Source organism: Bradyrhizobium sp. BRP22 (assembly GCF_020194175.1).
Lineage (GTDB): Bacteria > Pseudomonadota > Alphaproteobacteria > Rhizobiales > Xanthobacteraceae > Bradyrhizobium.
In genome coordinates, this window is sequence record NZ_JADYVX010000013.1 from 1 (window position 1) to 57,671 (window position 57,671).

At 59.9% G+C, this 57,671-nt stretch carries 30 protein-coding genes and 2 pseudogenes (1 of these 32 running past the window's edge); 19 read left to right on the forward strand and 13 right to left on the reverse strand.

What is annotated here, in order from left to right:
• The 3 genes and pseudogenes from I6F35_RS18090 to I6F35_RS18100 form a co-directional block, all read left to right on the forward strand.
• Window positions 1-2,031, forward strand: a pseudogene (locus tag I6F35_RS18090) (hypothetical protein); the annotation flags it as partial.
• Window positions 1,979-7,639 carry a shikimate kinase gene (locus tag I6F35_RS18095; protein WP_346283179.1) on the forward strand — a complete coding sequence of 1,887 codons (5,661 nt, stop codon included), beginning with the start codon at window positions 1,979-1,981 and terminating at the stop codon, window positions 7,637-7,639. The pseudogene I6F35_RS18090 and the gene I6F35_RS18095, both read left to right, overlap by 53 nt.
• A gap of 390 nt (window positions 7,640-8,029) precedes the next feature.
• Window positions 8,030-8,394 (forward strand): annotated as a pseudogene (locus tag I6F35_RS18100) (integrase); the annotation flags it as partial.
• A gap of 924 nt (window positions 8,395-9,318) precedes the next feature.
• On the opposite strand, the gene I6F35_RS18105 reads toward I6F35_RS18100, so the two are convergent.
• Window positions 9,319-9,492 carry a hypothetical protein gene (locus tag I6F35_RS18105; protein WP_208830411.1) on the reverse strand — a complete coding sequence of 58 codons (174 nt, stop codon included), beginning with the start codon at window positions 9,490-9,492 and terminating at the stop codon, window positions 9,319-9,321.
• A 475-nt stretch (window positions 9,493-9,967) separates the two neighbouring features.
• On the opposite strand from I6F35_RS18105, the gene I6F35_RS18110 reads away from it, so the two are divergent.
• On the forward strand, window positions 9,968-11,143 hold the full coding sequence (locus I6F35_RS18110) for a GFA family protein (protein WP_225119052.1): 1,176 nt from the start codon (window positions 9,968-9,970) through the stop codon (window positions 11,141-11,143).
• Window positions 11,144-11,190: 47 nt separating this feature from the next.
• Window positions 11,191-11,856: a 2OG-Fe(II) oxygenase gene (locus I6F35_RS18115; RefSeq protein WP_225119053.1), complete on the forward strand. Its 666-nt coding sequence runs from the start codon at window positions 11,191-11,193 to the stop codon at window positions 11,854-11,856.
• A 345-nt stretch (window positions 11,857-12,201) separates the two neighbouring features.
• On the opposite strand, the gene I6F35_RS18120 is transcribed toward I6F35_RS18115, so the two are convergent.
• Complete coding sequence (locus I6F35_RS18120) at window positions 12,202-13,518, reverse strand: peptide ligase PGM1-related protein (RefSeq protein ID WP_225119054.1); 1,317 nt, start codon at window positions 13,516-13,518, stop codon at window positions 12,202-12,204.
• A 177-nt stretch (window positions 13,519-13,695) separates the two neighbouring features.
• On the reverse strand, window positions 13,696-15,231 hold the full coding sequence (locus I6F35_RS18125) for an AMP-binding protein (RefSeq protein ID WP_225119055.1): 1,536 nt from the start codon (window positions 15,229-15,231) through the stop codon (window positions 13,696-13,698).
• Between the two features lie 953 nt (window positions 15,232-16,184).
• On the opposite strand from I6F35_RS18125, the gene I6F35_RS18130 reads away from it, so the two are divergent.
• From I6F35_RS18130 to I6F35_RS18150, 5 genes are all read left to right on the forward strand, one after another.
• The gene (locus I6F35_RS18130) at window positions 16,185-17,147 is read left to right on the forward strand and encodes a hypothetical protein (protein ID WP_225119056.1); all 963 of its coding nucleotides are present in this window, start codon (window positions 16,185-16,187) and stop codon (window positions 17,145-17,147) included.
• A 664-nt stretch (window positions 17,148-17,811) separates the two neighbouring features.
• Window positions 17,812-19,323, forward strand: coding sequence for a Wadjet anti-phage system protein JetA family protein (locus I6F35_RS18135; protein WP_225119057.1), 1,512 nt, complete (start codon window positions 17,812-17,814; stop codon window positions 19,321-19,323).
• A complete protein-coding gene (locus I6F35_RS18140) occupies window positions 19,313-19,951 on the forward strand; it encodes a DUF4194 domain-containing protein (RefSeq protein ID WP_225119058.1) in 639 nt (212 codons plus the stop codon). The genes I6F35_RS18135 and I6F35_RS18140 overlap by 11 nt, the downstream gene beginning before the upstream one ends.
• Window positions 19,948-23,382 (forward strand): SbcC/MukB-like Walker B domain-containing protein, encoded by a 3,435-nt coding sequence (locus tag I6F35_RS18145; RefSeq protein WP_225119059.1) that lies wholly within the window; start codon window positions 19,948-19,950, stop codon window positions 23,380-23,382. Before I6F35_RS18140 ends, I6F35_RS18145 begins: the two co-directional genes overlap by 4 nt.
• 2 nt (window positions 23,383-23,384) lie before the next feature.
• Window positions 23,385-24,554 carry a Wadjet anti-phage system protein JetD domain-containing protein gene (locus tag I6F35_RS18150; RefSeq protein WP_225119060.1) on the forward strand — a complete coding sequence of 390 codons (1,170 nt, stop codon included), beginning with the start codon at window positions 23,385-23,387 and terminating at the stop codon, window positions 24,552-24,554.
• Between the two features lie 751 nt (window positions 24,555-25,305).
• On the opposite strand, the gene I6F35_RS18155 is transcribed toward I6F35_RS18150, so the two are convergent.
• The 5 genes from I6F35_RS18155 to I6F35_RS18175 all read right to left on the reverse strand — a co-directional run bounded on the left by I6F35_RS18155 (window position 25,306) and on the right by I6F35_RS18175 (window position 29,333).
• A complete protein-coding gene (locus tag I6F35_RS18155) occupies window positions 25,306-25,806 on the reverse strand; it encodes a flavin reductase family protein (RefSeq protein ID WP_208829635.1) in 501 nt (166 codons plus the stop codon).
• A 327-nt stretch (window positions 25,807-26,133) separates the two neighbouring features.
• Window positions 26,134-26,301 carry a hypothetical protein gene (locus I6F35_RS18160; RefSeq protein ID WP_208829616.1) on the reverse strand — a complete coding sequence of 56 codons (168 nt, stop codon included), beginning with the start codon at window positions 26,299-26,301 and terminating at the stop codon, window positions 26,134-26,136.
• Between the two features lie 71 nt (window positions 26,302-26,372).
• Window positions 26,373-27,077, reverse strand: a complete 705-nt coding sequence (locus tag I6F35_RS18165) for an indole-3-glycerol-phosphate synthase TrpC (RefSeq protein WP_225119061.1) — start codon at window positions 27,075-27,077, stop codon at window positions 26,373-26,375.
• A 15-nt stretch (window positions 27,078-27,092) separates the two neighbouring features.
• Window positions 27,093-28,106 (reverse strand): anthranilate phosphoribosyltransferase, encoded by a 1,014-nt coding sequence (gene trpD, locus I6F35_RS18170; RefSeq protein WP_225119062.1) that lies wholly within the window; start codon window positions 28,104-28,106, stop codon window positions 27,093-27,095.
• Window positions 28,107-28,748: 642 nt separating this feature from the next.
• Window positions 28,749-29,333 (reverse strand): hypothetical protein, encoded by a 585-nt coding sequence (locus tag I6F35_RS18175; RefSeq protein WP_225119063.1) that lies wholly within the window; start codon window positions 29,331-29,333, stop codon window positions 28,749-28,751.
• 2,276 nt (window positions 29,334-31,609) lie between these two features.
• On the opposite strand from I6F35_RS18175, the gene I6F35_RS18180 reads away from it, so the two are divergent.
• The 4 genes from I6F35_RS18180 to I6F35_RS18195 all read left to right on the forward strand — a co-directional run bounded on the left by I6F35_RS18180 (window position 31,610) and on the right by I6F35_RS18195 (window position 40,903).
• Window positions 31,610-32,572: a hypothetical protein gene (locus I6F35_RS18180; protein ID WP_225119064.1), complete on the forward strand. Its 963-nt coding sequence runs from the start codon at window positions 31,610-31,612 to the stop codon at window positions 32,570-32,572.
• A gap of 95 nt (window positions 32,573-32,667) precedes the next feature.
• Window positions 32,668-39,408: a shikimate kinase gene (locus I6F35_RS18185; RefSeq protein WP_225119065.1), complete on the forward strand. Its 6,741-nt coding sequence runs from the start codon at window positions 32,668-32,670 to the stop codon at window positions 39,406-39,408.
• Between the two features lie 192 nt (window positions 39,409-39,600).
• Window positions 39,601-39,810: a hypothetical protein gene (locus tag I6F35_RS18190; RefSeq protein ID WP_225119066.1), complete on the forward strand. Its 210-nt coding sequence runs from the start codon at window positions 39,601-39,603 to the stop codon at window positions 39,808-39,810.
• Window positions 39,811-40,654: 844 nt separating this feature from the next.
• Complete coding sequence (locus I6F35_RS18195) at window positions 40,655-40,903, forward strand: hypothetical protein (RefSeq protein WP_225119067.1); 249 nt, start codon at window positions 40,655-40,657, stop codon at window positions 40,901-40,903.
• 236 nt (window positions 40,904-41,139) lie between these two features.
• On the opposite strand, the gene I6F35_RS18200 is transcribed toward I6F35_RS18195, so the two are convergent.
• Complete coding sequence (locus I6F35_RS18200) at window positions 41,140-42,966, reverse strand: NEL-type E3 ubiquitin ligase domain-containing protein (RefSeq protein ID WP_225119068.1); 1,827 nt, start codon at window positions 42,964-42,966, stop codon at window positions 41,140-41,142.
• 426 nt (window positions 42,967-43,392) lie between these two features.
• Here I6F35_RS18200 and I6F35_RS18205 point away from each other — a divergent pair, with 426 nt between their 5' ends.
• Entirely contained in the window at window positions 43,393-45,138 is a 1,746-nt protein-coding gene (locus I6F35_RS18205) for an NEL-type E3 ubiquitin ligase domain-containing protein (protein WP_208829611.1), read from the forward strand.
• 306 nt (window positions 45,139-45,444) lie between these two features.
• On the opposite strand, the gene I6F35_RS18210 is transcribed toward I6F35_RS18205, so the two are convergent.
• From I6F35_RS18210 to I6F35_RS18220, 3 genes are all read right to left on the reverse strand, one after another.
• A complete protein-coding gene (locus I6F35_RS18210) occupies window positions 45,445-47,052 on the reverse strand; it encodes a carboxyl transferase domain-containing protein (RefSeq protein WP_208829610.1) in 1,608 nt (535 codons plus the stop codon).
• Window position 47,053: 1 nt separating this feature from the next.
• Entirely contained in the window at window positions 47,054-47,455 is a 402-nt protein-coding gene (locus tag I6F35_RS40520; protein ID WP_225119069.1) for an acetyl-CoA carboxylase biotin carboxyl carrier protein subunit, read from the reverse strand.
• A gap of 103 nt (window positions 47,456-47,558) precedes the next feature.
• Entirely contained in the window at window positions 47,559-49,034 is a 1,476-nt protein-coding gene (locus I6F35_RS18220) for a biotin carboxylase N-terminal domain-containing protein (RefSeq protein WP_225119070.1), read from the reverse strand.
• A gap of 1,884 nt (window positions 49,035-50,918) precedes the next feature.
• Here I6F35_RS18220 and I6F35_RS18225 point away from each other — a divergent pair.
• Complete coding sequence (locus tag I6F35_RS18225) at window positions 50,919-51,137, forward strand: hypothetical protein (RefSeq protein WP_208829607.1); 219 nt, start codon at window positions 50,919-50,921, stop codon at window positions 51,135-51,137.
• An 822-nt stretch (window positions 51,138-51,959) separates the two neighbouring features.
• Here the strand turns inward: I6F35_RS18225 and I6F35_RS18230 are convergent.
• Window positions 51,960-52,370, reverse strand: a complete 411-nt coding sequence (locus I6F35_RS18230) for a hypothetical protein (RefSeq protein ID WP_225119071.1) — start codon at window positions 52,368-52,370, stop codon at window positions 51,960-51,962.
• A 2,625-nt stretch (window positions 52,371-54,995) separates the two neighbouring features.
• Between I6F35_RS18230 and I6F35_RS18240 the strand changes: the two genes are divergently transcribed.
• From I6F35_RS18240 to I6F35_RS18250, 3 genes are all read left to right on the forward strand, one after another.
• On the forward strand, window positions 54,996-55,859 hold the full coding sequence (locus I6F35_RS18240) for a host specificity protein (protein WP_208829605.1): 864 nt from the start codon (window positions 54,996-54,998) through the stop codon (window positions 55,857-55,859).
• A gap of 1,331 nt (window positions 55,860-57,190) precedes the next feature.
• A complete protein-coding gene (locus tag I6F35_RS18245) occupies window positions 57,191-57,508 on the forward strand; it encodes a hypothetical protein (RefSeq protein WP_208829604.1) in 318 nt (105 codons plus the stop codon).
• Window positions 57,505-57,671 carry the start of a hypothetical protein gene (locus I6F35_RS18250; RefSeq protein WP_225119072.1) on the forward strand. Its footprint extends 253 nt past the window's final position, so 167 of the gene's 420 nt are visible here — the first part of the coding sequence; it begins with the start codon at window positions 57,505-57,507; its stop codon lies beyond the right edge, outside the window. Before I6F35_RS18245 ends, I6F35_RS18250 begins: the two co-directional genes overlap by 4 nt.

The window sequence follows — 57,671 nt, forward strand, 5'->3', positions numbered from 1 at the left end:
GGCGAGGAGGTCCATGCAGCCTTCATGCAAAAGGCTGCCGCCCAGTTCAGAACGCAATTCGTCACACGCTTCGAGGACGATATCCGCCGCAGGAAGTCGTGGGGCTGCGCCACGACGTGCAATGCGGTAACTCGCGAGGCCGGAGGTCAGGAAGGTCTTGAAGCTTGCAAGGCGATGGCAGCTCAGGTGGCGGGGCTTCACGGTGCGTTATTGCGTGAAGTCGAACCCAAAGCTCTCTCGCTCTTTGCGACATCATTTGGTCGGCATCCGCAGTCCAGGACATGCCGCAATGGAACGATCAGAATTGCCGAATTTTGTCGGGATGAAGGCGGCGCGCTTGGGGCGCTCAATAGTCAAAGTCTGTCGTTGCTGGTGAACGGTTTCAGCAAGTGGCCGCAGCGCTCAGAAACTCGTCAGGGCACGGAAGCCGTCGCTCGTGAGGTCCGTCGTCGCGCCGACCGCCGTTTGCGGCTCTCCGATTTTGATCAGCAAAACTTGGCGAACCTTGTGAACGGTTTTAGCAAGTGGCCGCAAGCCGCCGATTGTCGCGACGCTATGGTCACGGTGGCTGGTGAGATCGTTCGCCGCGCTTGCAGTGACTTCGGGCTCTCTGTCTTTGATCACCAGGCCTTGGCGAACCTGGTGAACGGTTTCGAGAAGTGCCCGGAAGAGGAGGTCTTTTGCCAAGCCACAGTCAGGATCGCGGGCGAGGTCCTCCGCCGCGACCGCCGTGCCCGGCTCTCTGAATTCACTCACCAGGAACTGGCGAACCTGGTGCAGGGATTTGGCAAATGGCGGGAAGAGGCGGCGGCTCGGGAAGCCGCAGGTGCAATGGCGGCCGAGGTCCTCCGTCGTGACCGCCGGGCTAGGTTCTCTGAATTTAGTCAGCAGACCCTGGCGCACCTCGTGAACGGCTTCACCAAATGGCCAGAACAGGAGTGGTCTCGCCAAGCCACCGGAGCGATTGCCGGTGAGGTCAGTCGCCGCGCTGCCCACGGCCGTTTCGGGCTCTCTGAGTTTAATCACCAGGACCTGGCGAACTTGGTGAACGGTTTTAGCAAATGGCCGGAGGAGGCGGTCTATCGCCAAGCCACAGTCGAAATCGCCACAGAGCTCTCTCGCCGCGCCCGCGAGCATGGGCTGCCGCATTTTGCTCCGCAGGAGCTGGCGAATCTGGTGAACGGCTTCAGCAAGTGCCCGGACGATGCGGATTACCGCCAAGCCACAGTCGCGATCGCCAGTGAAGTCATTCGCCGCGGCGGCCAATTGTCTGATTTTAGTCACCGGGACCTGATGGGCCTGGTGAATGGCTTCAGCAAGTGGCCACAACAAGCGGACTGTCGGGATGCAACACTCGCGATCGCCGGTGAGGTCTTTCGCCGCGCCAACCAGTTGTCTCAACTTGATCGGCGGGCGCTGGCGACGTTGGTGAACGGGTTCAGCAAGTGGCCGGAAGAGGCAGCGTGTCGCCAAGCCACAGTGGCGATCGCCAGTGAGGTCATTCTCCGGGCCCGTAGTGACGTCGGGCTGTTTGATTTTAATCACCAGGACTTGGCGACGTTGGTGAACGGCGTCAGCAAGTGGCCGGAGGAACCAGCCTCTCAGCAAGTCACAGGCTTAATAGCCACCGAGATCCTTCGCCGTGTCGAGCTTTCTGATTTCGCTCCCCAGGAACTGGCGAACCTGGTGAACGGCTTCAGCAAGTGGCCGGAAACGGAATGGTCTTGCCGAGCCAGCGGCGCCATCGCCAGCGAGGTTCTTCGCCGCGGTGTCCGACTCTTTGAGTTTACTCACCAGCACCTAGCTAATCTGGTGAATGGCTTCCGCAAATGGCCGGACAGGGCGGACTGTCGCCACGCCGCGGTCGCAATCGCCGGCGAGGTCCTTCGCCGCGAGGACCAGCTCTCTCAGCTTACTCAGCAGGCGCTGACGACGCAAGTGGCCGGAACAGCCCGCGTGTCGGCAAGCCGCAGCGGCGATCGCCGGAGAGGTCTATCGCCGCGCCGCGCGCGGCGCGTTCGGACTCTCTGATTTCAATCACCTGGACTTCGTCGACTTGGTGAACGGTTTCAGCAAGTGGCCGCAAGAGGCGAGGTGTCAGCAAGCCACAGGCGCCATCGCGCATGAGGTTCTTCGGCGCGGCGCCCGGCTCTGTGACTTTACTCACCAGCACTTGGCTAATCTCGTGAACGGTTTCAGCAAGTGGCCGCACGGGGCGGATTGTTCCGAGGCGACAGTCGCAATCGCGGAGGAGATCGGTCGGCGCGAGCTCTCCGATTTTGCTCCGCGTGACCTGGCTAAGTTGGTCAACGGCTTCAGCAAGTGGCCGCAAGCAGCAGCATGTCAGCAAGCCACGGACGCGATCGCGCATCAGGTCCTCCGCCGCGGCGCCCCGCTTTCTGATTTTAATCACCAGGACCTGGCTAATTTGGTTAACGGTTTCAGCAAGTGGCCCGACGGGGCGGGCTGCCGGGACGCGACGGTCGCAATCGCACGGGAGGCTCGTTGCCGCCAGCTCTCTGAGTGTGCTCCGCAGGGCTTAGCAAACATGGTGAACGGTTTCAGCAAATGGCCGGATGAGGAGGCGTGTCACCAAGCCGCAGTGGTGATTGCCAACGAGGTCCGTCGCCGCGCCCCTCGGCTCTCTGATTTTACCCATCAGCACTTGGCTAATCTGGTGAACGGTTTCAGCAAGTGGCCGGAATGGCCGGAGGCTCGCGACGCCACATTTGCGATCGCAGGTGAGGTCCTTCGCCGCGCTGAACTTTCAGATTTTACCCCGCAGCAACTGGCGAACCTGGTGAACGGCTTCAGCAAGTGGCCCGAATCGTCGGTCTCTCGCGACGCCACATTTGCGATCGCGGGTGAGGTCCTTCGCCGCGCCGAACTCTCTGGTTTTGCTGCGCAGGGACTGGCGAATTTGGTGAACGGCCTCAGCAAATGGCTCGACGGGGAAGACTGCCGGAAAGCCGCGATCGCAATTGCCGGGGAAGTCCGTCAGCGCCAGCTCTCTGATTTCGCTCCGCAGCATCTGGCGATCTTGATGAACGGGTTCAGCAAGTGGCAGGACGAGGTGGCGTGCCGGCAGTGCACGATGGACATCGCGCGCGCATTGGGTGCTCGAGAGCGACGGTTCGGTGTGTTCACCACGCCTGAGCTGAGTACGCTCGCCAATGCTCTGTCGAGAATGATCATGAGGGCAGAAGATAGTGGGGAGATTACGGAGGCCGCTCTGCCGAAGGACCGGCTGCACAAGCTGGCTCACTATCTGCACTATGACAATGATCGCCTGAGACAGGCTGACGTTCTGCACATATCGACCATTTTCAAGGCGCTGGGTAAGGCTAGGCTGTCTGATGATCTCGGTTTGCTCGCACCCTCAGGCTTGAATCGGCTCTCGGAATTGCGTCAAGCACCTGATTTTGCCACCCAGAACGATCTGGAAACCATGGGTAATCTGTGTGCTGCCGTGCTGCCACTCGCGCGCAGCCCACAGAAGCCGCTGCGCTGGCACCGCAGGCAGGCGCTCAACCTGCTCAATGACCTGCAGCCCGTCGTCGAGCACAAGATCGAGGCGCATCTGAACGCAAGTGATGCCGAGCGGACCCGTGGGCCGCTTGCGAGCCGCCGCCCCGCTTTGTCGATCTATCAGGCGCTCAAAGCCCGTGCGGTCCTGGAGAGATTGTTCAGGCCACCGTATGTCGAAGGCAACTGGCCCGATTTACGGAGCAGGCAGCAAGAGCTGCAGCATGGGACCAGAGGAATCCTGACTGGCGCGCGCGAACTGATTCAAGGCGATCTTTCCACCATGAGCTGGAACCTGATCGCGCAGATCGAGGCGGACAATCCAGTGGATGCGCTGGACTTCTTCATGGAGCAGGATTCGACGGCGATCCAGGCGCAACATCCTGCATCGGTCTTCGACGTGCATCAGGTCTTGCGAGCCATGGACCATGCCCCAAGGCCTCCGCAGGGTGAGGCGGGACTGATGCGGTTGCCGGTGGTGGACATGCAGGGGCGGCCGTTGGCCACGGAGCCGGAGATACGATATTCGATTTTTCATCGCCTGACCTCGGGGGCGGTGCCCGTGGTCGCAGTGCAACTGCCAGCAACGCCGAGCGCCTTCATGTTGGCACGTACGGTGAGCGTCAACGGTGTGCCATACCGCATGGATCTGTTCGGCGGCAGCAAGTTAAAGCCACCGCGATTGACCGTGTCCCAGATTGCGGCGCGTGCTCCAGGCGAGCAAGTTAATCGTGGGGGAAAGCTGCTGGCGATTCCCTATGCCGAAACCGCGCCGGGCACGGCATTCGAGCAGCTGTGGCGCGCCTGGGCGCCTTTCAAAGAGGCCTATTATTATATTCAACGCAGGGGTTTTGCAGCGCCTCCGGCGATCAAAGGCCTGTCTCCTCACGACTACGCGCTGGAAGGCACCTTCAAATTGGTGCTGCTGCCGGACCGCCCTGCCAACCAGGAGCATCCCTTCAAGTTGAGGGGGCCGAGCGGTCCCATCGCATTGCGGCCGCATGACGGCTGCGGCTTCATCAGGGCCTCGCTGGCCAACCTTATGCCAGCAGTTCGTCGCGCCGGCGAGCGGGAAGGTCCTGACCGGGTGCTTGCCTATGGTGAGGGAAGGAAGTCAGCCCTGCCGGTCTCGGCGCTGCAACATTATCCGCGCAACGAACAAGTGGCAGATGAGGCGCGCGAGAAGGCCAGGAGCTGGCTTGAGAGCCGGGAAGAGCAAACGCTGACACCCGAGGAGCTGTTTCGCACCGTGACCGCCGCAAACATCACCGGTCCGGGTGCAGTGGCCATCCCGTCCGCTGATGGCTGCCTCCATGTGCCGACGCTCAAGAGCGACACGTTGACCGGAACAAGCGGTGTGCTGATTGGTCGATCTCCCTACGACAAGCCCAACCTTCGCCCATTTACCGCCGAGCAAGTCAAATCGGCAATTGGTGGGGACCCGACTGCGGCGTTCCTCGATCAGTGCGTGACCATGCAATACAGCTTTAATGTCGCCCAGAAGTCGGGCGAGGAGTTAGCGGCCGACGATCCGACCTTCTTTGCCAAAGGGCTTCTCATCGTGGTGCCGGATGAGATGTGGCCAGCCGACTTCGCCGACCGGGCGCTGGTAATGTCTGCCGAGGACGTCAAGTGCCATTCGAGCTGGATCAACGGCAAGGACCGCGCAAAGATGGACACTCCCGTCGACTGCGTCGGCATCCTCCAGGCGACAGAATTGTTTGCTCCGGGCTCGGTGGTTGCCGTGCCGCCCAGTGAACAGAAGAAGCTTGACGGCGACTTCGATGGGGATAGCCTCGTCCTTGTCGGCGATCGGCCGCAGCTTTACGAGCATGTTAGGCAATTCGATCAAGAGGAGCAAGTTCGCGGATTGGGCTCGCTCAAGCCGCCGAAGTCCCATACCCCGGCGATTGAGGATGGTCGCTACAAGTTCGGTCGTGCCAGCCAGATCCTCGCCGCTACGCGGAATGTTCTAGAAATTTACACCGGCTTGCAGCGAGGGTTTCTGGCTCAATCCCATGAAGGCCGACAGTGGTTTGCTGAGCGTGCCGTGTTCGGCACGTACGAAGGCATTCACCGCGAGCTCCAGCGAGACATCCGTCAGCTGCTAAAACAGGAGCAGATAACTGGCCAAGATATCCGAGATAGGCTCGAGAAGGCGAGGCCTGAAATCGACGTCGCCAAGCATCCGGTCGCCCAAGAACTAGCCGAGTTGCTCGTCCACGATCTTGACGCGTGGGCGACGAACCTGGACGAACAGATGCTGGCCGATACCGTTGAAAGCGCGAGCGAGACCGGCCCGACGGTGAGCCCAGCACTCTCCGAGCTTTTCCCCGACCTGACGGAGACCTATACTGCAACTCTTCACCCACGACACCGCCTCCAGGTCTTGCTCGACCACTATCCTTCACGCATCGATCTCGGATCGGATCCGTCACGCATCGATTCAAGACCGGACGGTTACGATCCAGACGACCTCGTACAAAGCGCAAATAATCTCCTGAGCCTCGGCATCAAGGTCGGAACTGACGCCTACAAATCCGACACTGGCGCCTATACCTTTATGTTCAAAAGCGGGCACCTGCAGCGCCTGCTGCAACACACACCCGGGTTGAAATCGGTGCCTTATACCAAGAGCGCCGCGGCTATCCTCCACCAGGGGCTGTTCGATGTCGATGCGACATTGGAGGATCTCAAGGACAATCCGACCCTGGCGGCTTCGGTCATGCAAGCCTCGATCAAACTTGTCACCGAGCGAGGCATTCTGCCTGAACCCAAGGGCCGAGGTCTTGCTGCCGATGATTCCGCCACGACAATCACATTGACCCGCGAGCAGGCTGCACAGCGCGCCCAAATGGAGGCAACTCGCGCTCAAGCCGAAGAAAAGGATATCACCCCAATGGCAAACTCGGTCGCTGAAGCCCTCAAGAGAGCCGACTTCGAGGTGAAGATGCCCCATTCCCGTTGGGCCTTGAGATCGATAGACTCGATGACCGACCAGCTCGTCGGAATGCAGGCACCGATTGAGGTCGGCTCCCAGCTGATCAGCAACGCTGTACGGCACGTCTTCGAACTCGCTGATGGGGAATTTGCACGTGCCTTCAAGAAAGCCATTCTCCTCTTCGAGGAGAGCGGCTATGCCGAGGTTAGCACCACCAACTGGTTCAGGACGCGATCGCCGAGCTTCGTCGGCATCAAGACTGTGCTCGCCACGCCGGGGGGCTACCGCTTCGAGATGGAGTTCCACACGGCTGACAGCTACAAGGCCAAGATCGACAATCATGATACGTACAAGGAACTGCAGAAGCTGCGGGAGCTGCAGCGAGAGAGCCGAGAGCCTCTGGATCAGTCCCTAGCCGAGCAACTCTTGGAGCGTGTGCGACAGGCCTGCAACAAGGTTGTCATACCGGAGGGGGCTATAGAGATCCCTCACTGGGAAGCCGACGCGGATAGTACATTTGGTGCTAGCCTGGCTCGTCAGTTGCAAGTGGCCCCGCCGAGACGCACGGCGCGTTCCCCGATGGCAACGGAGATTCTTGGTGCCCTGGGCACGCGGCCGATCGTGCTGGTCGGCATGATGGGCGCTGGGAAATCCAGTCTTGGCCGTGCACTCGCCAGGCGACTGGGGTTGAAGTTCGTCGATTGCGATAAGGAGATCGAGACGAAGACCGGCAAGTCCATAACCAAGATTTTGGCTGAGGATGGCGAGGCGCATTTCAGGAATCTTGAGGCAAATCAGATCAGGCACTCGCTCGAACAAGGTCCGGCCGTGCTCGCAACCGGTGGTGGAGCGTTCATGGTCGAGGAAATCCGGCATTATATCGGCCAGAAAGGAGTTTCGATCTGGCTTAATACCAAGGAGGACGTGATTAGGCGGAACCTGAGGCACAACACCAAGCGTCCGAAGATGCAAACCGCCGGCCAGGACCAGACCATCTCAGACCTGATGCACGTGCGCAATCCTATCTATCAGCTTGCTGATCTCACTATTGCCCCGCAGCACCAGCGGGATCTCAAGAGCGCGGATGCTTGTCTGACCGCGCTGCACGCCTACCTTTGCGGTGAGGCCAGGGAGGCCCAAGCAAGTTCCGACCTCGCGGGGGTGGCTCCATGACCACGTCGCTCAAACATGCGAAGCGCATCACGTCCGCTTCGCGCTCGACAATCGCGAGAGCTATCGAGGTGGAAGGGGTGCCTGGAGGCCTAAAGGCCCGAGGCCTCCACGGGGCGCTGGCTGCAGCCAATCAACATCTGCGCGTTCTGTCGCCGAGATCATCGGGCCGGCAGCTGACCGGGTGTTGTCGACGGCGTCCAGTCGCTCGCGAAGAGCGCACAACGGAAATCGACGGGCCAGACCCGACAACATCACTGCGTAGGGATAGTAGGTTGTGGGGACTGTTGGAATTGAACGCTGGCGCGGCATGACATGAGATAGTAATGGCCGCCTTCTGTCTGAGAGGATTGAGCGTCTTCAGAGCCCGACCTTCAGACAAGAAGTTTTCGGATGGCCCAAGTGAACCCTCCCCGCCGATGCATGATCGAGGACATGACGGTTCACAACTTGTCGCGGGCGACGCAGCGGCCGATCGCCCGATCATCTGGGCTTAGAGGATGTCCACGCGTTCCACGTTCATGTGGTGGCGACGGTGGTAGTATCGGGGCCCCGCACTTAAGCAGATTGTGTGTGCGTTGCGGTTCTTCTACGGCGTAACGCTTGGCCACAGTACGATCCCGGAGCGCATCGTCTACGCGGGCGCCATGCAGCTGCCGGTTGTGCTGATTGCGGAGAAGGTGGTAAGCTTTCTGGAGGCGACCCGGAGCCTGAAGAGCTGCACGGCGTTGACGGTAGTCTATGCCAGCGGATTACGCGACCGCTGGTCGCCGCGCCTCGACCATACATTTATCGAATGTGAGCGGTCGCAATTGATCGGGCGAAGAGCGCGTATGGCGAGCGATTTGTGTTACCTCTTGACCGAGGCTATGGAGCGATTGGACGACAAACTCGCGCAGCGCTCGGCCTGGCTAACGATGCAATCTGCCCCAAAACGGCGCCTCGACAAATTATCTACCTCGATGCGATTCCTTTAAAGTGCCCTTGATTAATTGATAGCGCCTCCCAGTCGATTTGTTTGCGAGCTGCCTCCACCTCGTGCTCGTTCTGATGATCTGCTCGAGCTTGGCGCCGAACAGATCGCCTCGAGGCGAGCCAAAATCGAAATCGACAGCCTGGCAGCACCTGCATTCGGTAATGTCCGTTCGCAGCATCGGTGTCCGCTTTCTGACCATCGCACAATTTTTGTCAGACTTAAAACACCTGCCGTGATCGAGCGGCTCGCAGTTCTATAAGTTAATCACAGGCTTACCGGACAAAGGACAGCGCTGGCACGGCGGTTGCTATTGAGATGGAGCAACACTGAGTGAGGGCTGAGTGCACGCACACGCGCAGGACAAGCGAGATTCTCCTTCCCTTGAACCCGCCTCCCCAAACAGCGCGCTATTATGCGCGGCCAGGCTAAATTTGCCGCGTCAATGTTCGCTGCCCGGTGCTTTGGCATGAGATTCCATCGCGACTGACCGCAATGTGTGCACCTGAACCGGATTCAGATTTAGAAGGCTATCATGTCGGCCGCTCGGTACTTAGACTCACCGCGCTATACGGATGAGGTGCGGGCTTTTAACAGCTTGGTGACGCTTTCTCCTGCAGGAGCGCCTTGTGGGAGCTCCTGGGCTACGGAAGTGACCGCTCGAGCTGAAAAAGCAAACAGGTCAATGCTCCAGAGTTGTGAGGCGCTGTCATTCTTCTTTCTGCCCCAGCAGCTTTCCCGTCTTGCGACATATGAAGTGCAACTGCGAACAAGCGGGGCAGACAATGCCTTCAAATTCGCGTTCCGTCGCCTCGGCATCATCATCAAGCCACTTCTGGACCATCATGTTGGTAATCGGGCAGGTGAAAGTGAAGGCGCGCATATCTTCCCTTTGGCGTCGAGTGCTGGCCAAGAGCAAAAAGCGAGAGCCGGTGTCCGTGAGCTCGAAACCACAATAGCGCACGCGTGGCCCAAGCGCTCGCCCCAACGCACGATAGGAAATCCTCGTGAAGCTGCCTTGATTTCGCGCAAGCGAGCGGGTCAGGTGAGAACGACAGCTACCAATCGAGCAGCCGATGAGCTACTTGCGAAACGACAGAGTCATTCTGGCGCAAGCAAACCCACACATCCGCGAGCAAGTAAGTCGAGCAAAGCGATTACCGCACCAAAGGTCTCCCCGAAAGCGGGAGGATACTTGGTGAATCGACAAGATAGGGAGCGTTCCAGAAAAAGTGGTGCCTCTCCTGCGGGACGGCATTTTGCTTTGCTCGCGTCCGGCTATCCGGGAAGGTCAGTAATCGTATGTGCGTCTTAGGTCTAGGTTCAAGAAACGCTCTCTCTGCCTACCCGGGGTTCGAATGACCTTATCCCTAGCTTCTCCTTCTGAACTGCAGCGGCCGTCAGAGATGCCAGTTGGCGAATTGTTGGCTCGTCGAGCCCGGACTCTGCTCGGCCCGCATCCGTTCGCTGCTGAAATGTCCAAAGATCAGGTTGCCAGGCTACTACCTGAATACTTCGCCATGTCGCAGGCTTTCCCATACCTGCAGGCGGGATCGCAAAAGGATCTCATATTCGACGCGATACATCGCAATCGAGACCTCCCCAGGGACGTTGAGCTGACCAGCGTGGTCGCAAATTTTATCTGCTGGGATGAAACGGGAGGTCATAGTCGGGTTCTCCAAGGCGGCAACGCTGCGCTACCCGGTATTCTGGAGATAGAAAACATCCACTCGAAACTCTTTAGAAAAGATGCCTCGCGGCTGCTTGGCCGAGCAATACAACCCTACTACAGCACCAGAACGAGCCGGTACCTGCGTGCGCTGTATCGTGGCTTGTCGTCGAGAGCCCCGATAATGCGTTGCGCCTACATGGTTGCCTTCGAGCTACATGCTGCGGAAATGATCCAGGCACTTTGGAACACTTTAGTCAAAACCTTTGACGCTCGCTCTGACGATCTTGAGTATTTCCGCATCCATGTCGGCGGCGAGGATCCTGCAGAGAAATACCACGGAGAAATGACGAGCCGGCTCATTAGCGAACTGGTCCCTGCCGACTGCAATAGCCTCTTCCTAACTGAATTTGACCGCGCTTATCGGCTCAGCTTAGATTGGTGCGGCGATCTAATCCGAATTGAATCGTTTGATGGTAACAGGATGGAAGTTGAGCACAGTGGCCGTTGTCACTGTGGTTCAGTCAAGTTCTACGTCCGAGCGCCAGCACAGATTGCTGCAGTGAAGTGCAATTGCTCAATCTGCCAAATGTCCGGATTTCTGCACATGCTCGTTGCCGACGACAAGCTCAGGATTGAATGCGGCGAAGAACTTCTGACTACATACCAGTTCAATACGAACATCGCTCGGCACACGTTTTGTCGGATTTGCGGCGTGAAGCCATTTTATCGGCCGCGATCGAATCCGTCAGGATTCAGCGTAAATATCCGATGCCTAGATAAAACGACGATCGAAAGCATAACAATAGATGATTTCGACGGCGAGAATTGGGAGCAGGCGATCCGCTCGCTGCAGGCGGATTGAGACGCTTCTTAGGTTCAATCTTCGAGTGAGTTCGAAAGGCGCATACAATGAACGATAGACCTGGTCTGCTTTCAGAAGAAGCGATCGCGAAGTACCGCTCAGAGCTGTGGAATAAGGGTACGGTCCTGGTCGCCCCCGAGACACTGTTCACCAAAGATGAGCTGGCTAGGATCGAGGAGCTGCAGTCCGGTATTCCCGAAGAAGTGGTTCGGGAGGGAGATGCTGGCGATTCTCACGATGTTTTTGTAAAACGACTGCGGCTAGACCATCCCGGCCATCATCCTAGCAACGCGAATGGTAATGCTTCAGCGCAGATCATCGAACTAGTTGAAAAGACCGAGCGGGTCTCCGCACTCACGAAAATCCTCGGAGCGTCATCAGACTACCTCATTCGCCGATGCCAAATTCACCGCATGCCGCCCCGGCCATTTGTTGGTATCCATTTGGATGCTGAGAGCGACCCCGACTTCGAATATTCTGTGATTGTCCAGCTCGCGAGAGATTTTGAGGGCGGTGAGTTTGTTGTATATCCAACCCAGCGTGAACCCGAAGTCTTTTACCCGCAGTTGGGGAGCGTAGTTATCACAACCTGTCACTTCAGGCATGAGGTAAGGCAGGTGCGTGCTGGAGAGCGTCGGTCACTCGTCTATTTCTGTTCAAAATACCGCGGCGCGAACCGCCGGATTATCGAGCACTCGGCCGTTGGCGCATGAAATCTGGTGCGTAACGGGTGTCCTGAATCAGAAATTTGCGACACTGAGATGCCTGAGCTTGAGTATTGTACCGGCAGAGGCTCGACCAGGATGTCGGCGGCGGGTTTGGTCGGCACAGCGATGCGATTCCCAACCAGGATGCTCATGCGACCTTGTCAGCCGGAACGCTAGATGGCCGGGTTGGAGTGCGTCCTACTGGGATCTATTGATGCAGGCGCGCACTCTCTAGCGAGATGAGCAATGCTTGACGCAATACAATATTCTTCGTCCTCGTTGTCCTTTATCGGCCGTTCGGAGATCCTGGACTGGCAAGTTAACAGTTGGAGCATGACGCAATCATTTCAATCAGAGCATCGTCGATAGTCGATGCTCCAGATTCCGGGCGACCAGCCTGTCGCGCGCGATCACAAGGCACTCCACCGTGCCTGCCTCTTGATCGCCGGCAAGCGGAATAACGCCTTCCTTCTGTATGCGATCGAAGAGCAATCCTTCATCGACAAAACAGTCAAGCGCCGTTTGGAGGGAGTTTAGTCGGACATTCCGCACAGATGAAATCACGTAGGAATGGGAATAGTCGGGGCCTAGCAACCGGTCAGCAATGCTGTGCAACACCGAGCCTCCGCCCCACCGACCGTTCGCTTCATTAAACAGCAGCTGCCTATCGGTCGAGAAGATGGCATCTATATTGATCATCCCGCGGTACCCCAAGGTCCGCGCGAGCTCCACAAATCGATAGGCATACGCGTAAGCGGTCGAGAGCTGCTCATCGCTCAGATCGCTTGGGAGCTCTAGTCCAGTCCAGACGAGAGCTCTTTCGGATGGATTTTCGCTTCGCCGCAGACGTATGTTTCCACTGTTGACGAATACGATTGAACCATTCTCCTCAATTTCAAACTCAAGGTAGAACAGAGAACGAGCAAGGTGGTACGATTCGACGACCACCGTTTTACATGAGGGAGTTGTCACCTCAGACCAAAGCGCGTCAGGATCAAACGACGACCAAAGGAGCCGCCGGGTTTCTCTTGCTCCAGGGAGTGGAGCGGTCTCTTTGCCGGTGAATATAACATTTCCGACCCCGCCGGCTCCATTGTCTAACTTTACAATCACGCTGCCCGTTTCAGACCTCAGGGACGTAACCGCTCTGAATAATTCGTCTGAGTTTGTCGTTACGCATCCACTGGGAATCGGAAGTGCGACACTTGCTGCCAGTTGACGGAAGTGACTCTTGCGGTTCAACAGATCAGGTCCTCGCTGCAGAGCGAAGTCGTCACCGTTCTGCGATATGCCAAGCATCGCGGCTAAACGAGCAACACCTTCCGTCGAGTAGCAAGCACATAGTGTCCAATGTGCTTTCTGACGGATGTGGCGGCTGATCTGTTCAACAACAGTCTTGGACTGCAGAGTGAAATCACTAAGGATCCCCATCTTGCCGGCGTTTTCTGGCACGAGCACCAAGACAGTCGATGGGTCAAATTTAAGCGTCGCGCCAACGTGGTCTAACAGGTCAATTGGGATCGCTACCGGAGAGATAATTACGTCGCCCGGTTGTGCAAACCAGACGGAACGCCAAGCAGACTTGGCGGCAAGCGAAAGTTGGGTGACCGTCAGATCGGCGCCCGACATCTGGGCGCTACCGGCATTCATAATTAGGATCCGCGGCATCAGCGAGCTCCGGGTATTTGCGTGTTATCGGGCGGAAGCGCAGTCCCCACTAAAATGAACGTGCAGAAGTCGCATTGATATACAACAATTGACCGAAGCGTCTGGCGATGATGAGCTGGAGACGAAAGAGCGTTTCGGGCGGCACGGGATTCGCGCCCAGCGCTCGACCGTCGATACTCAATGGCCGTCTCGTTCCTGGCTTGATCGCGCATCGTGCTGTTTGAGCATGAAATGCTGTATTTTGCCCAACGCGGTTCGTGGCAATTCCTCCGTGAAGATGATTTCGCGCGGCACTTTGAAACGGGCGAGCTGTGACTGCACATGCGCCTGCAGGGCTTCCGCTTCAATCCGCGCGCCTGACCTCCTGATCACGTAGGCGATCGGAACTTCATCCCAGCGCGGATCGCGCCTACCGACGACTGCGCATTCCGCGACGTCGGGGTGCTCCAGAAGCACACGCTCGACTTCCGCCGGATAGACGTTTTCTCCACCGGAAATGATCAGGTTCTTCTTGCGATCATGAACCCAAAAGTATCCGTCGACATCGCGGTGGCCGACATCACCAGTGTGATACCAGTCGTTACGCAGTGCCTCATAAGTCGCTTCTTGATTGCCCCAGTATTCGCTGAAGAGATTGGGGCCGCGCACTGCGATCTCGCCTGGGGTGCCTGGCGGCAGCTCGTTGCCGGCATCGTCGAGGATTGTCGCTTCGCAGCATAGGCCAGGCAATCCACTCGAACTCTCTCGCGCAAGATCGCCGCCGAGCCTCGTGTAGATGGCAATGGGGCAGGTCTCCGTGGAGCCATAAACCTGCAGGACTGATATGCCGCGTTCGGCAAAACGGTCGGTCAGGTGCCGCGGCACCATGGTGGAGCCAGTGGAAATTGCCTTCAGTGAGGAGAGATCGGTCGTCGGCCAGCCAGGATGATCGGTCAGAGCTTGAATCGTGGCAGGCACCAATACGGCTAGCGTAGGCCGGTCGTGCTCGAATGCGGCAAGCGTCGCCTCTGGCGTAAACCGCGGGTGGATCGTAACCGTCGCGCCTTGATGCAGCGCTGGTGTGGTCTGGATATTGAGGCCGCCGACGTGGAACAGCGGCAACACTGTCAAGACATGGTCAGCCGAGGTGAGGCCATGCATGTGTTGACTCATAACGCCATTCCACAGCAAGGCCTCTTGGCGTAGCACAGCGCCTTTCGGCCGGCCGGTGGTCCCCGAGGTATAGACGATCAAAAGCGGGCGGGACAGGTCCGTGTGCAGGCTCCGACCATCGCCGCGCCCTCTCTCTACCAAGTCATCCCACTTGCTTCCGCCGAGGGGCGCATAATCGAAGCCGACCACGAAGATGCCCGGAAGTTGCTCCGCCAGCGCCGGCAGGAGTGCCTCGAAGGCGTGTTCGACCACCAGCACCTTAGCGGCGGCGTCCGACAGGATGAAGAGCTGCTCGGCTACCGCAAGCCTCCAGTTCAGTGGCACGAGGATTGCGCCGAGCCGCGCGCAGGCATAGAGCAGCACCAGGTAGTCCGGCCGGTTAAGGCTGAGGATCGCGACGCGATCGCCTCTGTCGACACCGAGCTGGCTCTTTAGGGCGCGCGCAACCTGTTCGATCCGTTGATTGAAGACAGAGTAGCTTAAAGTGGCGCCCTCGAAATGGATGGCGGGCTTGTCGGGGCTGAACGTCGCGTTGCGCTCAATCAGGGTGCAAAGGTCCATCGTCGGTGTTCCGTCTTTCTTAGTCTTGCAGAGTATGTCTCTCCCGAAGTGGCCAATGAGAGCTCCTGAGTTTCCTCGGGAGGTGTCGATTACGCCTTTATTGTCTTAGACGAGGCGCGTCTCGTCACGTATCTGCAAAAGGAGTGCAGCTCGTGGCGATATAGGAGCGCAGGTACAGTCGATGTAGTTTGGGGACTCAAGGTGTAGGCTCTCGCTCGCGTGCTTGCCCACCAGGAGCTACGTGCATCCGACCATGGTGATAAGCGCACCATGAGGAGAGTGTCTTGTCCGATCTTCTCACTACAGGCTCACCGCACATATAGGCCGCTCTGGGATCTCCATCTTCGAAGCCGACAATGGCCCGGCATTGGCCTTCAGTGTGGTTGACTAGCAAGACCTTCTTGGAGCCGTCAGGTCTTTTCACATTGCCGCTCCGAGATGCTTGGCAATCTCTTGCAATGTCGTGGCGAGCGAGAATTGCTGCCAAAGCGCCTCGAGAACCTCTGCAGGGCGATCGACGTTTATGCGTTTTCGCGATTTTATCGGCATAGCAGCTCTCAGGATCTGTGCGGACAGGACAAGACCACGTTCCTCGTATTGAGCGCTGGCCCGAGGGCAACCGGTGCAACCTGATGTGAGATCGTACAATTTAACGCCACGTGCGATTCAAGCCCCTTTAGGGGCTGTGGTGTGAATATATTCAAGCTCCCAGGCCTCCATGGAGCACCGCGATGCGAGAAATCAAAAACTACCGCCATCTCAAAGGATCTGGCCCGAAGGTGGAGTAACGTTGCTAGCGGCAGAGCGTTAAGGCGCCGTCTTGCGAGCGGCGCAGCTGATGCACGTCAGGGGCACTAGCATTTGTCCGCTGGATGACGGCACCAAATTGGCCTACGCATGCCCAGACTACGCACCCTCTAGGTGCAGATTTCCTTATAGGATTTGGGAATTCAATGAGCGAAATTTTCATCAGCCACGCCGTGGCGGACAGCCATTTGGCGAAATTGCTTTTGGATTTTATGAAGAAAGGAATGGGCGTTCCGCAGGACTCGATCTTCTGTTCCAGCGTGGATGGACACAACATTCCATTGGCCGAAGATTTCAACGCCTACATCAAGAACCAGATGGAGCTCGGCGCCGCCTGGGTGCAGAGCAGCAAGAGCCTCCCGATCGTCGTGCCGCCCGTCGCCTTCGACGTTGTGACGAAGACTTTGGGCTTGAAGCAGGCCTGGAAGATCGACGCCACGAAAGGCCTCATCGACCTCAAAAACCTCATCCAGTCATCAGTATCAAGCCTGGAGAAGAGGTCCGAGCACGTTTGGGAGGAGAAACGCGCCCAGTGGGGAGCGGACCTCAAGAAGGCCCTTTCGAAGCTGCAGCAGGCCACCAAGGTTGATGCCGCCACCCACAAGGAAGCGCTTTCGCAGATCAAGGAAAGTGAAGATGAGATCGAGCGCCTTAGGGAGGCGCTCACGCGTGCGAAGGACCGCTACGAGGAGCTCGCGAAACTGAAGGACAAGAAAGAGGTCGCTGCGCTCGAAAAGAACGAGCCCGGCAACCAGAACGTGGAAACGCAGTTCGAGGAACTGATCGAAGCTGTCAAGAACACCAGACCGTCGGGGTACAAGGTCGTCGACAAGCATATCATCTTGGACCACTACGGGCGCGCAGGGACCATCGACTGGTACGGTTATAAGGAGGAGTTCCAAGACGCAAGAAAATACGGTCTGCTGGCGGCGGACAGTGATCACGTCGACTGGAGCCGCAACAAGGTGAAGGTCTTTGTGAACGCGATCAAGGCAGTCGAGGAGTTTCTCGCGTCAGAAGAGGGATCGAAGTGGCGCAAACAGCAGGACGACGAAGTGCCAACCGATCCTGATGACCTCGAGTTCTGGGAATACTACCTGGAGATTTGACCGTTTGCGGTCGCCCTAGGCTGGCCGCCTGAGCCCGCATGTCCCAAACGCCCGGCTGAGACCCTCCAGCAGGCTTCAGATCTCGGATATGAGCGCGACGCTGCGGGGCGACTGGTTGCGAAGGGGCAGACATGTAAGTCCGCCGGATCCAGCCGGACAACCGACCGGTGACTACCGCGTCATTGTCCACGCGACCGCATCGAGCGCACTCGGAGGCATCGGGCCTCGTATGGGGGCGTCTTGCTCACGGAAAGTGACCAGTGGGCCATGCCGGCGAGGGTGCCCACGCCGACCATGGGCGACCCTCCCGCTGCGCGATCCAGCCTCCATTGGTCGATCCGGTCGCTGGGATGCAGCACGACGCGGCCGCCCACAGCGAGCCCTGGACAGAGCTTCATCGTAGGCGCCTGCGACCAGCAGCAGCGCCAGCAGCCGGCGGGCTGACGGGCGGCGCCGGTACCGAACCTTGAAGCTCGACAGCAGCTAACGGGCAGGCTATACATGAACATACAGCGAACAAAATCCTTCCAGTTGCGATCGCCTTGCGGTACATCTCGACTGAGGTATTCCCCCAGCAGATCACGAGTTTAGGGGCAGCAAGCTGCATCTCTTTTCGGGATGATGCCCATCCAGGGAGTGATAGCGATTGTCCTTGTTTCGCCATTTGCATGACGACGCGTTTTTGGCCTTTTCGCGCGATCACAAGCACCTGTACGCGGCGTGTCTGCTCGACCTCCATGAACGGTTCTTCTCTGGAGCGCCGTCGTTCCCCACACCGCAGCAGGTCGTCCACGCCATCTACGACGTCATGCGGGCCAACCCCGCCCTGTGGAGCGAAGGCGACGATTTCGGCAGCCTGCCGGAAATGATCTCGGTCGGTCGCCGCCGCATCCGGAAGGCCGATGTAGCGCTCGCGTCCGAGAAGGGCGACAAGGCGCTCGGTCTAGCGCGGCAGCTCTACGGCCGGCTGCTCGCTTGGGGGTGGCTCGAAGAGGAGGAATACGGGCTCCGCGTCACTGTCGACATGGCGATGGGTCCGCTGCTGGTGATTCAGCGGCTGGCGAGCCTCAACAAGGATCTCTCCCAGAGGTTCGGCGGCTTGATCGTGCAGATCCGCCTCAATCTCGAGGCCGTCGAAAAGCTGACGCCCGAAATCACCGACCGCAAGCAGCGCGAAGCCGCGCTCGCCGTCCGCGAGGCGCGCAACCAGGCCGACCAGTTCACCAAGAGCCTGCGCGCCATTCTGGCCGACCTCAAGCGGATCCGACGGACTGTCATGGAGTCGAAAACGGTAGCTACCCGGCTGGAGGCCTTCTTCGAGGAGTTCGTCGACCAGCTCCTGCTAAAGGACTTCGAATCCATCCTCACGGTCAACCATCCGTACCGCTTCCGCGACGCTATCGTCGATCTCGCGCGCAGGATTTCCTACACGCCCGAGACCATGCAGGTCCTTGCCGAGGAATATACGGCGGCCACCATGTCAGCCGACGTCGAGGATGGCCGGATGGCCGCGGCGGATGACCTGCTCGCCATCGAAAGCATCTTCGAACAGATCGGCGAGATGTTCGAACGGATCGAGGCCTTCCGCAGGCAGCTCGAAGCGCGCGTCCGCAACACGATCAAATACGCCGAGCGGGGCGGGCAGGGACTCGTCGGCCGAGCCGGCGACTTGGTCCCTCGACTGGACGCCCTGCTGCGCGACGGCAGGCACGACAAGACAACCCTCGAATGGAGCGTCGAGCCGCTGCGGTCGCCCTGGTCGGAACACCATCAGGCGCCGGCCAGGCAACCGCGCCGCCCCGTCGAGGCAAGGGAGCTCGCCGGGCCGCCCTCGGACCCGCTGTACGAACTGCGGAAGAAGCTCCGTCTCGAGTACATCGCTCGCATCGCGCCCCGCCCCGACGACGTCAGACGATTCCTCGAGGGCCAGGTTCCGCCATTCGCGACCAAAGAAGCCCGCTTTATGGAAATCGATACCGTAGACGACTTCCTCGCGTTCGATTGCGCCCGCCGCTACGCGCTGACGGGCGAGGTTCCGGCTCAGATCGCGGCCGGCTTCGATCTTGAACCGTGCCCCGACACGCCGCCACACGACAGCGAATGGCTTCGTTGCGCGAACTTCGTGGTGAAGCGATCCGGCGCACTTCGGAAGGCGAGGGCGGCCCATGCTCAGTGAGTTCGAAAACATCGAGCGCTCCTTCGGCGCGGAGAAGGCGGCCGACCTCCGCAAAGCGCTGCATTTCCTGCTACGACGGCAGTTCGTGTTCGCGGGAGATCCCCGGACCGGGACCGTCTACAACACGATCATGGACGGCCGTTTTCGCGACGTGGTCGACGGCTTCTTCGACAGCTGCGGATACCGCGTCCACCGCGATCCGGAGGCGCAGTGGGCCGGCATCGTCGCCATGGACGAGGACGTGCCGCTGCCCCGGATGAAACTCGACGAAACCATCGTCATGCTGGTGCTGGCAGCATACTGGCAGCAAGAGGTGAACGTCGGAGCGGTCGAAGACCGGGCCGTCGTGGTCGCCACCTTGAACGACCTGTTCGACCGCTACCGGGAGATGGCGCAACACGGCGGCGGAGGCGCAATCTCGGCCGCCCGTTTCCGCGACATCCTGCGCGAGGCCGCCCAGCGCAGCCTGGTCGAGATCGGGGACTTCGACGACGAGCAGCAGGACTGCGAGGTCAGGATCCGCCCGATGATCAAGCTGATCAGCGGCGGCGACGCCCTCCAACGGCTCGAGCGCTACGTGCGCAGCGAGGAGGCCCGCTTTCCGCAGCCCGCGGGAGACGAGGCATGATGGAGCTACGCCACCTCACAATGGTGAACTGGCACCTGTTCGATGTCGCCGACATCGACGTGACGGGACACGTCGGCGTGCTGGGCGAGAACCGGTCCGGCAAATCGACGATCCTTGACATGGCCCAAGTGGTGCTCACCGGCGGCAGCCGGCGGTTCCTGCGCCTGAACGCAGTCGCCGGCGACAGCGGAAAGTCGCGCAGCGGCTCCAAGCGCAGCGTCGTCGACTACTGCCTCGGCACGCTCGGCGAGGATCAGCGGCGGCGCGACGAGGCGCGAACGTACATCGCGCTCGGTTTCGAAGACACCGAAGGCGCTAGGCCGCCGGTCACGATCGGCATGGCGCTCGAGGCGCGGAAGTCAGACAGCAGGGAGACCGTGCTCGCGCTGTTCGTCGCCGTCGGGGCCGTTCTGAGCTCCAAGGACTTCATCGAACAGCGAGGGAAGTCTCAGTTCCCGGCGCAGTGGGAAGACGTGCGGGCCCGGATCATCGCGACGATCGGCGAAGGCAACTTTGTCAATCACCGCGACCGGGCCGGCGACTACGTCCGCGAGTACATGCGTCATCTCCTGCCGCATTCGCCCTACGGCGAGCAGAACGCCAGTGCCCTGCAGAAATCGATCGTCAATGCGATGACGCTCGATCACAACCAGACGGCCACGCAGTTCGTGCGTAACTACATCCTCGAGGACAGTCCGATCGGGATCAAGGAGCTGCGCGAGTCGATCCAGACCTACCGCAACATCAGCGAAACCATCCGGAAGATGCGCCTCAGACTCGAAGCCCTGAGGGCGCTTCGGGTCGTCCTCGCCGCGCTGGAAGAGGCGCTCGAGACCAAGTTCAGGGAGGAGTGGATCGCTAAACGTGCGGCTTGGCTGGCGGCGCGCGCGACGAACCTGGACTTCAAGACCAAACGGCGTACTGAGATGGCGCGCCGGGATGCTGCAGCGGCCGAACTCGAATTCATCGACGAGGACGTCAAGGCCATCGACAAGGAGATCGAACGCCTCACGGCGGCGATCGCCGAGCACGACGCCAAGACCGGAAGAAAGTCGCTGCAGCAAACCGTCGATGTGGCCGCACAGGCGGCGCACCGCGCTTCGGTGGACTTCAAGGCGCGTCTCGAGAGCATCGGTCGCCTGCATCCGCTCCGGGCGATGTGCGCGAGCGATTTCGACGATTTCGTACCAGCGCTGGAACGGCTCCTGGCGGCCGCAGCGGGGGCCGAAATCACGCTCGTCTCCGACCAGCTCTCCGCGGCCGAGAAATCCTTCGCGGCCACCGGCGCGAAATGGCTGCCGAAGATCGACGAAGCGCGTCAGGCAATAATCGCGGAGCTTTCCGGGCTCCGAGTGCGGCGCGACGAGGTGCTCGAACGCATCCGACAGCACGCCTCCGGAGGGGCGCGGGCCTATCTCGGCGACGACACCGAACTGCTCTGCCGCAGGCTGCGGCAGAAGGGAATGGCCCCGCGCGTGCTCTGCGACGTCATCGAAGTCGCCGAACCCGAATGGGTGGGAGCGGCCGAGGCGCTCCTCGGGCGCGACCGGGAGGCCGTGTTCGTGGACAGAGCCGACATCGGCGCCGCCACGGCGATGTTCAAGGAGGGCCGCCGCGAGTTCCGCCACGCTTCCTTGGTAAGCCTGAACAAGCTCGAGCAGTTCAGGGCCAAACCCGAACGCGGCACTTTTCCCTCCATTTTCCGGAGTCAGGATCCGGACGCGATGGCGTTCATCATGCGCCGCTACGGCACGGTCCGTCTCGCCGACACGCTCGACCAGTTCAACAGGCCCGGCCGGGCGATCATGAAGGATGGCCTCTACGACGACGGACTCGTCAGGAGTCATCGCTGGATCGAATCCTCGCAGCACAAGATCGGAAAGGCAGCCCAGGCAAACGCCCTACGCTCCCTGCAGGATCAGGCCGAGGAGCTGGATCGGATCCTGACCGACAAGGGCAAGGAGGCCAACGCCGCCGAGCAAGCTTTTTCCGCTCTGAAGAACATCTGCGAGGGACGTGACGACCTGAAGGCTCGCGCGGCGGCCTTCGCGGCCGCGCAGACGGAGATCGCCGAAGCGCAGGCCAGGCTCGATGCTCTCGACGGCGCGGGGGACGGCGGGCTTCGCGACAAGAAGAGGGCGCAGCAGAAGCTGAAGGACAAGAGGCTCGACGAGAGAAGGATCCAGCAGAAGGCGTTCGGCGAGCATGACGGCGAGGTTAGATCGGCGGATAGGAGGCTCGGAGAGGGCGAGAACGTGCCCGGCTCCGAGCTCAACCTCCGGGTCGCCCGGTCGATCTATCGCAAGTTCTTCCCGCTCTACTCCGCCGCGAAAGGCAGGGTCGCCTACCGCGAGCGCCTCGATGCCGCAGCCCAAAAGGGCTTCCCGGAGAAACACCGGGCCATCGCCGACAAGGCGCTGAAGGATGCGAACGCATCCGACAACGAGCGCGCACGGATCGAGCGACGGGTCCGCGAGCTCCTTTACGATTACTTCGACCAGTTCGGGATGAGCTCGCAGGTAGGCGCGGAAAGCGAGCCGCTGCGGGAGGTGAAGCCCTGGATGGAGCAGCTCATCTCGGAGATCGAATCGAATGAGCTGCGCCAGTACGAACGGCAGGCGCGGGAAGCGGCGGAAAAGGCGTCCACCCTGCTGCGCGGTGAGTTCATCAACGCGCTCACGGCCCGGATCGGCAAGATGGAGCGGGAGCTGCAGTCGTTGAACCGTAGCCTCTATGCACATCCCTTCCATAACGAGCGATATTCGTTCCACCGCACGCAGGTGGTGGAATTCCAGCCCATTCTGAAGATCATCGAGATCGCCAAGACGTCTCCGGAGGCGCTCGACATGCTGTTCCGGGGCGATGTGCCCGACGATTTTCCGCACAAGGATACGATCCTTGCGCTCGAGGCGCTGCTCGAGGACCCCGACAAGGACTTCACCCAGTTCGAGGACTACCGCAACTTCTACACGTTCGAGATCCACATGGAGGACGTCGCCACCGGTCGCTCGACCCGCTGGGAGCAGCGGCGCGGCACCGGGTCCGGCGCCGAACAGCAGGTGCCCATCTACGTCGCAATCGGCGCTTCGCTTGCCGCCGTCTACGGCAGCGCCGAGCGTCGTGCCGGCAAGCCCGCCGGTTTCGCCCTGGCCATGTTCGACGAGGCCTTCTCCAAGATGGACGGCAAGAACCAGCGGCAGATGATGAGCTTCTACAAGAACCTCGGCCTGCAGTTCGTGATAGCGGCGCCGTTCGAAAAGCGCGTCGCCGTGCTCGAGCACATGGACACCATCGTGGAGGTGGACCGCATCGGCGAGCAGTCCAGGGCCACCGTTGTGGAACTGAAGGAGAAGGCCAAGCGCGAACTGATGGCGATCGATCCCGACCTGATGTCCGAAGTTGAACTCGCCACCCGCCTGGCAGCCGAGTAGCCATGGCGCGGCGCTTCACGGACGCGAATGGGCTGCTGAACGACCTGCTCGATCGCTTCGAGGCCGGGGCCACAAGCCCGATCGCCCACCCGGACTATGCCGCTTTCCCGTCCGTAGTGGTGGCGGACGCCTTCCTGAAACAGATCAGGGAAGCCGAAGGCGCCGGCGCGGTCTCCCTTGGCTGGGGCCGCGGCGCAAAGCGGGATCAACTCGCACACGTGCGGCTGGCCTCGGCGGACATCCTCTACCGCTATCTCGGCCGCCCCCCCGCGTCACGCATCGCAGAGGACGCCGCCGCGCGGCTTGTAGCCGGATCGGCGCTGCACGACTCTCTGAAGAACAGCGCCTCTCAAATCGCCGAGGTGTGGGCGCGGGGGAAGACGTGGCACGGGTTCGGTTCGTCCGACGTCGACACGTTACGCCACGCGTTCGTTCTCGCCCAGGCGATCTTGCACAACAAGCATCTCGACGTCGACTACAAGACCTTCTCGCGACGGACGGTGGGTCACAGCAAGACGCTCGAACGGATCGAGGGTGCAGTCGTGCGGCTCCTCAGCGGCATCCTGGAGTTTCCCCCCGGTGCGCGGCCCCGCGAGGCGCTGCGGGCAATCGGACTGGAGCGCTTCGCACCGCCGCTACTGATCGCGGGCAAGATCGACCTCGATGGAGCCGACCTGTCCGGAATCTCTCCCATTTATCTCGGAATCACTCCCAAGGAAGCAGATCGCGTCCGCTTCCGGGAGCCGCCGGCCTATGTTCTGACCATCGAGAACTTCGCAAGCTTCAACCGGCACATCGCCGAAGCCGACCCCAGTCGGCTGGGAACGACGATGTACGTCGGCGGATATCCCTCGCTCGCCACCCAGCAGGCCTTGCGGACGATCGCAGGAATTATGTCCGAACAGACCCCGATCTTCCATTGGTCGGACATCGATCCGGACGGCACCTGGATCTTCCACACGATCGAGCGCACTATCGGACGTCCGATCCGTCCGCACCTCATGAGCGTCGAAATCGCCGAGCGCTTGGGACAGGTGCCGACAAGAAAGTCCGCACCGGCGCGATGCCCGCCAGAGTCTGGTATCGCGCCGTTGGCAGCGTACCTGAGGGAAGACGGCGCCAAGACGCTCGAACAGGAAGAGCTCGATCCGGTTTTGCCGGCGTCCAGGTGATGCACATGGGCTGACGGTCCTGTCAGCCGCCCAACGAAGGCGCCCTCGCGCGGGGCTTGGCACATTTGTCGTCCCAGACATCAGGGATGCGTTGCTTCGGGGCGGATGCGAGTCGTCCCCGCCATCTCCACGTCTCCGACGAGATCGAGCTCCTACGTCTTCATTCCACGACCAAGCTCGAGCCCCCAAAGGCGGCACTTTGGAAAAATCTTGGATATCAGGTGTTTACGATAGTCGATCCGCTCCTATTGTGTTGCAGTGCCGATCGACGTGTTCTTATTGTAAAATTCGATCCATTCTTGGAGGGCGGGGCCGTGAAAAATCAAGGACTTGGTCGATCCGCTCTTAATGTGTCGGCATAAATGCCTCTGATGCGTCTGATCAGAATCGTTCGATGTGCGCGCGAATCGCATTTGCGTTTGCGTCAATCCAACCGCGCTCGCACGCGCCGACAACCATCTTGGCGTAAGCTGCTTCCCAGATTTCGTTGTGCTTGGGGCAGCCAGGCAGGACAGGCACTAAGTCAATGGGTACCAGCGCATTGTCGTGGTCAACAAGCGTGATCCCTTTCAAGTCAGAAAAGTTAGCGGCAAGTGGGCCCTTCAAGACGAGCTTAAACCTGAAGAAGTCGAACGGCTCAGACAGTTGCAGCCCGCTCGGGCGAGTACTCTATTATCATGACGCAGCTCCTTCGTTGTGGCTATTGAACACGAGCTTAGCCTAGAATCGCGATTGCGCTGAAAACCCGCACTCAGCCACACGGCAACGTTCGAAGCTCGCCACGGAAGTTGATGAGCGGATTGCCTTCAGCTGATCGCGTCGCGATAACGCGACCAATAAAGATCCCATGAGTGCCGACCACCTGGTGGTGATGCAAGACACATTCGAGCACGCAGACGGCGCTTTGCAGAACTGGCACGTCGAGAATGCCCTGTTCCCACAGCGCTGTGTCGAAACGGTGGACACCGTCTGCGCCATGCCTGCCGGCGAAACGCAGTGCGAGGTCCTGCTGATTACCGCTGAGAAGACTGACGCCAAAAGCGCCGTTAGCCAGTATGGTATTGTGAGTCTCGGAACTGGCATTAATACCGACCAGCAAGCAGGGCGGCTCCATGCAGAGCGAAGTAATAGAGCTGACCGTTAGCCCGCGGCGTCCAAGGGCCGTTCCGGTGGCTACAATGGAGACACCGCTCGCCAGATTCCGCATGGCTTGGCGAAACTCGATCGCCTCGACGGACTGCCTATCGCTCATCAGGAAAGGAGAGTGGCGGCTCACAGCAGAGCTCCGCAGTCGGGCTCGGGTTCGAAGGTTTGCGCTAGGCGGAGATTACGCGAGGCGCGAACCTCAAAGGTGTGTCCGCGCAGTTCGTACTTCATGGCGCCGGTACACTGACTGCTCCATAGCGCGATCCTGCCTTGCAGCTGAACACAACAGCTGGCGTTGCTTGGATGAGAACGTTCAGTGTGCCTTCGCGTCGGATCGCAGCCGTCCCGGGTCCTTGTCGCCTGGCAGGGGTGGCGGCGAAGGGGGCCCGTACGTCCCAAGGGCGGGCGGCCCGTGATCAGTCTGCGCCGGACGTCACTCATTGCGAACTCGTCCTCGGTGTGAGATGGGCTTCGCTGCCACGCCGTTCTGCTTTCCAAAACGGTCGAAAACGCGCTCTTTCGCTAAGAGAAGGCGTTCATCCAGCGTCGCGTGTAAGGAAACCCTTAGGTCGGGCGGGATCGAGTCGTCGGTATCGATCATTTCCCGAAATTTCCGAAATATGCGTTCGATTGTCTCGATGGATCCGAGTAGGGTGATGGTCCGCCAGGACATCATTGCTTTTCTCCTGTGGCGCGATAGCGCTGGTCCGCGAGCCGCGGTCTTTGGCCGACAATCCGCTGAGCTTTGGAAGGGGATGCCTGCACCGCGCTGATCGCAAGTCTCGCCTCGGAGTTGCGCAGCTTGCGGCTGTTGATGCCGATCATTGCCGAGCGACGGCTGAGGGCAGAGCCGAGTTCGGTGCAGTCACGGATCTCGATCACCACCCCCACGTCGTGTGCCTGGGCGACGGCCGCAATATCGCGGGCAGTAGCTTCACCCGGCGCAGCCATGACGATCAGGAAGCAATCAGTGCCATGAGCTCGCGCCTTGCGCCCTCGGCAGGTATCGAACAGGAAACCTGGCGTAGCCACAGTTGCGCCCGCGCGCGCAGCCATCACGGAATCAACATGTCCCAGAAAGCACGCCGTGGCCGTCAGGACGAACGGGCGGGCCACGCCATCCGCTTCACAGTCCTTCGAGAGCGAACGTGGATCAAAGTCAGCGCGAATGACCCCCTTCGAGGGCGCGGCCGTCCCGATTTCGGCGATCAGCCCATTTTTGCCCGCGGCACGTCTAATCCGGATCTTGCTGAGAAAGCCGCGCCGAGGCGGCGCGCGCCGCGCGAATGCCTCGCGCTGTGGACGCGACAGCGCGCGCGTGGCGGCTGCGATCTCTTCGGGCTGATAAGCGTCGATCTTGGTCGGAATGTCGGACATCGGCCAGCTTGGCTGTTAAGCGTTGGAGATCGCGATCAAGTGCTTCAATCGCGCGGCTGCGGCACCGCTATCAAGCGACTGCTGCCCAAGCGCGACGCCCTCCTTCAACGTCTTGGCGCGGCCTGCTATGATCAATGTCGCAGCCGCATTGAGAAGCGCGACGTCGCGATAGGGGCTTGGAGCGCCGTCCAGTACGCGTTGCAGTGCAATCGCATTGGCATCTGCGTCGCCGCCCTTAAGCCCCTCGCTACTACAACGGGGCAGGTCGGCTTCTTCTGGATTGAGTTCGAAGGTGCGGATCTCGCCGGTCTCTAGCGCGGCAACATAGGTCGGACCGGTGAGGGTGATCTCATCCAGTCCGTCCGAGCCGTGTACAACCCATACCGACTCAGCGCCAAGATTCTTCAGCACCTCCGCCAAAGGCTGCACCCAGTGCCGCGCAAATACCCCGACCATCTGTCGCTTGACGCCGGCTGGATTGCACAGCGGTCCGAGCAGATTGAAGATGGTGCGGGTCGCAAGCTCAGCCCGGATCGAGCGAACGTGCTTCATGGCGGGATGATGGACCGGCGCAAACATGAAGGCGATGCCGGCCTCCTGGACGCAGCGAGTGACGCCTTCAGGGGAGATGTCGAGCCGCACGCCGAGTGAGGCCAACACATCGGCCGCGCCCGAACGCGAGGACATTGCTCGGTTGCCATGTTTGGCCACCCGCACGCCGGCGCCAGCGACGATGAAAGCGGCGCAGGTCGAGACATTGACCGAGCCAGAAGCGTCGCCACCCGTGCCGACAATGTCGACGGTATCGTGCGGCGCACTGACTCGCAGCATCTTACTACGCATCGCGGAAGCTGCGCCGGTGATCTCCTCCACCGTCTCGCCGCGCACCCGCAGCGCCATGAGAAGTCCGCCGATTTGCGAGGGGCTGGCTTCGCCCGACATGATGCTGTCAAACACGGATGCCGCTTCCTCGCGGGTCAGCGTGGCGCCACCGGCGACTTTGCCAATGATCGATTTCAGGGCGTCCATCCTGCTTTCGAAGGGTGCTTAGTTGTTGTTAGTGGCAATGGTTTTGCCTGGGCGAGCGTCACATCTCTGATGATGAGCCGATGTCCGATTCCAGCCCGGTGAGAGGGCCGCGATCGGCTTGTCGCACGCACTGCGTTGCAGGTTCCTCTCTCAGTTCTTTGCTCTCCTCCGATGCGAACTCGAGAGTGCCACGATCTCGCAATCTTTCGCCTTAATCGGCGGAAGGCTGACAGGCATCAGTTCCAGATCTGCATTCATGCGGCACGGCAACTCCAGCTGACGCAGTGGCCGCGACCGATTGCTTGCGTTGTGCAGGTTTATCCTAATTGGGCCCCAAGCCTACAACCTGACGCAGCGTAAGGTTCAACCCCCTTTCAGTGGCCTAGCGGAATCTTATTCTGCTGCCACCAACCAGCATTCTGCTCGCATTCCTTGGGCGCGAGGACACCGGGTGCCAAACGCATGATGGGGTTACCTCGATCGAATGCTCACCCAGCTTTATCTCGCAAAAAGGTCGACTCATAAGCGGCTCTAAGCGGTGGCCTCCGATTGTCGGTCGCGAGGATTGCCCGGCTCTTTCCCCGCCACCAGGAAAGGGGATGCCTGGGAGGTACTGGTCCCGTTTCCGCTCCTCGGGACTTATTAGGCTCTGCGAAGAAAGACCTCGTGCGTCAGTCCTGGCGGCCCAATGCTGGCTGTGTAGTTCAAGCCGCGGATAGTAAAACTTGTCTCCGGATGAGACCCGTCGGGGAGTACGCCGTGCAGCCGCATCCCTTCCTTGAAGTCTTCGCTCGCCCACTGCTCGCCGTGCTCCCATCCTTGCGGAAGATATAGATCGAGAGCTGGCAGCGCATGTTGCGATTGCTCCGCCTGAAATGCCGCGCCGGCACTCGAATCCTCGAAGCCGCCTAACTGCGTCGGAAGGGGCTGATTGACACCGTCCGCCGACGAATGGCCACCTGAAGCGAACATCTCCAGGAGCTCCGCAGTATCCAAGGTTGGGGTCGGCAGCCGGCCGGCTTGCTCGGTCTCCAGCCAAATGCTGTCGAGATCGACGGCTTGTAACCGTACGGGAGCGGCTGCGCCTGGCTGATTGACGCTGCCCGTTGGCGAATGGCTTGCTGAAGCGAGCATCTCCAGAAGCTTCGCCGTATCCAGACTTTCGACTGTCGTTGGGCCAGCTTGCTCCGCTCTCGGCCAGGCGCCATCAGGATCGACAACGTCCAATGGCGGGGGACCAGCCGGGCTAGGCTGATTGACATCGTCCGCCGCGAATGGCCGGGAGAAGCGAGCATCTCCACAAGCTCTGCGGTCTCGCGACTTTCGGTAGGCAGCTGATCACCCGGATCCATCCTGTCCTGAAGTCCCGCCAGGTTGTCAGTCGGTCGCGTGGAAATCGATTCGTCATCCTGGAGCCGGCGAGGCTCCTCCGGGGTCGACACTCAAGATCGGCGAGAAGGCTAGATCATCGCTCGCCAGCGCAGGGCCCCACGGATCATGCCAAGCCCGCTGATGAGGCTTTCGTTGCTGGGAAGCAGCTTTTGTGCAAGCTCGAGGAGCTCGATATGGTCTAGCTGATCAATTTCTTGACCGCGGGCGCCGAGCGCCCTGCAAACCTGAGAAGATTTTTGACGGAGGCTTCGACGGCATTCCTGGGGCGCTGACTGGCAGCAGCCGCGGCCACGATGAGACTCTTGGCATTCGCGGAGGGAAGATGATTGCCCTGGGTGCGCCTAGCCAGGATAGCTGGCTCACGATACTCCAGAAGCACTTCCAGCGCGGAGCCTATGTGCCTGTCGCCCTCGTGTGCCGCCCTGGCATGGGCCAGGAGCGCATTGTGATCCAGCAAGCAATTGTCTGTCCCCGGGACTGCAGAGATTTCGCCACCTTGTGAAAACACCGGTAATGTGTCTCGGTGGTATTGGGCATCCATGCCCGACGCGCAGCAGCGGCCTGGACTGCGCCCTCGATCAGGCTAGCACCTTCTTCAGAGAGAAAGTCATCTCGCCCGGATCAGGCAAAGGATCAGGCTCGCGATACTTCCGCAGCGCGCTTAATGCCGAAAGCAAATGCCCATCCCGAGGAAAAGACGTTCTCGCATGCGAGACCAAGGCCTCGTGATCAGGCCCGCCAATTGTTTTGCCCTGAGCTCCAAAGATCGTTTCCCAAGCTGCGAAGCGACCGGCCATATTCGTAGGTGGTGCTCTTTTGCAGACCGCGGGCGCCAGTATTTCGGATGACGTTGTCGAATGAGAGCGCAGTCTGTCTCTGACAGAAGAGGATAATTGTCCGCTGAGGGCACGGCCATCGTTGATGGGCCCAACGTGTTTCGCGGAGGGAACAACATAGCGTCGGCGTGGGCCGTCGCATTAAGATTGCGATACTTGTGAAGCGCCGTCAATGCCGGGCACCAGAAGTGTGCCTGCCAATCGGTCGTCCTCTGCCAGCTCAGCTTTTGAAGGCGCTCGAGCGGCGGTCCGGCAGATTTTGTGTCCGGAAGGCCAAGCGGCTTGCCCGCGACCTGCACTTCGCACGGGTCGTTCGCGGCGCTCGGTATCTGCTTGGCCTACCACGCGAGCTGGCAAATCCACTGCAATGGTCATTTCACGTCAGCTTTTCGTCAGCTGAACCCGGTATCGGCCTCGACCCGCCGCTCGCGACCATTGTTCGCGTCGGAGAATCAGCTTGTTGCGGGTGGGTAGTGCTGTCCCGTCTAGATCGGAGATGAAAGTTTATGCGGGGCATTGATGAGCGCGGGCAATCCTTCATGTCAGAGGCCGGCCGCACCGAGGTCGGCAATGCCGATAGTGCTCGCGTTGAAACGGCTGCCGGGGACGGTGAAGAGCGCCAATCGTTCAACTCTGTCGTGGATCAGATGCGCTCTGAGCCTGATGATTTCACGTCCACTTCTGGTTCTGGTGCCGAGCGCCGCGCGAGCGCTGGTCTGCCGGAGCGGCCTGTCCGTCCGACTTCCGGCGCGCATCGGATGTTGGCACATGCGCTGCACAATGCGACCAGAAGCAACCAGAATCTTCGCTCTTCGGCTGCTGCCGGCGCGTTGCGCAATGGTGCAAGGCTGTCGTTCGATAATCCGGACACTTCAGACTCGCCAGGGCACGCTCTCGGGGAGGAAGGGCGCATCTCCGGCAGGGAGGATGTTGCAAGAAGGTTGCGCGTCGACAATGGCTCCGCGCAGAATGTTCGTGCTCCGGACTCCTGGCGGTCGGATCAAATCCATCAGCGGACACAAAATGGGGGCGCAGCATCCTCGCGTTCGGCAGACGAGCCATGGCGTGCCGATCGATTGGACGGAAGTTCGCAAACTGTTGCGCGCGGCCCGTACATGGAAGCCGGCTTCAATCGTGGTGGCGGGGCGCCCGGCTGGCATAGCAATGACAGACCCTTTCAGGCGCCTCATGGCTCACGCCATGAGCGATTTGATGCCGGCCATAGCGCACCCCATGGAAACGTAGGCGGCCCGCGCCCGGCAGGAGAACGCTGGTGTGCTGATCGAGCGGAGCAAAGCGCGCGAGAAGGTGCGCGTCCACCGCGCGTGGAAGGTCGCTTCAGTCGCCGTGGTGAAATGCCAGCCTGGCGTATCGACGATATGCCGCCACAAAGCCCTCAGGCGGCGGGCCCGGACCGGGTTTACAGGGGCGATGAGGCTGCACCTGATGGCGATGCTGGCGCAGCACGTTGGCCTGACAGGCTCTGGCACGGCGATCAAGCACCCGCAAGCTTCCCGAGAGAGCCGCGGCTTTTGCCTATGGAGGGCGGTTTCGGCCAGAGCGGCGCAGCCCAAGGATGGCCCCTCGAGCCGCGGCCCGCACCGTCCGTGGATGGTCGAGGGCCTGAGCGAAATCGTGGAGCTGATCGGGGCGCACCGCATCCGCATGCAAGCTCGTCGCGTTCGGACCGCGGGTCGTGGCGCGGCCATGGACCAGACGGAACACCGCAGGCGGGCGTGCCGGCGCCGCAAGCGCAATTTGCTTCCGACTGGCGCGGTGGACCGCCAGATTGGCGTTTTCAGGGCATGCCTGCGGCGCCCCTTCACGGTCCGGGGCCTGGGCAAGACTATCGAGGCAATCCCGCACGAGGCGGATATGATGCTCTGCCAGGTCGAGGTGGAGAGCCGTGGCGGAACGATCGAACGGCCGCCAGCTCGCAGCAGGGTGCAGTCGACCGGCATGCCCGACCCGTTCTGGCTCGGCGGGATCTGGGGGAGGGATGGCGCTCAGATGCGCCTGCACATCAGAATTCGCCGCAGCCTTATCGAGCCTCCGGTGCGCCAGCATACCGTCAGGCTGAAGTCTCGCGTCCGCAAGAGCAGCCATGGCGTACCCAGCGCCACATCGACGGTGAGCAAACAGGTCGGCTCGCACCCCACTCTCAATCGGTCGCCCGACCAGATGGCGGACCGGGGTGGCCTCGCGACAATGCCAACGGCCGGAACGCTGGCCGTATAAGTCCGCAAGCCCATCCCGGACTTTCGGATGATGTCAATGCCGCGCTCGCAGAGATTGCGGGCGCGCGCGACATCGACGCCTTCTCGCGCGCCGTGGTGCGCTACAGCAAACAGTTCCGCAGGCAAGATCTCACGGAATTTCTGCAAGGCGCGGCTGCCCATTTCGAGACGCGATTCGTTCCGCAGCTGGAAGGTAATATTGGTGCGTCATGGCCATACGCAATGACGTGCAACGCCGTGACCAAAGACGGCGCAGCTGAAGCCGGCGCAAATGCCTGCAGGGCTTTGGCGGCTCGACTGGCGCGCCTAGACGACGCCCAGCTAAAGCAAGTCGACCCCAGAGCGTTCTCTCTGTTTGCCTCCTCCTTTGGCCGCCATTCCCGCTTTGCGGAATGTCGGGACGGAGCGACCCGGATCGCCGAATTCTGCCGCGACCAGCCGGCCGTGCTCAACAGATTGAGCAGCCAGGATCTGTCCTTGCTGGTCAATGGTTTTAGTAAGTGGCCGGAGCAGGGCGCCTGCCGGCAAGCCGCTTGCGTAGTCGCAGACATCGTAAGTGCGGACAATCTGTCGGATTTTGAGATACAGCACCTTGCGATCTCGGTGAACGGCTTCAGCAAGTGGCCGCAGGAGGCGGCTTGCGGGCGAGCAACGATTGCCGTTGCAAGCGAACTCGTTCGCCTCGGTGCAGGTGGACTTTTTCGTGCCACTGAGCAGCAACTGGCAAATCTCGTCAACGGCTTTGCCAAATGGCCGCAAGACGGAAACCTTGGCCGCGCTGAAGTCCTAGTCGCCGCAGAAATCGACCGTCGTGCGAGCGGCAGGTTTGGACTCGCGGGCTTCAAGCCCAAGGATCTGGCGATGCTGGTGAACGCCTTCGCTAGCAAGGTGGAGGAGGAGTGTGTTCGCGCCAGCGGCGAGATTGCCCGCGAGATCGTTCGTCGCGCCGAACGTGCCGATCAGCTCCGGGACTTCTCTTCTCAGGATCTGTCAAACCTCGTCAACGGGTTCAGCAGGCTGGCCGCGCAATTTCCGACCGAGGACGTTGCGTGCGTGCTCGCCAGTGAGATTCTCCGCCGTGCCGACCGGGCGGGCCGTCTGTCTGAATTCAATCCGCAGGACCTGGCGAACATAGCGAACGGCTTCACCAGATGGCCGGCAGTTATCCAAGCGTCCCAGGCAACCAGCGCGATCGCGCGCGAGGTCGCGGGTCGACGCGCCCAGCTCCCATATTTCCAGGAGCAGGGGCTTGCAAATCTCGTGAATGCCTTTAGCAAGACCGTGCTGCCGGGTGATAATGACAGCGTGACTGCGACGATCGAGATCGCCAGACACATCGTGCGTGCCGCGAGCGCAGGCGGACTCGCCAGATTCAATGAGCAGGATCTCGCCAGTCTAGTGAATGGATTTTGCAAATGGCAGGGTGAGGAGCACTGTGCTGAGGCGATAACCACCATTGCGGACGAAATCCGGCACCGCGCGTCGGCGGCCACAAGTCTGGCGGATTTTAACTATCAGCACCTGGCCAACCTTGTGAATGGCTTTAGCAAATGGCCGGACCGGACCTCTCAGGCCGCAGCGCCAATTGCAAACGAACTCAGCCGCCGCGCCGGGGGCGCCAACGATCTTGCAAATGCAACTGCGCAGGATCTGGCAAATGTCGTCAATGGTTTGAGCAAATGGCCCGATGAGCTTAGCTCGCATCCGGTCATCGCCGCCCTCGCAAGCGAGATCGGTGATCGCGCCCGCCGCGATAATGGCCTGTTTGATTTTAGTGAGCAGCACCTGGCGAATCTGGCGAACGGCTTTGGCAAATGGCCGGCACAGTCCGCTGGCCCGGCCATCGTGTCGGTCGCCCGTGAACTGGGACGCCACCGCGCCAACTCGTGCGCTCGCTTCGAGAACAGGCAGCTGTCGATGCTGGTGAACGGCTTGAGCAAAGTGGCAGAAGAGGAGGCCTGTGCACACGCCGCAGCATTGCTCGCAGCCGAACTCGTGCGCCGCGCGGCTGGTGCGCGAGGGCTTTCTGAATTCACCCCGCAAGGACTTTCAAACCTCGTGAACGGGTTTGGCAAATGGGCAGGCGAGAAGAACTGCAGCGCGGCCATTTTGAAAATCGCGCCCGAAATTTGCAGCCGCGCGACGCGCGAGGGTGGCCTGTCCGACTTTACGAAGCAAAACCTTGGGAACCTTGTCAACGGACTAGGCAAGCTGGAAGATGAACGCTGCGGCGAAGCGGCAGCTTTGATCGCGCGCGAGATGATGAGCCGCCAAGGGGGGCTCTCTGATCTCGAGCCAATCGCCGTCGCAACCCTCGTGCACGATTTTGCCAAATGGCCGGACGAGGACGCCTGCAGGCAGGCTGTGATCGAGATCGCGCGCAGCGTGGGCGCTGGCGCGCGGCGGTTTAGTGCCTTCTCCATGGCTGAGCTCGGTGTGCTTGCCAATTCGCTGTCGCGCTCGACGATGGAAGCAGAAGATCGCGGAGCAAACGATGAGATCGCTTTATTGAAGAGCCGCCTGCACAAGCTCGCGCACCATCTGTACTATGCGAATGATCGTCTGCAACAGGCGGGCCTTGTGAGCATCGCCAATATTTTGAAGGCGCTGGGCAAGGTGCGGCTGTTTGACGACCTCTCTTTGCTGGCGCCGTATGGGCTAAACAGGCTTGCGGAATTGACCGGGCGTGAGGATTTTGCCCGCGAGCACGATCTGGAGAACCTTGGCCACCTGAGCGTCGCCGTGCTGCCCTTGGCGCGCAGCTCGCAGAAGCAGCTGCGCTGGCACCGCAGGCCCGCGCTGAACTTGCTGAACGACATTCAGAACATCGCTGAAGAGAAGATCGCAGCCCACCTGGCCGCGGGCGATCCCGGGCGGACCCGTGGACCACACGCGAGCCGCACCCCCGCCTTGTCGATATATCAGGTCCTCAAGGCCCGTGTGGTCCTCGAGAAACTCTATCGTCGTCCCTATGTCGAGGGCGACCAGACCGACTTGCGCATCAGGCAACAGGAGATTGAGCGCGGGACCAGAGAGATCCTGCGCAGCACACGCGAGCTGATCGAGCGCGATCTGTCCAATATGAGCTGGAATCTGATCGCGGATATCGAGGCCGACGATCCGCTCGATGCGCTGGATATGTTCCTTCAGCAGAATGTCGAGGCGGTCCATGCTCAACGCCCTGCCTCGAAATTCAATACTCTAGACGTACTGCGCGACATGGACCAAGCGCCGCGTCCGCCAGAAGGTAATGCCGGATTGATGCAGCTGCCGGTCGTCGACATGCGAGGGCAGCGCCTTGGCATCGAGCCTGAGACACGATATTCGATCTTTCATCGCCTGACCGAAGGCAAAGTGCCGGTGGTCGCGGTGCAGCTGCCCGGAAAGCCGAGCAGCTTCATGCTGACTCGCACACTTCCCGTCGACGGCGTGCCCTATCGCATGGATCTGTTTGGCGGCAGCAAGCTCAAGCCCCCGCGATTGACCCTCGCGCAGGTCGCCGCGCGCGCCCCGGGCGGCCGCCGCATCGAGCAGGCCGGCGGCAAGCTGTTGGCGATTCCCTATGCCGACACTGCGGCGGATACCGACTTTGAGCGGCTGGCGCGCGCCTGGGCGCCGTTCAAGGAAGCTTACTTCTATACCCAGCGCAGGGGATTTGCAGCGATCCCTGCTATCAAGGATCTCGGACCGCACGATGCCGTGCTCGAAGGCGCCTTCAAAGTCTCCTTGCTGCCGGATCGGCCCGCGGGAGAGGCTCACCCGTTCGTCCTTGCTGGACCACAAGGGCAGGTTGCATTGCGGCCGCATGACGGCACGGGATTCATCAAGGCCTCGCTGGCTGAGAAGATGCGAGCCGTTCGCCGCGCCGGCGACCAGGATGGTCCCGATCGCGTTCCGGCCTATGCCGAGGGCAAAAGAGCATCCCTGCCAGCCTCGGCGCTGCATCATTATCCCCGCAGCGAGGCCGTCGCGGAGGAGGCAAAAGAGAAGGCCAGGATCTGGCTCAACAGCAGAAAGAATAAGGAGCTCACCTCCGAGGAGCTTTATCGGACGGTGACGGCCGCACACATCGATGCTCCGGCCGCGGTCGCCGTACCCTCCAGCGATGGCCGCCTGCATGTTCCGACCACCAAGAGCGACACGCTGGCGGGGACGACGGGCGTGCTGATCGGCCGGTCGCCCTACGACAAGCCGAACCTGCGTCCCTTGGCGGCCTCCGATGTCAGATCGGCCGCAGATGGCGACCCGACGGCCACGTTCCTCGATAGATCCGTTGCCATGCAATACAGCTTCAATGTCGCCGAGAAATCGCAGGACGAACTCAAGGCGGACGATCCGACCTTCTTTGCCAAGGGTATGCTGATCGTCGTGCCCGACGAGATCTGGCCGACCGACTTTGCCGACCGCGACATCGTGATGTCTGCCGAGGACGTCAAGATCCATTCCAGCTGGACGAGCAATAAGGACCGCGTGAAGCGGGACACAGCGCTCGACTGCGTCGGCATCCTGCAGGCCGTCGAAGTGTTCGCTCCAGGCTCGCTGGTTGCCGTCCCGCCCGTCGAGCAGAAACGGCTTGACGGCGATTTCGATGGCGACGCCGTCATCATTCTCGGTGATCGGCCAGCGCTTTATCAGCATGTGCGGCAATTCGATGAAGAGGAGCGGGCGCGCGGCGTGCCCTCGCTCAAGCCGCCGAAATCGCACACGCCGGCGATCGAGGAGGACCGCTATCAATTCAGCCGCGCACGCCAGATCCTCGCCGCCACCAAGGGTGTCCTGGAGACCTATACCGGACTACTGCGAAGTTTCCTCGGACAATCGGATGAAGCGCGGCGCTGGTTTGCCGAGCGCGCTTTGTTCGGCAGCTACGAGGGCGTTCACCACAAACTCAAGCGTGAGCTTCGGGAACTTTTGGACCAGGAACAGGTGAGCCGCGCCGATGTCGAGAGCAAGCTGGAGCAGGCGAAAGAGGAGATCAGCGAGGCGGGCCACCCTGCCGCCCGCGAAATGGCCGATCTTTTTATTGCCGAGCTCCAGGCCTGGGCGAGGGAAGTGCAAGCGGGGGACAATATCGCCAGCCGTTCTCATGACGCGAGGCTGACGTTAAGTCCGCAGCTGAGCGAACTTTTCCCCGATCTGGCGGAGGCCTATCCGGCCGCTGTCCGGCCGCGCGAGCGCATCCAGCTTCTCCTCGATAATTATCCGACCCGCGTCCATCCGAGGCAGGATGGTTACGTTCCGCATGATCCTATCAAAAGCGTAAGCAACTTTTTGAGCCTCGGGGTCAAGATCGGCACCGACGCATACAAGTCCGACACGGGTGCGCAGCTGTTCGCCGCCAAGAGCAAACGTTTGCAGGAACTGCTGCAGGCAACGCCGGGCCTCAAAGCAGTGCCCTACACCAAGAGCATGGCAGCCCATCTCAACCGGGGCAGACTGGATGCCGAGGCGACCTTGTCCGACCTGAAGGACAATCCGACCTTGGCAGCTTCGGTCATGGAAGCCTCGATCAGGCTCAGCGTGGAAAGCGGTATTCTGCCGGAGCCTTCCGAGCTGCGGCCAGCCAATGAGGACGGCGAGGTGATCACTTTGAGCCGCGAGGAGGCCGCGGCCCGCGCGAGGCGTGAGACCGATCGGGCCAAAACCGAAGATGAGGCGATCACCGCGGTCGTAGGCGAGATCGTAGCGGACATGCGAGATCAGCACGGCATTGTGGTGAATCTGCCCCACGGTGAGCATCGCCTGCGAACGGAAGAATCATTGACCGACCAGCTCACCGGCAAGAGCCTTCCGGCCGCCAGCGCCTCACAGCTGATCAGCAACGCGGTACGGCACGTCTTCGAAATTGCTGATGGTGATTTTACAACGGGCTTCAGAAAAGCCGTGCTCGCTTTTGACGGGCGCGGCTATTCGGAGCTCAGCACAACCAACTGGTTCAGGACGCCGAATCCGACCTATCTCGGGATCAAGACCGTCTTCGCGACGCCCGAAGGTTACCGCTTCGAGGTCGAATTCCATACTCCGGACAGCTACCAGGCAAAGCTTGCCAATCACGACACGTATAAGATGCTGCAGCGAGGCAGCAGAGGGACCATGGACCAGGCGAGGGCCGAGTACCTCGTCGAGCGCGCCAGGCAGATCTGCAACGAGGTTGCAGTTCCCGATCAGGCGACGAGCATTCCGAACTGGGAGGCGGAAGCAGATGGCACCGCTGACGCCAGCGCGGTGCTTGCCCTGGCAAATAGGCCCGCCATGCCAGGGCGCTCTCCGAGAGCCGGACAAATTGTTGCAGCTCTCGGCGAGAAGCCGATTGTGCTCGTCGGCATGATGGGCGCAGGGAAGTCCTCAATTGGCAGGAAGCTATCCAGGCTGCTGGGCCTTGACTTTATCGATTCCGACAAGGAGATCGCGACCAGGGCAGGCAAAGACATCAACCAGATCTTCAAAGACCATGGCGAGCAGCATTTTAGGGATTTGGAGGAGAGTGCGATCCTTTCGTTGCTCGGGCGCGGGCCGGTCGTGCTCGCAACGGGTGGCGGCGCCTTCATGAGCGAGAAGATCCGCGACCGGATCCGCGAGAAAGGGGTCTCGATCTGGATCAATACCGATCTTGACACGATCACAAAGCGCCTGGCCAGGGATAAGACGCGCCCGCTGCTGCAAACCGGTGATGCAAAGGAGACGATCAAGGAGATGGTGCGCGAGCGCGCTCCTGTCTATCAAATGGCCGATCTCAGCGTTGAATTGACGGACCGGAAGATCAATAAAAGCGCGGATGAATTGCTGAGCAAGCTCCACGAAAAGCTTATGGGCGGCACTGCCAGCGAACCAGGTTGAGCCGGCGGTCTTTGGCGTAACAAAGCGGATCATCCAGGCCGCCGTCACCATTGCTGGACGGGAGTCGCATCGACATTTCGGTCACGGATTGAGGTCGTGCGTCGAGAGGAGCTGGATGTGGCGTTGTGGGCATGTAGATTACTCTACACACGCCTTCGATCTCCTTGCGGGTCGATGGCCGTCACTTGAAGCATGAGTGGGAGTGTACCTGTTGTTGTTGAAAACGCGGTCCAGATTGCCGGGAATTTCCTTGAGCGCAGCGGCGAGATAACCGACGGCTACGAGGCGGGCCAATTCCTCGTGATGACGAGAGGCAAGATGCTGGCCGGCGAACGGCGTCAGCTGATGCTCGCCAACCAAGCGATCAACGCTTACCGGAAAAGCAAGCCTGAGGTCGCCTAATGAACCCGAAGAATACCTTCGATCCCGACATGGCGTGTCGCGTCCACGATGGTCTCAATGATCAGCTTATCGAGTGCGAGACGCATTGGGCGCCGCTGTACCGTGAGCACGGGGTCAAACAAGAGGAGGGTGCGATCGCCTGGGACGGACTTCTCTTGGACTGTTGGACGCCCATCCTTCATCACCATCCAAGCGGTCACTGAATGGGCTTCACCTCGTCGATCTCGACACGGTGACACCTCACAACCGGAATACACGCTCGTCGGCGCTGAGCACGGTGACGAGCCTAAAGCTCTCTTTCGGGCACTTGATTCGTCAGACTACCGTACTGGTCTTGAATCGTTTCAGGACGGCGTAGAAAAACATCAGCACGGCGATTGGGCAAGCAACCTGAGTGAAGCCTCGAGGATTTTTTCGAACGCTGGACCACTCGCTCATCCGGTTGCAGCTCCATCAGTGATGCTAAACGTTAGGCTGCGGGCGGCCTCAAGGCAGTCGCGGGGCTTTGTGACGATGGTCAGGCGAGAGTACGGCATCGGTGGTTTATCTTCATCGTATCCTGTTGAATGGCGACCTTGCACGCTGCTCAGCAACTGAGCCAGGCGGAACTGGATGCCTTTGAGCAGCAACTGGAAGCGGCGCGCCTGGCCGTCACGCCTGCCTGACGCTCCGGCCGCAAGCCGCCGTCCAGTGTGCCCGCGGAGTATCGCGATCACATTCAGGCCATGGTCGGGGGCATCACTACTCGCCGAAACCTCAAGCCGCTCACCGCCGAGAAGTATACGCAAATGCTTTACAAGGTGGCGAATTACTCCGCTAAGCGTGGCCAGTCTCTCGAAGGCAGTTGACGGCAAGCTATCACTCTGTGCAGGAAGCCATCGATGCATTGCCGGCGAAGGGCGGGGATATCGAAATAGCGCCGAGCATCTATCGCGAGAAGGTCAGAATCTCCAAATCCGGTGTTCATATCAAAGGTACCGGCAAGAAGCCGGATGATACGCTCATGGTGTATGGCGATGGCCCAATCAATGTCGGAGGAACAGCTCGTTCGAACGAACTATCAGCGCGGACCATAGCGGAGCGTTCATGGTGAGGGGGTTCGACGGAGATCCTCGAATGAATGACGGGAGCTGATTGTGCTGGAGAGCCTTGTCGAGCAAACCAACCTCTTCGGAGCGTCGTGTCAGCACCGTCGTCGCGTCTAGATCGGCGCTCCGTTGTCTGGTCCAGCAGCTCGCCGCGCATCACGCGAAGGCTCTCGGCCAACCACCGACGCACCACGAGGAAACTGAAGCAGGAATTGATAGTTTCCTGTAATCAAAGGTCGCTTCACAGCTTGAGGCCGTGATCATTGAGCACCTTATCTCTTAGAGCGCCTTTGATCTCGCGGGCGATTTCCTTGCGGACCTCAGCACCCAACTCTCGCCTGGCATCTTCGACGAGATCAGATTCAATCCCGGTCAGGCCCTTATTGGCGAGCTGCTGCTCCAGTCGCCTGTCGAACTGATCCCCCATTGCGTCAATGAGTTGATCCTGCATCGTAGCATGGTCTTCAGGTGCGATGCGACGCACCACATCATCCCAAGGTTGCCAGTCCATCGCCAAATAGTTGGCGAATTCCGCCGCCTCCTTATTCCGCACCGATGTCTCTGCAGTGTCAAGGTCAGCGTCGGTGACGCCGGAGACATCAAAGTAGCGCATGTCCGGCGCGACGTGTTGCAGTCCGAGCCGCTCGCGCAGCTTGTTCTGATAAGCGAGATAGACTTCAATGGCGTCGATGTCCTCGGCGTTGTAGACGGAGCTAAGCGAGTGAGCCTTCTCGCGCGCGATCCCCTCCAGCGCGTCGAGGCGGAACATGACCCGCCCAAGATCGACGAGATCAGGAAGCCGTGCCTTATTGTCATAGACGCCGTTCTCGATGTCTGCGATGAGACGTGCGGTTTGCATACCGTTCCAAGTCAAGGTTCTGCGATCCTCGCAGCTCTGATTGGCGTCGAGGGCCAGTTGAAAGTACTGCGCACGCAATTGCGGATTTTTCGTCGCCTGTCGCAGATCATTGGCCACCGAATGCCGGAATTCTTCATTGCTAGAGTTGACGGACTCGAACAGCTTGTCGAGGAAAAGCGCGTATTCCCGGGCGCCCGGCTCTTCTGCAAAGGTCTGCCAAGCAGCCAGGACCTCCCGATCGCCCTCCTTCGGATTGTCCCTGAGCCAGGCGGCGACAGTTTCGGTAAGCGCATCGGCCTGGCCATCGTCTGTCTCGGACAGTTCACTTTCGTCGTCGCGCGAAAGGTGGACGGTCGGACCGACATACCCCTCGGCGCTTATGACTGTATCCACGTTCGTCAGCACCTGCTCAGGTAGCGGATTTTCAGTCAGAACTATGCTGGCCCCAGCGCCCAACTGCGTCAGCAGGGCCTCGGGCAGACTCGTCAACTGGTTTTCGCTGACATCGAGAAACTGGAGCGAAGCAGGGAGGGCCTCCGGCAGACCCGTCAATTGGTTTTGGCTGACGTCGAGAAACTGGAGCGAAGCAGGGAGGACCTCCGGCAGACTCGTGAACTGATTGTGGCTCGCGTGGAGAAACTGGAGCGTAGCAGGGAGGACCTCCGGCAGATTCGGCAACTGATTGTGGCGGAGGTCGAGAAACTGGAGCGCAGCAGGTAGGGCCTCAGGCAGACTCCTTAGCCGGTTGGAGCTCGCGTCGAGGCCTCTGAGCTCGGTCGGAAGCGCGGGCAGGCTGGTCAGCTGATTGCCCCTAACGTCGAGACGCTGAAGCGAAGCAGGCAGGCTATTGGGCAGAGTTGTAAGCCGATTGAAGGGCACATCGAGCACGAGGATTCCGGTCGGAAGTCTCGGCAGACTAGTAAGGAATAGCGATTCGAGATCCAGTCTCGTGGCCTCTCCCCGCGCATTCACTCGCCTTACCGCTTCTTCCCGATCCTCGAGCGGGCCCACCTCCGGTTCAGCAGCCCAATGCTCAAGCGCCTCGTCTTCGTCCCCCTCCGCATGAGCTGAATCCGCCGAGTTTGCTGCACAGCCCATCACGACTCCGTCCCACTGCGCCGCGGCCTCGTTTTCCCGGCTCTCTTGTTCGGAAGATGCTGAGGGGACGCCACTGCCGCGCTGAATCTGTCCTGCCTCAAAAGGATCCATCCCGCCCCCTTACGAGACTGAGCAGACTCAGTCCACGACGACACGTCGTAGCGTCTAAGACACTTAGCTTTCGATAAGCTGACAAGACCTATCGCCGGAAGGTGGCTTCGCTCACCGGTGGCAAAACGAGCAACCTGGGGTTCTGCAGCGACACTCGTCAGCTGATCGACAGCTAGGCCTGCTAACGGCAGAACGCTGCCACGTTGACGGTCCTGCGGACTTATCAGGTCAACGAAATGGCAGAAAGCTCGCAGCAGTATCGATCGATTTGCCGCGGTGCGACTCGCGTGAACCTACACCGGCTTGAGTCGGGACGGAAGCCGCAGCGCACGTGCACTGGCTCTCGAATGGCCAATACGCCGCGCAACCACCTGCTTCGCGACCTTGAGAAGCGGGGGTATTCTTGTTCTGACGATGGAGAAATTGATGAACACAGGACAGGCACAGTGGAGTGCAGGGTCTTCCTCGGCCCCTTCTGAAGAGGGGGAGCAGGAAAGTTACCTCAGCGGCTTCAGCCGAGCCGTGGCGGATTTGGTCGAAGCCTTGACAGGGTATCGGACCCCAGCCTCCGCGCGCGCGCAGATCCTGGACAACTGGGTTGCCGAGGAGGGGCAGGGCGAAGCCGAGAATCGGCGACAGGGGCGCACACGAATTAGGGCTTCGGACAACACGGGCTCGCATTCGCTGGATTTGTCCTCCCTCTCCCTGACCGCTTTGCCCGCCGCCCTGCCGCCAAGGTTGCTGGAACTGCGCGCCAGGCACAACGAGCTAACTAGCCTGCCAGATACGTTCCCACCCGGTCTTCAGCATCTTCTCATTAGCCACAATCGCTTGATCAGTTTGCCGGACGCTCTTCCGGCGACCCTCTCTCGGCTGGAGGTGGCCGATAACAGCTTGACCAGTCTGCCGGCCAACCTTCCGGCTGGGCTCGAGATCCTAAACGCAAACGACAATCGACTAACTAGGCTGCCCGACGCTCTCCCGAGCGCGCTCACCTCGCTCGCGGTTAGTGGCAATCAGCTGACCGACCTCCCCGAGTCTCTCCCATCGTGGCTCATTGAACTCGATGTCAGCAGCAATCAATTGGCCAACCTCCCCGACCCTCTTCCGAGCACGCTCCAATCGCTTAATCTTAGCGGTAACCGGCTGACCAGCCTGCCTGAGGGTCTTCTTGAGGGGCTTGTACCGAATCTTAGTCTCAACTACCCGCATCTGGAGAACCTCGAGTTCGGGGATAACCCGCTGCCGGACGACGTCCTCGCTCATCTGGCGGCGGCTGAAGCGCCACCGCAGCTTGCGCAGCAATCTCTATATGAGGCTGCCGCACAGTGGCTCGCAGACGATCCGGCCACGCTGGCCGAGTGGCAGCACTTTGCGGATGAGCCAGGCGCCCAGGACTACGCACAGTTCCTGGAGAGACTACGAGGCAGCGTGAACTACGGCAATGACGCGTTTCGGCAGGCAGTGGCTGATGATCTGCGGCAGGCGGCGGCCAATCCGCGATTGCGCGAGCAGTTCTTTGCACAGGCTTCCGAGGCCAACGCCAGCTGCGAGGATCGTGTTACCCTGCACTGGAACGGTATGCAGACCGCGCGCCTCAACGCTGACGTCGAGGGCGGGGTATATGACAATCGGCTTGGCGAACTGATCCAGCGCGGCCGTATTGCGTTCCGCTTGGAGGCGCTGGATGAGATCGCGCGCGATAGGGTCAACTTGCTCGTCAGCGACGACCCGAACGTAGACGACATAGAAGTCTACCTGGCCTACCAACATCGGCTGCGCGAGCCGCTCGAGCTCAGTCACGTCGCCCCTGACATGCGCTTCCTGGCGGTCTCTCACGTAAGCGAGGATGACGCGGCGCGGGCGCTGGACCTGGTCCGGGAGCGGGAAGCGAACCAGTTCACCGATTACATGGCAGCCCGCTGGCAACCCTGGGAGACGGTGCTGAGGCGCATCGCTCCGAACGAACATGCATCGATGCAAGACCGGCTGGTCGAAGCCATGGGCGAAGAGTTTCAAAGCCGCTTGGATCGGCGACTGGCCGAGCGTGGTCTGCTGGGCGACCCGGATGCCGAGCGGGTGCTCGGAGCCCAAGTCCGAAACGAAATCGCTGGCGAGATCAAACGCGAGGTCATGCACCGGGTGCTTGGGACGCGTGGCATCGAACAATGAGACTTCCCAAGACTCCAGCAGAGATATGTTTCATTGCTCTGTAGCTCTACCCCGGCCAAACCTGATGCAGGTGAGGTCGTGCGCGCTTGCCTTGGCTCGGTCCCGAGATTGGACGACAAGCCGGCGCTGGCTTCGGGTTTAGGGCCGGCGTGCGCCGCGCTTGTGAGCGCGAGCAGTGCCGCGGCGAAAGTGATGCGTTTCGCTTGTCTTCCTTTCCGCTAGTGTGGAGTTGGATGTAGCCACTGATTTGAAAGCAAGCCAGATCGAAAGATGGGCATGATCAAGGCCTTGCGCCTGATCCGATCGCTACATTCTGAAGACGCCGTAATGCGGCGCTTCAATGGGAGTATTAAGCGAGGCGCTCAGGACGATTGCGAGCGCGTTTCTGGTATCGATGGGATCGAGAATACCGTCGTCCCAGATTTCGGAGGTCGCATAGTAGGCGCTTGATCGTTCCCGATACTCTTCGACAATCGGCTCTCGAATTGCTAGCAACTCCTGCTCAGATAGGCGCCCCCCCGCGCGGGCCAATTGTCTTGCCTTGACATGGGTTAGCACGCCTGCGGCTTGCTCCGCACCCATCGCAGAAATCTGAGCCTGCGGCCAGGTGAACATAAAGCGGGGATCGAAAGCGCGTCCGGCCATCGCGAACGTTCCCGCTCCGTGGGAGCCGTTGCAAACGACTGTGAACTTGGGCACCGATGCTCCAGACACGGCCATGATCAGCTTGGCGCCATCCTTAGTGATGCCACGCCTTTCGTAATCGCGGCCAACCATGAAGCCGGTGATGTTCTGCAGGAAGAGCAGGGGTGTCCGGTTCTTGTCGCACAATTGGACAAAGTGAGCGCCCTTCAGCGCACTGTCGCTGACCAGGACACCATTGTTTGCGAGAATCCCGATCTGATATCCATAAAGCCGTGCAAAGCCGCACACTAGAGACTCGCCATAGCGTGGCTGGTATTCGTGGAATCGGCTGCCATCGACCAGACGGGCGATGATCTCTCGCATGTCGAACTGCACGCGAGGATCACTGGGAATGATGCCGTAGAGCTCAGACGCATCGTAAGCGGGCGGCTCAGGAGGGACTCGATCGATTGAGGCTTTCGTAGGACGATTGAAGCGAGCGACGATGTCCCGAGCGATAGCAATTGCGTGCATCTCGGAGGTTGCGAAATAGTCACTGGTCCCAGACACGCTGGTATGCATATGAGCCCCACCAAGCTCTTCCACGGATACTGTCTCGCCCGTGGCCGCTTTTACGACCGGGGGTCCTCCTAAAAAAATCGCTCCCGTTCCCTCCACGATAACGTTGTAGTCGCTAAGCGCCGGGACGTACGCCCCTCCCGCGGTGCAATGGCCCATCGCGATTGCGACTTGTGGCACTCCCAGCTTCGAGAGAATGGACTGATTGCGGAAGATCCGACCCGCATAGTACCGATCGGCGAAGAACTCGGCCTGCAAAGGCAAGAATCCGCCGGCACAGTCGCACAGATGAACCACGGGCAGACGGTTTTCGATTGCTATGTCCAAGGCCCGAACGATCTTCTTGACGGACAGCGGGTACCAGGCGCCGCCCTTTACGCTGGCGTCATCCGCGTGAACCACGACCTCGTGACCCGCTACGATCCCGATGCCGACGACCTGTGCTGCCCCAGGCACCTCGCCGTCGTAAGCCTTGTTGGCGGCTAGTGTCGAAAGCTCGAGGAACGGAGTTTCCGGATCGAGCAAAGCGTCGATCCGATCACGAACAAACAGCTTGTTTTGCCGACGCAGCCGTTCAAGGTCCCGTTCGGGACGTTCGAAACGGGCGACACGCTGTCGTTCCTTCAATTCGGCCGCAAGTCGTCTATTGTGGAGTTCGTTGAGGCGAAATTGTTGCGATCTGGTATCCGCCACAGAAGCGATCCGCTGCATCCTAGCGCCCTTCCTCGGAGAGCGTGACCAGCGCAGCGCCTCGCTCAAAGCTCTCGCCTTCTTGGAAGTGAATTTGCTCGATCACGCCGTTCTGTGGAGAGCGTATCAGTGTTTCCAATTTCATGCTCTCGATTTTCATCAGCACCGTGCCTGCCGGAACGGGTTGGCCAGGCGAAACGTTAGTCGTGACGACGACGCCTGGCATTGGAGCACGAGCCACGAGATGATCTGTCTCATCATTCGCGCAAGCAAGCGTTCTCAATGGGTCGCGGTAATGCAAACTGCGCGTCCTGCCGCGGATATGCACATGAATCATATCGCCGTCGATCGCGAACTGGACCGGTTCGCTTTCGCCAGCGATGGTAAGGACGCCGCAACTTTCCCCTTCCTGGGAGAACGCCACTGGGACAATTACTTTGTTGCGTAAGCGGAGGCGATAGCCCTGCTGACACCGTGAAAGCGATAGCTCATAATCTACGCCGTCAACTTCAAAGCAGTGTCTCACGTCAGTTTCTCCAGCTCCCCAGCGCTGCGTGAAGCTCTGGCACGGCATCTGCCGATTCGCGCACCGGTCTCGTCAGCAGAGCGGCTGTGGCGAGAAAGGCCAACAAATCGGACGCAGATTCGCCCGATGCGATGTGCGGATTCTCCTCAAGATATCCTGTATGGAGCTGTCCGCTAAGAAATGTCTCGTCGCGGAGGATACGCGCGAGGAAGCTTGCGTTTGTCTCGCAGCCGAGAAGCACCAGGTTCCGCATCGCGCGATGAGCTTTCATCGCAGCTTCAACGCGTGTCGGCGAATGCACGATGATCTTTGCAAGCATGGGATCGAATGCCGTCGTGATCTGCTGGCCCTGCAAAATGCCGCTGTCGACCCGTACGCCGTCGCCGTCCGGGTACCGGAGCATGAGTATCTTACCAGTTGTCGGAATGTAGCCGCGTTCCGGAGCTTCCGCGCACAGCCTAGCCTCGATCGCGTGTCCCTTCGAGACGACATCGGACTGCGAAAATCCAAGTTGGTGGCCTGCGGCGACATAGATCTGTTGAGCGACAAGATCGATCCCGGTGATCATTTCGGTCACAGTGTGCTCGACCTGCAGGCGCGTATTCATCTCCAGAAAATAGAACTCCCCACCGCCGAAGACAAATTCGACTGTTCCTGCGTTTCGATAGTTGGCGGCACGCGCAATGCTGACGGCAGTTTCGCAGATCCGTGTCCGCAGCTCCGATGACAGTGCGGGCGAGGGGGTCTCTTCGATGATCTTCTGGAACCGGCGCTGCACCGAACACTCCCGTTCGAAGAGATGGACGACGTTTCCGAAGCAATCGCCCAGCACCTGCACTTCGATATGCCGCGGGTTCTCGACATATCTTTCGACGTAAAGCCGGCCGTCCCCGAAATACTTCTGGCCCTCGCTACGCGCCTGCGCAATCGCGTCCTCCAGGGTATCGAGATCGCGCACGATGCGCATGCCCTTGCCGCCACCGCCGGCCGACGGTTTCACCAGCAAAGGAGCTCCAACAGCGCGCGCCCTGGCTGTGAAGGTCTCTGGATCGTCTTCTTCGATGGCCGAAAGTCCGACCTGAAAGCCGTTCCGCTGAACGAAGTTGCGGGCCCGGATTTTATCGCCCATCAGTTCTATGCTGTCGGGCGTGGGCCCTATGAACGCAATCCCTGCCTCAATCACGGCCCTGGCGAACTCCGCATTCTCAGAGAGAAATCCATAGCCCGGATGGAGAGCGCCGGCCCTGGCCTTGCGGGCGGCAGCGATGATTTGCGCGACATCGAGATAGGCAGCGGTCGGCGTGCGACCGCTAATGGCAATAGCTATATCGGCCATAGAGACGGCCGGCGCTCCCGCATCCGCATCGTGGTAGACAACTGCCGAGCGAAGCCCCAGCTTGCGCACCGTATTGATAAGTCGTACGGCGATCTCGCCTCTATTGGCGATCAGAATGGTGTCGAAGGGTAATTCACGCATTCGCCTATTCATCCAAATAAACGTCCAAGGCTCCTTCACTTGGGCGCGATTCGTGTTGCCCGCGCCCATTCCACTGTCATGATGTGAAACCGAGGCGATCCCGGAAGCCCCCGGACGCGAGTCCCGAACGCGGGGCTCCGGCTCTACTGGCCGTGGCTCATTTCGAGCCTCCTCTTCTCACAGACTCGCGAACTGACATCACGTAGCGACATTTGTCGCTCAAGCTGAAGAATTTGGCTCTGAGACAGGCGGCGATGGCGTCCGTATCAGGTATGTGGCTACAAGGCGAAACACGTCCGGTGTGCAGGCTTCTCGCTCCTCCGCCGTCGCTGGCCGATCTCGCGCCTCCGCCTGTTCGGTGCATAGAGCTATTGTCGTCGCAACAGCCACAACAGGCACGCTTGCACAGCGATGTGAGTTGAAGAGCCAGGACCTGTGCGTTTGCTGCTTTTGATTCACGATACCCTCGTCAAGTCGATACACCCTGCGGTATTGTTCTTCCCGCGCCACGCGCAACATGGCCTGTCTACCGGGAACGGGCAGGAACGGTCACCGGAGCCGCTCTTGCGTCTGTGCGCGCCTATCGCACTGGTGCTTGATTAGCCACTACGTACAGCAATCTGCGGCAACCTGGCCTCGGCTCAGAACTCGAGGCGGCCGATGACGCCGAGCCCGGTCGATACAGGCGAAACACACATTGCGGTTCTCAGGCGAAAGAGGTCACGCTAGCGGTAAGACATAAGGGAGCGGGAGAAATTTCGGAAGTCAGCTCCGTCCGAGCCGACCTGAAGCTGCACCTGATCGGTGAGGGCGGACAAGTCGTGGTCTGCGGCCGGGGATCACCCACATGTGTGGTCTTGTGATCTGCATTCCACCTCTTGTGAGGCGCGGCGCACGCGGCAGCGGAGATCGGCATTGTGCCTCTTTGGGGGTCGAACAACCTCGTTGCGAGGCCATTTCGCTTTAGCCGCGAAATGTTGGCCTTGTCCGCCCGCAACTCCACCATCACTCCATGCGGTCCATAGGTCACTTCGCGTTCGGAGGAGTGCTCGAGGATCGGGACGGACGCTTGCCGCGTGAGCTTAAGAGTTTGAGACATTCGCAATTCTCATCACCTTGCAGGAAGCGATCAGATGGCCGCAGCGGGGCGCCACCTGCCTTAGTCGTACAATCTAACGCTACGTACGATTCAAGCCCTTCGAGGACTTGCTCGTGTGGATATATCCAAACTCGCGCGCCTAACGTCCATCTGGCGCCAATCAGAAGTAGCGCTTTCACTCGCGCTCGAAAATTCTTAGTGTCATTCCGATCTCGGCCGGCAGTCGTCGCGTAATGGACACGACAACTCCAGTAGGGCTGCTCGGTCCAAGCCGGCAAGTTGGAGATCTAAATATTCGAGTGGCTTGCGATCCTAGTCGGCCAAGCGGCGAGAGCCATAGCAGCTCGCGAGCGACATGCCGTGGATGGCGTGAAATGCTGTCGTCGACACATTCCAAAGAAACTTGACCCGGCGCGGCTTTCGCCGAAGGAGCTCGCCGAGGTTCTCGTGCTGGAGCACCGGCTGGCCGGGGAGTGTGTACGGCGCATGAGAAAACCCTTTCTCAGCGAGGTGAATGAACGGCATAGACAAGACAAGCACATCCGAAACTCCCGCGCCCGGCCGAAATCAAACGCCTCAATTCCATGGGCGCAAAGCGCAACGACCAAACCTCTTTCCCGGCTTTTTCGTGAATGCAGGTGCGAACTATCGCTTCCGGGATCGTGACTGGCGGCTTTTGTTGGGCTGACAGGTGGCCATAGGACCGAACTTGCAAATTTTGCGAGATTGCGACCTACGTAATGGTACGGAGGGCTGGCGTCGTATTTTTTTGAAGAAGAAAATGCATGCTCATCCGCATGAAACCGAAAGATCCGTTCTACGATCCGAAATTCTGGCGATCTCGTGCGGAAGCGACGCGGACTAAAGCGGCCTCGTTGTCTGAAGGCAAACCCAAAGACAGGCTTCTTAAGGTCGCCGAGGAATATGACAAGCTAGCCCGACGCGCAGAGGAATGGCCGACGCTCAAAAGCGATGGCGACGCCGATACTAAACGCAGTGTCTGATGCTTCGCCGCTCCTAGACGAATCCTCAGCTACCTCTCTAGGTTGGTTCTTTGGGCCGGGCTAATCCGTTCGGACATCAAAGTCCCGCCGTAGGTCGCGTGAACGAAGGCTCCGCGACATCGATTCCAGAGATCGTCGGGCCGGCGATTTTGATCAATGTCGATCAGAAGCGCAACGCAACCCACGACCGGAGAAGACGGCCCATACTTGGCACCCGACCAAATGAACATCCGTGCGGCCGTAGCACCGGCGGACTCGGGGCCGATCGTCGGCCCCTTTGTGTGGCATATCATTTGCAGGAGGTTATGGGGGCTAGACACGGCCAGGTGCCGCGCCATGCCCCAACAGCCCGACGCACCTCATGCCCGGCAGTGTGCGTCGGGCTTCGCGCTGTTTCAGCGTCGACGCTCGGCCACATTCACCGGGGCTAAGTCGGACATAGAGGCTGGTCCGATAGGCCGAGACCGCGCTGCCGTTCGACGTCGAGAAAAGGGGGACGTTATGTAGCTGGCGCGCGTGTAACAACAAAGGCTCTTGGCGGTCCTGGCGTGGGCAACCACGTCCCGAGGTATGTGGAGAGCGCGTCGTCAACTTGCATACGCTAGATCGCGCGGTCGCATTCGCCGAATTGAATCGCGTGCGCGAATTTCCAGAACAGCTCACTTAGCTGTTTGGTTGCCTGTCTTTCCTGCTACAGGATGGGCGACCTCTCCTATATTCGCTGCCCAAACGGCCGCCGCCCATGAACGAAATCCGCGAAAATGTCACCACTAAACCGGCGCGCCTAAGTCTTGTGGCACCAGCTTGGCTGCTTTGGCACGCTCATGAGAACACGTAGACGGCCCAGAAGATACCGGCCCAGAGGAGTGCGCTGACCAGCATCGCCGCAAGCGGCCAAAAATTCCATCTTATCCGCGACTGCGAAGCATCCGGACGCAATGGGCGATCGGCTTTACCGCCTTCAATCACGCGAGGTTTTGGTTTGCACCAGTGCCTCATCCGTGCGCCATCCTTGTGCTGTGCAAGTTGATTTGGGTCGCGGCATTCGAAGATCGCCAAGCGAAGTGAACTGTGTCTCGATGCCAATGGGAGTTGGCTCTGAGCCTGGCGAGCCCGATCGTCGGCCTGGCCGACTACCAGGGTCGCGCCTTGTTCAGCTGAGATTGAAATGCCGCGCTTTGTTTGATGTGGCTGTGCCATTATCCATTCGCGCCCTAGCTCAAAGTCCCTCATGACCGGCCTCCGCTTGATGGTGCCGCTATCTGCTTGGCAAGTTGACGGCGACCGCCACATGAGGTCCGCCAATTGTACAGCTACAAGCGAGCTTCAGCACTGCATTGATCAGGGTCAATCGAGCAAGTTTCATTGTGAATTTCTATTTCATTGACCAACGGCCGACGCTTAACTGCGGTACCTTTCACTCAGCAATCTGTGTGCCGTACGCGAAAAGTGCTCTAAGCGACCCTTATGAGAGAAAGGCCCGTTGTTTGCCGCGGTGCGCGTGGAATGATTTCGCTGCGGTGGTCGAATTCCTGCCATCAATGTCCTCAACCGGACACGAGGTGGTAACAATAGGAGGGCAAGGGACGCCAATCGCTTCTGGTGCCGCCAAGGCGGCAACAATGGGTTCGCACTTGCGGCGCATCCAGCTAGCCATGTTCAGCGCCGTCATTTCGCCACCGGCTCGCCCTCAGATCGTCTGAAGAAGTCCGTCCCTCCGCACCCTCACCAGTATCGACTCACTCGCGCAACTCGCGGCATGTTAGTCGGCGCTGCTTCTTCCGGTCTCACTCAGGCGCACGTGCATAGGTGCCGCTTGAGCGATGCACGAACTTGCATCTAAGTGCCTGGCATTCCATCCACATACTGAAAAGTGTCTCCGCGACCACCGTGGGGCGGGCCCCCCGAATGCAGGTTTGGGTATTGCTGCGCGGCTAGATTCTGCGAGTGCATCTGTGAAGCAAGAATCTTGATATAGGCGCAGATCGAGCTCCGCCACACTCATGCTTGCCGATGGGGGCAAACATTTACGCTTAACCAGGTTCTACCGCATCGCGGATCTGATTTGAGAGCTCGCGAAATTCCTGGCAAAGGAGAGGAGTACGACCGCACTCGGATTGATGTCTCAGTCGCATGCGCGGGTTGCTGGGACGATTGGGACAGGCCGCGGCTTCGTTCACCTATCGAACAGGAGGAGAACAGGTGGGTGCCTCCGGTCCCTCCGCCTACTGCAGCTCGCGTGGGTGAGGGAATCTCAGGCGCGAAAGGATTCTGTGCAACGGCCAAATACCCGAGAGTCACAATCAGCGTCCATCGCAGTTGCGAACCGAGCTGAATAGCTCGAATCTCATGTAGCGTAGATTGCGGGCCTGCAAAAGCGATGACCACGCTGTCCCATGGAGGTCTACAACGGGCTCCCGTCTAGGCCACTCGATGTCCGCCCCCGCTGCCGGATAAGCGCGCGGCGCATCGAGATCGCGATCAATGGCCGAAATGGCAGGATCGATTTCCATCCAAGCAATGGAGATGAAAAGAGTGGGACCTCTTTGGCTCAACGCGCTATCAAGGCCCATCTTGCGGTTTTATGATTGGGACCGAAAACTCAAAACGGAGCTGTGCCCCCACAGGGCTTTCTTCGGCGTTCGCCTTCATTCGAACTGGTGCCCCACTATCGCCGCGCGGTAGAGCCGATGTATGGTTAGCAACAAGCGTGCCATGCCAGGCGAGCTTCTCGCCGCCGCCTTGTGCGTCTTCACGTGGCGACAATCTAGTCTTGCGCTCGGTTCATCTGTCCGTCCTTCTTCAGCCCGGACTTTAATTGAATAAGCGGTCGTAGGTCTGATAACTGGAATGACGTTCTGCGATCGAACCGTTTCGCCCAACTCCGCTTTAAATGAACCGCGCGTAGCGCAGTTCCTGCCAAAATGCGTCTAAAGGCAGATATGAGACGCAGCGAGGAACGCGCAATCCTAGCGGTCATTGTCTTTCCGACTACTCCCTTCCGCTCAATGCGTGCGACCAGGGCATGAGGGTGTACGCGGCAAGTGGATTTATGGCGCTGATCGCAGCGTCTTTCCTCATGCTCTGGGTAACACCTGCGCCAGACGCTCGAAGCGGAGTCAACCTGACCAACGGGCTCGTACTTGTTACCAACTGATGCGAGGTGTTGCCCGAGACTGCTGACGGAGCGGCCGAGACGGGATGTCTCGGGACAACAATTGGCGATCGAGCTGAACCATGCCCTGCACTCTGAATGTGCGCCCCTGAATCTCGGACGCCACAGGCGTATCAGCAGCATCTCACGCCGGCTATGCGTGTTGCGCATGATCGTTCCATCATCGGTTAGTGCTGTCATCGGCGGCACGTGGCCCGCATGGCCATCGATTATGCGAAACCGCCAAGCGATGGCGGACTGTAACGAAACGCAGGTTACGCGTCGGATCTCCTCAAAGATCCGCGTTTCCATCCCTGAACGGCCGGGCGGACGCGCTGTAACGAATGCAAGCACGATAGAGCAGCGGCTCGACGTACCCTACTCCTCCAAAGTCCGCGGCCGCATGTTCTGCATCGCCTTGAAATCAGCAAGCGAGGGGCCGCATCATCGGTAGGTGAACTCCGATGTCCTCGATTGGAGTACTGCACAAGTAAAACAGTGTTGTGATGGTGGGCCGCGGCAATACCAAGGGTAGGAGCGGGGGAGATGCACTGCCCCTCGCCTTGCAAAGCGTGAGCACCTTGGGGCTAGGCTGATGCGCCCCCTCTGTGCGTCAGGTTATTGTCAGCTCGCCCGCCTATCACTGTCCACAGGTCTCGAGCAGGCCAGTACCGTGCAACTTTTGCGATAGGAGAGCGAACCTCGTGTATAACAGAATCACTGGTTCTTCCAGCCAATTTCCAAGCGCGAGCCAAGCCGATGAATCAGAGCTGTCAGCAGATAGCCGGAGGTTTACCGAAACGCTTGCAGACACGGCGCCTGGTTCATCCTCGGGGGCGGCACGGCCGTACTCCATGGTTTCACAACCTCCCATCGATGAGATCGACAGGGAGTCGTTCAGGGAAGAACTGAGAAATTTCTATGGCAACGACATCAAGCACATAGCCGATAATCCGCTAGAGTACTCGGATTTCGTTTCCGAAAAAGCTGGACGCACAGCGATGGTGGCCAGAGCGGCGTCCACCGTAGAGGACTCGGACCAGGCGCGATATTTCAGTTATCAGTTGGGTGAGAGGAGTGTCGGGCTTCTAAAGACCGAAGGTCGACGTCGCATGGAAGGGGAGGCGTGGGAGCAGCACTTTCCTGGGCGAAAACACGTCTCGTCCGTTGTCGCTCTCCGCGTTACTCATCCGCTCGTTGAGAGCGCAGGCGATATTCTGCTCGAACATCAACTTCAGCTCGACGGAAAGCGGGCATTAATCATGTCGCGTCCTGCCACGGATGAGGTGACGCCCCGTCTGGAGCAGAGGGGCTTTGTTTACGTGGGTGACAATGAATATGTGCTTGACCCTAGGCAGCATCCCGACAAGTGGACGCTGAACGAGGAAGGAAAATGGCAGCGCGCGGACAAGCCTCGCCTATATCTCTCGAAAGCTGAGAGTAGCGATGACGAAAACGAGGGAAGTGTCGACGAATATTCGGGCGAAGAATACATTGAAACGGATTCGTCTGGGGACGATCCTTCTTGGTATTTCGACCGGCTCAATTTAGGCCAGGGGACCGGTTAGCGGACGCCGCGCCCGGGGGCAGCTTGGGTCCAACTGGCCGACTGATTCATACCTGCATGCACCGGCGCGAAAGCCGCTCTGCAACGGGAGCACCCGCCGCGCGCGGGTGTGCTCCCGTTGCGGTGCCGTGAGCAGAAACAAAGTAGAAGCGGCGGCGGTTCCCGAATTTGCAGGCAGAGCAACTCTTTGACTCGCTAGTCAGCTGCTCTGAGCTGCCTTTTGGCTCATTGGCAATCTCTTTGGGATCTGAGCTCCGCAGGCATCGTGCGCAACGCGGTCAAGACGCCTCGGGCGGATGTGGTTTCCAATTCGCCTCCGACTTAGTCGGTGCGGCCGTTCCGATTGGCAGGGCCGCACACGTTCGCGAGCGAGAATTCGACGAAGTGACCAAACGATTCCTGATGCCTGCCGTGGTTGATCGTGACGTTGTTCTCATCATCGTTGAAGGCCTATTCAAGCTGGCGTTTGGTGATAACCGGGAGCTTTTGTGAAAGCATAATCCTGCACGCGCGGTCACGAAGTGATCTGAGACTGCTCCAGCTGTTTTCGTTGGCGCGTCCTGAATCGTACGATGAGCCGATTCGGCCCAGTTGCGCGATCCTTGCAGGGCCTTTGCCGGACGATCTATAGAGGTGTGCCGCCTCCTGACCGAGCAACGGCCCACGCCGAACGTCGCGGTTGCCTATACGATCTGCCGCTTCAACGACATTATGCCGGCGCGCTATGGACTTCCGCCTGACGATCATCGACGAAGACGGCACAGACCATGACCCATTGTGGTGGTGAGGTGGGCATCTGAGAAGCAAAGCGATGGCATTGATGAAAAGACATCCGCGCGTGATGGAGCCACATCGGCGGTTCGCGGATGATAACCCCAACCATTGTGTCAAAGCGCATGATGGTGAAGTGTCGCCTGGCATACCCCTCCTTGACAGCAGCGATGATGTGAGATCAGTCAATAGAAAGTCGCACAGCGAACCGCCTTTCTGAAGGCCTGGGCCGATTTGACATTCATGTGCAGGTCGCGACATGCCGGGCGAACGTGCGAAAACTCCTTGGCCCTGATCGATCTCGCCGCGATTGGCAATCAGAATCCTAATCCGATGGCCTTGACCGGAACGGGGTCAAGCTTCGAGACGATCGCCGTTTACGTAGCCCTCCACGCCGCTCGCTCCGTCGCTTGGCCGTGAGTTTAGTGGAGAGGAGCCGTTTCGCGTCGGTGTGCGGCCGGCAGGTCCGCAGGTTTGTCGCCAGGCGAGCCCTCGGCCTGAGCTCCAGCGCATACTGCGGGAACGACTAGGAATGTGGTGAGATAGAAAAGGAAAGGCCTGGTGTTCAAACCAAAATTGCAGGTTAGAAAGCATCCTTTGGAAAGCTTATCCCAGTCTCCCGGTGGAGGTGCTTTACCGACTCAAGAAAAACCGAGCGCCCGGTTGCATGTGCTTGCCGGGATCGGAAGCGGAAGAAGAGAGATGATGTACATCTACGGTTTGCTCAGCAGATTGTTCCAATTTCAGCAGACAATGCACGGGCGAGCATGGCACTCGGACGTTGCGCAGCAGCGCTGGCTGGAGGCGACGAGGCAGCCAGAGAACAAGGTGGTCTACGTCGATTTCAAAGCCATTCGCGAGGCAAAGGAGGGCACGTGAGAGCACAAGTTCTTGAAAAACTTGAGGCTGGCCGCGTGCGATATGGCGAATTCGCTAGCGCGCCGGGATCAGGTCCCTGCGGCCTGTTTTTTGTTCAGGGGCCTTGTGGCTGCAAACTCAGGATAGTCGGATTTGTTCGCCCGGGGTGGGAGCATGTCTCCGT

Bases quoted from the DNA above. Each gene is read 5' to 3' on its own strand.
- I6F35_RS18105 (WP_208830411.1), bottom strand. From the start codon at position 9,492: ATGCGCGCCTTCACTTTCACCTGCCCGATTACCAACATGATGGTCCAG.
- I6F35_RS18110 (WP_225119052.1), top strand. From the start codon at position 9,968: ATGACCTTATCCCTAGCTTCTCCTTCTGAACTGCAGCGGCCGTCAGAG.
- I6F35_RS18115 (WP_225119053.1), top strand. From the start codon at position 11,191: ATGAACGATAGACCTGGTCTGCTTTCAGAAGAAGCGATCGCGAAGTAC.
- I6F35_RS18120 (WP_225119054.1), bottom strand. From the start codon at position 13,518: ATGCCGCGGATCCTAATTATGAATGCCGGTAGCGCCCAGATGTCGGGC.
- I6F35_RS18125 (WP_225119055.1), bottom strand. From the start codon at position 15,231: ATGGACCTTTGCACCCTGATTGAGCGCAACGCGACGTTCAGCCCCGAC.
- I6F35_RS18130 (WP_225119056.1), top strand. From the start codon at position 16,185: ATGAGCGAAATTTTCATCAGCCACGCCGTGGCGGACAGCCATTTGGCG.
- I6F35_RS18140 (WP_225119058.1), top strand. From the start codon at position 19,313: ATGCTCAGTGAGTTCGAAAACATCGAGCGCTCCTTCGGCGCGGAGAAG.
- I6F35_RS18145 (WP_225119059.1), top strand. From the start codon at position 19,948: ATGATGGAGCTACGCCACCTCACAATGGTGAACTGGCACCTGTTCGAT.
- I6F35_RS18150 (WP_225119060.1), top strand. From the start codon at position 23,385: ATGGCGCGGCGCTTCACGGACGCGAATGGGCTGCTGAACGACCTGCTC.
- I6F35_RS18155 (WP_208829635.1), bottom strand. From the start codon at position 25,806: ATGAGCGATAGGCAGTCCGTCGAGGCGATCGAGTTTCGCCAAGCCATG.
- I6F35_RS18160 (WP_208829616.1), bottom strand. From the start codon at position 26,301: ATGATCGATACCGACGACTCGATCCCGCCCGACCTAAGGGTTTCCTTA.
- I6F35_RS18165 (WP_225119061.1), bottom strand. From the start codon at position 27,077: ATGTCCGACATTCCGACCAAGATCGACGCTTATCAGCCCGAAGAGATC.
- trpD (WP_225119062.1), bottom strand. From the start codon at position 28,106: ATGGACGCCCTGAAATCGATCATTGGCAAAGTCGCCGGTGGCGCCACG.
- I6F35_RS18190 (WP_225119066.1), top strand. From the start codon at position 39,601: ATGAGTGGGAGTGTACCTGTTGTTGTTGAAAACGCGGTCCAGATTGCC.
- I6F35_RS18200 (WP_225119068.1), bottom strand. From the start codon at position 42,966: ATGGATCCTTTTGAGGCAGGACAGATTCAGCGCGGCAGTGGCGTCCCC.
- I6F35_RS18205 (WP_208829611.1), top strand. From the start codon at position 43,393: ATGAACACAGGACAGGCACAGTGGAGTGCAGGGTCTTCCTCGGCCCCT.
- I6F35_RS18210 (WP_208829610.1), bottom strand. From the start codon at position 47,052: ATGCAGCGGATCGCTTCTGTGGCGGATACCAGATCGCAACAATTTCGC.
- I6F35_RS18220 (WP_225119070.1), bottom strand. From the start codon at position 49,034: ATGCGTGAATTACCCTTCGACACCATTCTGATCGCCAATAGAGGCGAG.
- I6F35_RS18225 (WP_208829607.1), top strand. From the start codon at position 50,919: ATGCTCATCCGCATGAAACCGAAAGATCCGTTCTACGATCCGAAATTC.
- I6F35_RS18230 (WP_225119071.1), bottom strand. From the start codon at position 52,370: ATGAGGGACTTTGAGCTAGGGCGCGAATGGATAATGGCACAGCCACAT.